Raw genomic sequence first — 57,671 nt, forward strand, 5'->3', positions numbered from 1 at the left:
TTACTTCGGACCGATGACAGTAGTTGCTGTATATGTGGACGCAAAACAAATTCCACTTTTAAAAGAACTTGGTGTAAAAGACTCCAAAAACTTAAACGATGCTCAAATTACCGCTATTGCAAAACAACTACTTCACGTTGTTCCTTACAGCTCTCTCGTTCTTCATAATGAAAAATATAACGAGCTATTTGATAAAGGAAATAATCAAGGTAAGCTAAAAGCTTTACTACACAATAAAGCCATTACAAACTTATTAGCGAAAATTGCTCCTACAACACCAGAAGGCATCTTAATCGACCAATTTACGCAACCTGATACATACTATAAGTATTTAGCAAAACAAAAACAGGTACAGCGTGAAAATGTTTACTTCGCTACGAAAGGTGAAAGTGTTCATTTAGCTGTTGCCGCCGCTTCCATTTTAGCTCGTTACTCATTCGTAAAACAATTTGATGAACTAAGTAAAAAAGCTGGTATGCTACTTCCAAAAGGTGCTGGTAAACAAGTTGATATTGCCGCTGCTAAATTAATTCAAAAAGTAGGTAAAGAAAGATTACCTGAGTTTGTAAAACTGCATTTTGCTAATACAGAGAAAGCGTTTCGCTTATTGAAATAGTATCGACAAAAACAGGGGCTTACAAACTCCTGTTTTTTGTTTCATGTGTTCTCGATTCAATGTAATTGCATTTACTATTTTCCTCTCCTAACTATATCGCTAAATTAACTCATTTTTAGTAATTCCCCTATAAAAAAGGAGAGCCGCCAAGACTCTCCCTTTTTTATATTAGCTTCGTTTCTGCTTCTTATTTGATGAAGATACTTTATGAGAACCAGTTTCATGTGTTGTTGTCCCTTGCCCTTCCACTTCTGGAGAACCTAGGATTGATCTTGAATGGTCTTTTTTCACTTTTTTACTCATTGCACTCACCCCCAAGGTTACTTTTTACTTAAGGGTAAAAAACTATTCAACATAATAATCTGAACATATACTCGCTACTCTTTTACTCTCGTGTTTGGTTTTCGCTTATGTCCCATAGACGCTTTGCTGCATCCTTATCCAAGGCAGCTTCAGACATTTCCCCTACTTGTTTATCGGCATAGTAATAACCACTCTGATTAGTAAATCCAGTTGATTCTGCTAGCCATACTAAAGTTTCAGCACCTTTCTCCGGCGTACGGGAGAAAGGTTTCATTGCTGCCATAGTTAAGCGAGCAGCTAGACCATTATCCTGGTTAAAATTCGTATTCACTAGCCCCGGGTCAAAGCTATAAGCACTAACACCCGTTCCCTCCAACCGCTGTGCCAATTCAGAGGTGAATAAAATGTTAGCTAGTTTTGTTTGTGCATAACGCATTGTAGGACCGCCCATGAACTTCTTAATACCGCGATACAGTTGTTCTGCATCTAGATCATCGAAATCAATTCCCTTTTTAGCCATTTTGTGACCGTGAGATGCAGTGGTAATGACGCGAGCAGGAGCACTTTCTTTTAAACGCTCCAACAACAAATCTGTAAGTAAGAATGGACCTAAATGGTTTACCGCCCAGGTCATCTCCAAACCGTCTTCTGTAATTTGCCTTGTTTGAAATAAAGCACCCGCATTATTTACTAATATATCAATTCTCGGACATCTTTCTAAAATATTGGTAGCTACCTGGCGTATAGATTGTTGGGAAGACATATCAGCGAAAAATATATCTACCACTGCATTCCCATCCGTTATATTTTCAAGTTGAGTCATAACATCATTCGCTTTTGCTTCATTACGTGCAATGATTCCTAGCTTAGCACCGCTTTTTGCAAACACCTTAGCTGCCGCTAATCCAATACCACTTGTTGCACCAGTGATTACTATATACTTGTCACGCAATGTCCACTTTGTATGACTTGGAATTTCCCCCATTGTATAAAAACCCCTTCCCTATATAAATGTCGCATTCGTTTTACTTATATATGAAGTGGGAATTGAACTATGAACAACATCTTTTCTAGTCGTGAAATACTTTATAAAGTTCAGGTTGCAATTACAACCTTTCTCAATAAAAAAAGCGAGAGCAGTTGCTCTCGCTTTTTTTATATCTTAAAACTCAGAAGAACCTGGAGTTCTTGGGAATGGAATTACGTCACGGATGTTAGCCATACCAGTAATGTACATTAGGAAGCGCTCGAAACCTAGACCGAATCCAGCGTGTTTTGTACCGCCGTATTTTCTAAGTTCTAAGTACCACCAGTAGTCCTCTTCGTTCATGCCTAGTTCTTTAATTCTTTCTACTAAAACGTCCATTCTTTCTTCACGTTGACTTCCGCCAATTAATTCGCCGATGCCAGGAACTAGAAGGTCAGTAGCAGCTACTGTTTTACCGTCTTCATTCATACGCATATAGAACGCTTTAATGTCTTTTGGATAGTCTGTTACGAATACAGGGCGTTTGAAGATTTCTTCTGATAAGTATCTTTCATGCTCTGTTTGTAAGTCAATACCCCATTCTACTGGGTATTTAAAGTCAGCACCTGATTCTTGAAGTACTTTAATTGCTTCTGTATAAGTGATACGACCGAAGTCAGAGTTAATCACATTGTTCATGCGCTCTAGAACTGTTTTATCAACGAAGCTGTTAAAGAAGTCCATTTCTTCTGGTGCATGTTCTAATACATATTTCATTGCATATTTCAGCATATCTTCTGTAAGATCCATTACATCGCCTAATTCAGCAAATGCAATCTCAGGCTCAACCATCCAGAACTCAGCTGCATGGCGAGTTGTGTTTGAGTTCTCCGCACGGAATGTAGGTCCGAATGTGTATACATCACGGAATGCTAATGCATAAGCTTCAGCGTTCAGCTGTCCACTTACTGTTAAGTTTGTTTCTTTACCGAAGAAGTCTTTTGATTCATCAACTTGTCCGTCTTCACCTTTTGATACGTTGTTTAAATCTTGCGTTGTTACACGGAACATTTCGCCAGCACCTTCTGTATCACTACCAGTAATGATCGGTGTGTGAACATGTACGAATCCACGCTCTTGGAAGAATTGGTGAATCGCAAATGCTGCGATAGAACGTACGCGGAACGTTGCAGAGAATGCATTTGTTCTTGGGCGTAAGTGAGCGATTGTACGTAAGTATTCAAACGTATGACGCTTCTTTTGAAGTGGGTAATCAGAATCTGATAAGCCCTCGATATCAATTTTTTCTGCTTTAATTTCAAATGGTTGCTTCGCTCCAGGCGTTGCAATTACTTTACCTTCTACTTTAACTGAAGAGCTAAGTGGAAGTTTTGCAATTTCTTTGAAGTTCTCTAATTCTGTATCGAAAACGATTTGAACGCTTTTGAAGAAGCTACCGTCGTTTAATTCGATGAAACCAAATGCTTTTGAATCACGTAAGTTACGAATCCACCCTGATACTTGTACTGTTTGATCTGCATACTTTTCTGTATCTCTATACAGACTTTTTACTAATGTGTTTTCCATAGTGAAATTCTCCTTTGCTGATATATTTAAATACAAAAAAACCTTTCATCCATAAAGGGACGAAAGGTTAAACTTCGCGGTACCACCCAATTTGTCATAAAGACCAACTTTAACTCGTATGTAATACATACTTCCCGGTTTGTAACAGGCCGGATTCCCGTCTAAGTCTACTCTTGAATACAAGATTCAATTTCGGTTAGCAACTCCAAGGTGTTCTTCACATATACCGCCTCATCAGGCTCTCACCGTCCCTGACTCGCTATGGATTATAGTATATACTACTTTTCCTTATCATCGTCTTTCATTTTGTTAAACTAAAATTAATGTACTACATTCGAGGGAAAGATGCAAGACACCAGAAAATATATCAGCGATTTTCGCAATATATCGACCGTAACTTCAAATATATCGGCAATTTTTATAATATATCGACAATCGCATCATAAAAAAAATTGCCGGAATAGATCCGGCAATTTCTTATTACTTACGTAACTCCGCACCAAATTTCTCTTCTACCGTTGTTAATACACGGTTATGTGCTTCTGTTACTTCTTCGTCTGTTAACGTACGTTCTGCATCGAAGTAAGTCATAGAGAATGCAAGTGATTTCTTGCCTTCTTCCATTTTTTCACCTTCGTATAAGTCGAATAGTGTTACGTCTTTCAGAAGTTCTCCACCAGCTTCAGCAATGACTTGCTTCATTCCGCCAGCTTTTGTTTCTTTCGTTACAACAACAGCCATATCACGTGTCATCGATGGGAAACGTGGGATTGGTAAGTAGTAAGTTTCTTCCACGTCTGCACCGAATACTTTTACAAGAGATAGTTCGAATACGAATGTATCTTTCACATCCAATTGTTTTTGCGATTCTGGATGCAATTGACCGATGAATCCAATTACTTCGCCATCTAATACAATGTCAGCTGTACGGCCTGGGTGCATACCTTCACGTTTTGCTGGTGCATATGCGATTTGGTTTGCAACGCCAAGTACGTCGAATAATCCTTCTAGCACACCTTTCATAACGAAGAAGTCTACTACTTTCTTCTCGCCTTGCCATGCATGGTGAAGAGCAAGACCTGTCATAACACCCGCAAGATGTTGTTCTTCTTTCGGAAGTTCTCCTGCTTCTGTCGGTAAGAAGATAGAACCTACTTCGTATAGAGCAACACTGTCGTTTTTACGTGCAACATTGTATGAAACTGCTTCTAACAATTGTGGCACTAAGCTTAAACGAAGTTGACTACGCTCTTCACTCATTGGAAGCGCAAGATTTACAGGAGCTTTTTCGTTCGGCTCAACCATATATTGTTTCGCTTTGTCAGCGCTTGTTAATGAATATGTGATTGCTTCATATAAACCAGCACCTTCTAAGAAGCGACGTACTTTACGACGTTTCGTTTGTGCTGATGTTAATTTACCACGTGTCATCGTTCCAGAAGGTAATGTAACTGGAATGTGATCATACCCATACAGACGACCCACTTCTTCTACTAGGTCTTCTGAAATTGTAATATCAGGACGACGTGCTGGTACATTTACATGGAATGTTCCTTCTACTTCTGTGAATGGGAATTTCAAGTTTGTGAACATTGTACCCATTTCACTTGCAGAAATATCTGTACCTAATACACGGTTTACTTTTTCAGCCGTAACAGATACTGTACGCTCTTGTACTTGTAAGTTATCAGCTTCTACTACACCTTCAAGTGCTTCTCCGCCAGCATATTTCGCCATTAAAGCAGCTGCGTGTTGAATTGCTTCAAACGTACGTGTTGGATCAATTCCTTTTTCAAAACGTGCACTTGATTCACTGCGAAGACCTAAGTCTTTTGATGTACGGCGCACTGTTTGACCTGCAAAGTATGCAGACTCGATTAAAACGTTTACCGTCTCATTTGTAACTTCAGAATCAGCTCCGCCCATTACACCAGCAACCGCTAAAGCTTTTGTGCCGTTTGTAATTACAAGATGATGTTCTTGTAACGTACGCTCTTGATCATCTAACGTTTCAATTTTTTCGCCTTCTTTTGCAAGACGAACAACGATTTCTTTTGAACCTAATTTATCGTAATCGAATGCATGTAACGGTTGACCGTATTCCATTAAAATGTAGTTTGTAATATCAACTACATTGCTAATTGGACGAATGCCAGCTGCCATAAGGCGCGTTTGCATCCACATTGGTGATGGACCAATCTTTACGTTCTTCACCATTTTTGCAATATATAATGGGTTTTCTTCTTTCGCTTCTACACTTACAGAAATGTAGTCAGAAGTTTTTTCTGCTGTTTCTTGTAAGTCGATAGCTGGAAGTTTTACTTCACGGCCGTAAATAGCAGCTACTTCATATGCAACACCTAACATGTTTAAGCAATCTGCACGGTTTGGTGTTAAACCAAGCTCAAGTACTTCATCATGTAAGTTTAAAATTTCAAGTGCATCTGCACCAACTTCAGCGTCACTTGGGAAGATGAAGATACCATCTGCGTATTCTTTTGAAACTAACTTTCCATCAATGCCAAGCTCTTGAAGAGCACAAACCATACCATGAGAAGCTTCACCGCGTAGTTTTGCTTTTTTAATTTTGAAGTTACCAGGAAGTACAGCGCCAACTTTTGCAACTGGTACTTTTAAACCTTTTGCAATGTTAGCAGCACCACAAATAATTTGAACTGGTTCTTCTTCACCGATATCGATTAAGCATTTGCTTAACTTATCAGCTTCTGGGTGTTTTTCACACTCTAATACGTGACCAACTACAACACCTTTTACACCTTTATTTAATACTTCAACACCTTCTACTTCAATACCACTTTTCGTGATTTTGTCTGCTAGTTCTTGTGCTGTTACATCTTTAATATCTACATACTCTTGTAACCAACGATATGATACGAACATATTTATCCTCTCCTTCCCTTACGCTCGTTTGAATTGTTGTAAGAAACGTACGTCATTTGTATAGAAATGACGTATGTCATCTACGCCGTATTTCAACATTGCGATACGTTCTGCGCCCATACCGAATGCGAAACCTTGATATTCTTTTGAATCATAACCAGCCATTTCAAGTACGTTCGGGTGAACCATACCTGCGCCTAAAATTTCAATCCAGCCAGTTCCTTTACAAGTGCCACAACCTTTACCGTGACACATCATACACGAAATATCCATCTCTACAGATGGCTCTGTGAATGGGAAGAAACTTGGACGAAGACGGATTTCACGGTCTTCACCGAACATCTTTTTCACGAATACTTGCAGTGTACCTTTTAAGTCACTCATACGAATGTTTTTATCAATTACAAGACCTTCAATTTGCATGAATTGGTGTGAATGCGTCGCATCATCGTCATCGCGGCGATACACTTTACCAGGACAAATAATTTTGATTGGGCCTTTTTCTTTGTTATTTTCCATCGTGCGTGCTTGCACAGAAGATGTATGCGTACGTAGTAACGTTTCTTCTGTAATGTAGAATGTATCTTGCATATCACGCGCTGGATGATCTTTCGGTAAGTTTAATGCTTCGAAGTTGTAGTAGTCTTTTTCTACTTCTGTTCCTTCAGCTACTTCGTAACCCATACCGATGAATACATCTTCAATTTGTTCAACAACAGCTGTTAACGGATGGTGACAACCTGTTTCAACAGGACGACCTGGCAAGGTAACATCAATTGTTTCAGTAGCTAATTTCGCTTCAATTACTGCTTTTTCTAAGTTACCAATTTTGTCATCTAAACGCGTTTGAATCGCTTCACGTACTTCATTTACTAATGCTCCCATACGTGGACGCTCTTCCGCTGATAATTTTCCCATGCCGCGTAATACTTCTGTAATTGGGCCTTTTTTCCCTAAATACGCTACGCGTACGTCATTTAAGCCCTTTAGCTCTTTCGCTTCTTCAATAAGCTCTAACGCTTTTTGCTTTAGCTCTTTTAAACGTGCTTCCATTTGGAACCCTCCTAATTTTAAAAATAAAAAAACCTCGCTCCCAAAAAGGGACGAGGTAAATTCGCGGTACCACCCTAAATTGACAGAACAAGTCTGCCCACTCATTAGTTATAACGATCAATTCTGACCGGAACGCCTTTACATATACATGGTCCTGGCGTCAACTCCAGAGGTGAATTCACTTCCGTCTACCATAAGAATGCTTTCAGTCTACGGCATTCTCTCCCTATATGGCGATTTTGTCAGCTACTCTTCTCTATCAACGTTTTTCGTTATTTAACTTTTATTATATGTTCATTACGAACATGTACTTCAACTTATTATAAGAAGTTTTTTATTTGTTCGCAACCGGGCTTTGTAAATAATACGTTAAAATCCCTGCTGCAACCGCAACATTTAATGATTCTGCCCCGCCATAAATCGGAATATACAAGTTTTGATCCGTTTTCGCAAGAATTTCTTGGCGTACGCCGCTTCCTTCATTCCCTACAATTAATGCAAAACTTCCGGCTGGTGTTACTTCACCGTAAGGAGCTCCATTTTCAAGAGCTGTTCCATATACAGGAACACTATTTTCTTTTAACTTGTCTACCCATTCTTCTAAATTCCCTTTTACAATCGGTAAGTGGAAAATAGAACCTTGTGTAGAGCGCAGTACTTTACTATTGTAAACATCAACACAACCTTCTCCAAGCACAACGGCATGAATACCAGCTGCATCAGCTGTACGAATAATCGTTCCTAAATTACCTGGGTCTTGAAGGCCGTCTAATAAAAGAAATTTCCCATCAGTAAGAGCTACTTCTTTCTCATGCTTTTCACAGACAGCAAATACACCTTGTGTCGTTTCTGTTTCACGAAGTATTTTTACAATCGCTTCAGGCACGATATACATTTCAACATCATTCACTGTCCAATCTTTCGGAAGGTCTGTTTGATCTGAAACGATAAGTTCTGTTACAACTCCTGCCTTTAAAGCTTCCTCCACTAAGTGGAATCCTTCAACAAAGAACAACCCTTTTTTATCGCGTTCTTTTTTCGTTTGCAGCTTTTTCCACTGCTTCACACGCGGATTTTGTACTGAATCAATGTTTTTCATAATATGTATTTCCCTCTCTTCTTGTCTTATCATTATAGCCTATTTTTCATACATATTTACATAAAAAAGAACAAAAACTAACGTCAGTTTCAATTCTGAAGAAGAGGTGAAAGCAATGAGTTTTAATTTACGTGGTGCTGTATTAGCAAATGTATCTGGAAATTCACAAGATCAATTACAAGAAACGATTGTCGATGCAATTCAAAGCGGTGAAGAAAAAATGCTTCCAGGTCTTGGTGTTTTATTCGAAGTCATTTGGAAAAACGCTGATGAAAATGAAAAGCACGAAATGTTAGAAACACTAGAACAAGGATTAAAAAAATAAACAATAAAAGGTCACCTTAGAAAAAACTAAGGTGACCTTTTATGTCTATAAAATTTTTCTTCTCCTAAACATTTCTACTTTACTAACGCTGATTGATGGAGTACAATGTTCAAAATACATTTAAACCGATCGATTTTTCTTCATATACATCATTAGATAAAAGGAGTGAATGTTTTATGCAACGTATTACGCTTGAACAAGTTTTTAAACACCACATTACCCAAAAATATGTGAACCGTTCTGGAATGGTCCACGCGATTGCTGTCGCTTACCATGCGTTTCACTTAGCCAAAAAGCATCACGCCTCAGTCGATGCTGCGACAAAAGCCGGTTTCCTTCACGATATCGGACATCATACATGGTACACAGGCGGCGAATGGGACTATGACTTATATAAAAAGAATGATATACATGCAATTAAAGGAGCGGAAAGAGCTCATAAGTTATTAATCCGATTAGGCGAACATCCGAAGCAAGCCAAAGAAATTTCTGTTGCAATTCTATTGCATACTGATTCTTTCCTAGTAGAACAATCACTTGAAAGAACACCTCTACAAAACACTATTAAGTGGGCAGATGAAGCAGACGAAGAACCAGGCGGCGCACACCACTATCGAACTATCTCTTATGAAAAAGCACTAAAAGCAATTCAGCAGTTAGATCGATTGGTAGAGCGTGAATTGCAAATAGAGCAATCAAAATCAAATAACAAGGCAGAACATAGTTATCAATGAGAAAGAGGCATCACTATAGGGTGATACCTCTTTTATTATTTTATGGAAAATACACCTTTATATGTAATATTTAAATGTTACATATAAAAATAAAACACTTTATAATTAAATATATAAATATAAAGAGGTGATTCTACATATGCAACCCACTACACAACTTCCTTATGAACAGAAATACTCTATGTCATGGGGACAATTCATTAGCTCCGTTTTATTTGCTTTTTTCGGAACTGGACTCATTACTGTGTTCCTCGCAATGCCCTTAACAATTTATACAGCCGGACTCGAAAATAAAAAACAAATTGCCCTGTATGAATCTATTGCAAATACTGCAAGTATCGGATTACAACTAACCGTGTTGTTATTCTTCATTTTTAAATTCGAACCCGCAAAAAATTTACTATTAAAATCTTTTAATTTTAAAGCACTGAAAGAATGGCGCACATACTTATACTTACTTCTTTTCTTCGCTATAAGCATCGTGCTCAATTATATCTTTTTAAAATATGTGTTCCAAGACGCAACAAAGCAACAAGCTTCTGCACTAAACTTAGACGTATTTGAACAGTATCAAATATTATTACTTATCGGCTTTGCGATACTCACCCCAATTTTTGAAGAACTTATTTTCCGTGGTTTTTTACTCCACTTTTTCTCTGAACGCTTTCCATTTTGGATTGCAGCAGTCTTAACAAGTTTCTTCTTTGGTATCGCTCATACATACTCACTCGGAGTAATGGTAATTACTTTCTTCACGGGATTATTAATGGCTATTTTATGCAAGAAAACAAAATCCATTATTCCAGCTATGTTATTTCATATTATGAATAATATGTTAGCATTCTTAAGTTAAAAAGAGGTATCATCGCGATACCTCTTTTTACTCTTTTATAACAACTTCAAACTCTTCTTCCGTTAGCACTTTTCGATAATTCGTTTTCTTTTCTCCTTCTTCACCAGAAGTTAGGACAGGCGTCAGTATAATTTTTGTTACACTATCCTCTAGCTTTTCAAATCGCCAATAACTATTTTTCGATTTTATTAATAATATCCAAAATAAACCTCATGTAGTAAAATATAACTTAATTCACATAAAAGAGTTTACATATGTTCAGTATTATTTGGATGCTTTTTACGCCACTTCTCTTACTATGCGGGATTGCTGGTGGTATTTTTTAATGGTAACAGAAATTAAACATCGGAAATTACTTGTTACCTTAATGGGGATTATTTGCTTTTCATTCGTTATAATGCCTTTTACTTTTTTTAAACAAAGGTATCAATGGAGAGAACGTTCTCCACATTCCACCTGTCCTATATTGGATGCTTTTCTCTCTAGCTGGTTTATTAGCAGGATTGAATGGGGTACATTCAAAAATTAAGAGTATACGCAACATGGGACTCATTATTTTCTCAATAGGACTGTTTGCAGCTATTGTCCATGCCTGATTCATATTTTATTCATTAAGGAGTTATTACATATGGAATCTACTGGTTTATTTATTTGGCTTATCTTAGCCCCTATTTTGTTATTATGTGAAGGCATCGTTGGCATTTATTTAATTGCTGCCGGAATTAAATATCGAAAATCACTTATCGTTATAACTGGTTTAATTAGCATATCACTTATCGTTGTTCCTATCATTTGTATAGGTTATGGAATAGATTTAGAGGGAATGGTTCCAATTTCGGGAACTTTATATTGGTGCTTCTTCTCATTAGCTGGACTAGTAGCTATTATAAGTGGCAGACAAATATCAAGTATTCGTTCTATGGGGACGATTTTGGTTATAACAGGATTATGCTCTGTAACTAGTTATCATCTTTTATATCTAACTACATAAAAAACACAAAAAAGCAGGGAAATTAATTCCCTGCTTTTCTATTTGGTTTATTGCCTGATGGCAAGAAGAACGATAACACCCAAGCAATACCTGCGAGTATTGTTGCAATTAAGAAGGCATCGTTAATACCGTTAATTGCAGATAGCTTTGAGATTTGTCCGAATAATAGTTGCGTGCTCATCGCATCTCCCGCTTGAGCTGATCCAGCTAAAGCCGCTAAGCTTTGGCCCATACCATGTACTTTATCAACTAAAATTGGATTTGACGTTGTTAACATGTTGCCATAATCCGCTACGTGAGCAGTCGTTTGTTGCGTCATAAGTGTGATTAAGATCGCTGTTCCAATTGAACCAGCTACTTGTCTTGACGTATTTTGCGTTGCTGTACCGTGAGAAATTAATTTCATCGGCAGCGCGTTCATACCAGCTGTCATAATTGGCATCATAATGAATGACATACCAATTGAACGTATAATATAATCCGTCATAATAACGCTATACGGTGTATCCATCGATAATTTTGTAAATTCATATGTCGCATAAGTTGTAATTGCCAATCCAATTATCGCTAATGGACGAATGCCATATTTATCGAATAATTTACCTGCTACTGGTCCCATGATCCCCATAATTAATGATCCTGGAAGAAGTAGTAAACCAGATTCAATTGGCGTAAAGCCACGAATATTTTGTAGATATACTGGAAGTAATAACATACCTCCGAATAATGCCATCGTTACGATTGCGTTAATTACTAAAGTAAAAGTAAATACTGGATATTTAAACACTTGTAAATCAAGCATTTTATTGTCCGTTGTTAGCTCTCTCCAAATAAATACTGCAATACCTACTACACCAATGATAAGTGATATCACAACCTCTGCACTAGTCCAGCTATTATTTCCCGCTTCACTAAATCCATACAATAAGCTACCTAGTCCAATACTTGAACTAATAACACCGAATACATCTAGCTTTGTGTTAGATACCGGCTGAGCTAGTGTAAAGAATTTTAAAGATAGGAAAGTAATAATTAAACCAATCACAAACATTCCGTAGAACATTAAGTTCCAGCTATAGTTTTCAATTACCCATCCTGTTACAGTTGGTCCGATAGCTGGTGCTAAAATCATCGCTACCCCTAGTAATCCCATAGCTGCTCCTCGCTTATGAGGCGGGAATAATGTCATGAAAATATTCATACCAACCGGCATTAAAATACCCGCTCCAACCGCTTGAATCACTCGGCCCGTCATCATCATTGTAAAGTTTCCTGAAGTAGCACAAATGATAGATCCTACCGTGAAGAATAACATTGCCGCTACGAACAATTTACGATACGTAAATCGTGAAACTAAAAAGGCACTAATCGGTACTAAAATACCATTTACGAGCATGAAGCCTGTAATTAACCATTGTGCTGTTGAAGTTGATACATTAAATTCATTCATTAACGGAGGCAATGCAACGTTAATGATCGTTTGGTTTAAAATAGAAACGAACATCCCGAGAATTAATACTGTTACAACTGCTTTTACGTTCACATTCTCTATAGGCATAGACGTTTGTTTTTTCGGCATTTCTTTTTCTTGTTTTACTTCTTCTTGCTTACCTGTTTCTAACTCAACTACATTAGAAATTTCTGTTTCTTGCTTTCGTTCAATTTCTTTTTCTTCTGTTTCTACCTTACTTACTTCTATTTTACTTACGGCTGGGACTTGTTCTTCTCCCACGTTCGTTTTTTTCTTTCGTAAAAGACGATTTACAAGGAAGAAGACGATTATACAAAATAGTGCATATCCTGCAATTGCAATTGAGGACATCTCATCTCCCCCTTACTTATGAATACGAACTGTCACATTCATGCCAGGAACAATATTTACTGATTTACTATGATCTAAAGAAATTTTAACTGGTACCACTTGTGTTACTTTCGTATAGTTCGCCGTTGCGTTGCTTGATGGTAACATAGAGAATGTATTCGCTGTTGTTAATCCAACTTGCTCTACTTTTCCTGATAACGTCGTGTCTGGGTATGCATCTACATACACGTCTACATCTTGACCTTTTTGCACATCGTCAACATCTGTTTCTTCAATATTTGCTGTTACCCATAAATTGTTCATATCAAATGCATAAGCAATTGGGCTACCAGCTCCAACGAAAGCATTTGTCGTTGCGTTTGATTGTACAACTGTCGCGTTTTGCGGAATTGTTACGTCTACTGTTTGCTCCCCATTTGCTCCAGCTACAGTGACAGCACCTAATTTATCGTTCTCATTGTAGTTTTTTCCTACTTCAGCTTTCCAGTCAGTCAATTTACCTGCTGCTGGTGAAGCAATTGGAATTACCTTTCCATCAATTTTCGCATTTTCTGTTTTTAAATAGTTTTCCGCTTGATTGTAATAGTAATAACCGCCAATGCCGCCGCCAACTAGTACAATTAATGTGATAATGTTGATAATCACCATTCTTCGAAACTGATTCATTGCATTCCTCTCCTTATATCGCATATAATTTTTTTCTAAACTATTTACATCCTTATTGTTTATACTGTTTAATTGTTAATTATATTAACCTTTAAACAAAAAAAGCACACCTTCAGCAGCATAAACCGGATTTCGTCTACCTGCGAGTGGTGCTGATTTCTAAAGGACTATCGTTTATAATTATAAATAATTATTTCGAATCTACAACCGACAATTTAAGTATGAAATGTCGCTTAAACAACAATATAATAACGATTTGTTGTTTAAGTGTATAAAATGAAACGAGGAGAAGTAAAATGTCTATTAAAAATACAAATGATCCACGTGTAAAGCGGACGAGACAACTCATACAGGATGCTTTTGTCGCTTTAGTAGGCGAAAAAGGGTTTGAAAATGTAACTGTTCAACATATCGCAGAACGCGCTCCTGTAAATCGCGCTACATTTTATAGCCATTACCATGATAAATACGACTTATTAGACAAAAGCATTGAAGAAATGTTAGAGAAGCTAGCAGAAGTAATCAAACCGAAAAATAAAAATAAAGAGGATTTTCAACTTACATTCGATTCACCACATCCAACATTTTTGGCTCTGTTCGAACACATCGCAGAAAACGTGAACTTCTATAATGTTATGCTCGGGGATAAAGCTGCAGGAAACTACTCTTATAAAATGATGAAAACAATACAAACGCATTTAACATTAAGCTTATCAATTTCACAACCAGATGATAAAGATCTTATGGTTCCTCGTGATATTCTAATTAGTTATGTGACAGGGGCTCACATCGGGATGATTATGTCATGGTTAAAAAGGGGGATGATATATACCCCGCATTTTATGGCCATGCAATTAACTCGTTTAATTATTTTAGGGGCCCATACTGCCGCAGGATTAGAAAGACCTTTTTAACACATAAAAAAGCGAAGGAGATTCTCCTTCGCTTTTTTCTATTAATTAAATGTAATGTTATGTACAGCCTCTTTATCAAGACGTTTAATAACTTCTACAATTAACTTCACTGCATTTTCATAATCATCACGGTGTAACATTGCCGCATGCGAATGGATGTAGCGTGTCGCAATCGTAATTGCCATAGACGGAATACCATTTACAGAAATGTGAATCGCACCTGCATCTGTTCCCCCGCCAGCTACTGAATCATATTGGTATGGAATTTGTAGTTCGTCAGCAACATCAACTACGAAATCACGTAAACCTGTATGTCCAATAACAGAAGCATCATATAAAATAATCTGCGGTCCATCGCCCATTTTACTTTGCGCCTCTTTTGACGTTACACCCGGTGTATCTCCAGCGATACCAACATCTACTGCGAACGCGATATCTGGTTTGATATAATTCGCAGATGTTTTTGCACCACGAAGACCAACCTCTTCTTGTACAGTTCCAACGCCGTATACAACGTTTGGATGTTTTTCATCTTTTAATTGTTTTAATACGTCAATTGCAATCGCACAGCCGATTCGGTTATCCCATGCTTTTGCAAGTAACATTTTTTCATTCTTCATCACTTGGAATTCAAAGTAAGGTACAACTTGATCTCCTGGTCGTACGCCCCACTCCATTGCCTCTTCTTGGCTAGAAGCACCAATATCGATAAACATGTCTTTAATATCAACTGGCTTTTTACGAGCTTCTGGAGGTAAAATGTGTGGTGGTTTTGAACCAATTACACCTGTTACATCTCCTTTACGCGTTACAATTGTCACGCGCTGTGCAAGCATAACTTGTGACCACCAGCCACCAACTGTTTGAAAACGAAGGAAGCCTTTGTCATCAATTTGCGTAATCATAAAGCCAACTTCATCTAAATGACCTGCAACCATAATTTTCGGGCCGTTTTCTTCCCCAACTTTTTTCGCAACTAAACTTCCTAAATTATCAGTAGAAAGTTCGTCCGCAAACGGCTCAATATATTTCTTCATTACTTCACGTGGTTCACGCTCGTTACCAGCAATACCACGTGCATCTGTTAACTCTTTTAGCATTGTCAATGTCGCGTCTAATTTTGTCATTGCCAACACCCTCCTTTTTCTTCAGTCACCTTATTATACAAAAGGAAATTGAAATATTCAAAAATTAAATTAGTATCCTTGTGTTTGACGCTGATGATTTACTTCATTTTTATCTAAATACGCTTTTTCAATTTCTTCTTGTTCAAATTCAAGTGCTTGTCCAAGTCGAAGATAGCTTGTAAATAATTCAATATAGTTCGTGATAGATGGTTGATCTGTAAAACGAATTACTTTCGCATATGTGTCTAAGAAAATTTCCACTTGTGTTTTATTCGTTTGTGCACATTTATAGAATAAGAAGTTTTTATCAATACCTAAATCGATTCCGATTGATAAAATAAAATGCAAACCATCTACGTATTCTTCTAATATTACTTCACGTTCTGATGCTGGTTTATTGCTCCAATATTTAAAACAGCGTGTTTCATTTGCAAGTTCTCCAATTTCTACAAGAAGAGCTAGCATTTTTTCTTTTAACAACTTTTTCGGTTGTAAGTCATGTTCTTTTGCAATACGGTCATCTAATTCTTTTTGTAATTTAAATAGTTGTAGTAAGTCCATTCTATTGTCCTCCTCCAACATCGCATTTTATGCAACAATGTTGTTTCATCTCAAAGTTCATTATTATGTTTCAGTTCTTATGAATAAGTCAGCTATCTACCTCTTTATAAAATAGCTTGTCCTTAATTTACAAATACGTTTCAGTCATCGCTCGTATATTGTTCATCTGATGAAAGTTCCATATCATCTTTCCATTATAGCAGTGTCGTTTCGGCTAGGAAAGATACTCTTATTTCCAAACGAGCATAATTGAAAAAAGCCAGGAGAATTCTCCTAACTTCATATGCATATTCTTCTATATCGCTATAGTTTTTATGTTGATTTTGTCATATCGATAACGATGCGTCCATAAATCTTTAGAGCTTCATTCACTTCAAACTTCTCTTTGAAAACAAACAAAAAACCTTAGAAGAAAATTCTTCTAAGGTTTCAACTAATTAATTAGTTAATGTTGTTTTTTGCAACTGTTGCTAATTCAGCGAAAGCTTTTTCGTCATGAACAGCTAAGTCAGCAAGCATCTTGCGGTTAACTTCGATGCCAGCATTTTTTAAACCGTGCATTAAGCGGCTGTAAGAAAGACCATTCATACGAGCTGCTGCGTTGATACGTGTGATCCATAATTTACGGAAGTCACGTTTCTTTTGACGACGGTCACGGAATGCATACATTAGAGATTTCATAACCTGTTGGTTAGCAACCTTGAATAATGTATTTTTAGAACCGTAGTAACCTTTTGCTAATTTTATAACTTTTTTACGACGTTGACGAGTAACTGTACCACCTTTTACTCTTGGCATAATATTACCTCCTAATTGTTCTATATATCAGCCGAACTTATTTTAAGTTGTCAAGCATTTGACGAATGCGTTTGAAGTCACCAGCGCTTACTACACCAGCTTTACGTAGTTTACGTTTAGCTTTTGTAGATTTGTTAGCGAATAAATGGCTTGTGTAAGCGTGAGAACGTTTCAGTTTACCTGATCCAGTCTTTTTGAAACGCTTTGCAGCGCCGCGATGAGTTTTTTGTTTAGGCATAGGTATTTCCTCCTCTATCTATTACTTATCGTTTTTCGGTGCTAAAACTAAGAACATACTACGTCCTTCCATTTTAGGCTTAGATTCAATTGTACTAACTTCAGCACAAGCTTCTGAGAAGCGATCTAAAACACGTTGACCGATTTCTTTATGAGTAATGGCACGTCCTTTAAAGCGAATTGACGCTTTAACCTTGTCGCCTTTCTCTAAAAACTTGATAGCATTACGAAGTTTTGTGTTAAAGTCGTGTTCATCAATTGTTGGACTTAAACGAACTTCTTTCATGCTAATTACTTTTTGATTTTTGCGCTGTTCTTTTTCTTTCTTCTGTTGCTCAAAGCGGAATTTACCGTAGTCCATAATGCGGCATACTGGCGGTTTCGCATTTGGAGCAACTAATACTAAATCAAGATTAAGATTTGCAGCTAAGTCTAAAGCGTCATTACGAGACTTGATTCCAAGTTGATCGCCATTTGCGCCAACTAAACGTACTTCACGTGCACGAATTTGCTCGTTAATCATCATATCCTTGCTAATAGTAAGCCACCTCCAAGGTTTTCTCAGAACATATTTTGTAGTCATAGAACCCGACAAAAAAAGTGCGGGCATACGACACCCACACTTGTAAAATCTTAAGTAAGAAATACATTTACCTGCTAACTGCGAATGCGTCCATCAGGTGAGAAGCGGGTGCTTCTACTTGTTCCACAAAACAATATTCTATTATCCTTGATGAGTTTATCATAGGACATGACGTCTGTCAAGAAGACGCGATGTGTTTTACTAACAACAAGAAATATTGTAACAAACAACTAGCATACATGCAATACTTTTTTATGATAAGAGTTACATGGTTATTTTTTCTAGTTTTTCTCTTTTATATTAAAAAGAAAAGCCGCGGTATACCGCGGCTTTTCTTATCTTTTTCCTTCTACTTTAATCATGTCAACAAAAGCATCTAATGCGATTGTTTCTGATTTTTGTTCACCATATTTACGTACGTTTACGCCATTTTCAGTTACTTCATTGTCACCTACTACAAGCATGTACGGAATTTTTTGCATTTGTGCTTCACGGATTTTGTAACCAATTTTCTCTTCGCGAGTATCTAATTCAACACGAATACCAGCACGGCGCAATTCATCTTGTACTTTCTTCGCATAGTCTAAATGCACTTGCGGAGAAACTGGAATTACTTGCGCTTGAACTGGAGCTAACCAAGTTGGGAATGCACCTTTGTATTCTTCAATTAAGAATGCTACGAAACGTTCCATAGTTGATACAACACCACGGTGAATTACAACTGGACGATGTTGTTTTCCATCTTCACCAACGTAAGCTAATTCAAAGCGTTCTGGAAGTAAGAAGTCTAATTGTACAGTTGAAAGTGTTTCGTCTTTTCCAAGAGCAGTACGAACTTGAACGTCAAGTTTTGGACCGTAGAACGCCGCTTCACCTTCAGCTTCGTAGTAATCAAGACCCATTTCATCCATAGCTTCTTTTAACATACCTTGTGCTTTTTCCCACATCTCATCATCAGCATAGTACTTTTTAGTATCTGCTGGGTCACGATAAGATAGACGGAATGAATAGTTCTCTAAACCAAAATCTTTGTACACTTCTAGAGTTAAGTTTACAACACGTTTTAACTCTTCTTTAATTTGATCTGGGCGTACGAAAATGTGCGCATCGTTTAAAGTCATTCCGCGTACACGTTGTAATCCAGATAACGCACCTGACATTTCATAGCGGTGCATTGTTCCAAGTTCCGCAATACGGATTGGTAATTCACGGTAGCTGTGAATATCGTTTTTATAAACCATCATGTGGTGAGGGCAGTTCATTGGACGAAGAACTAACTCTTCATTATCCATTTCCATTGATGGGAACATACCATCACGGTAGTGATTCCAGTGACCAGAAGTTTCATATAGCTCTCTGCTTCCTAGTACTGGAGTGTATACGTGATCATAGCCTAAGCTTGCTTCTTTATCAACGATGTAACGCTCGATAATACGACGGATCGTTGCACCTTTTGGTAACCAAAGTGGTAAACCTTGTCCTACTTTTTGGCTATTAGTAAATAGTTTTAATTCTTTACCTAATTTACGGTGATCGCGCTCTTTCGCTTCTTCAAGCATACGTAAATGCTCATCTAATTCTGCTTTCTTAACAAATGCAGTACCGTAAATACGTTGTAGCATTTTATTATTGCTATCGCCGCGCCAGTAAGCACCTGCAACGCTTAATAATTTAAACACTTTAATTTTCCCTGTAGATGGAAGGTGAACACCGCGGCAAAGGTCGAAGAATTCGCCTTGCTCATAGATTGAAATAACTGCATCTTCTGGAAGATCGTTAATTAAATCTAATTTTAACTCATCGCCGATTTCTTCAAAGCGACGAAGTGCTTCTGCACGTGGTACTTCATGACGAACGATTTCTAAGTTCTCGTTCACGATTTTTTGCATTTCTTTTTCGATTTTCTTGAAGTCTTCAACTGTAATTGCTTCTTCCATATCAATATCGTAGTAGAAGCCATTTTCGATTACTGGGCCAATGCCAAGCTCAAGCTTAACATCTTTATATAAACGTTTTAACGCTTGTGCTAAAAGGTGGGCTGTTGAATGGCGTAAAATGTATAAGCCATCTTCAGAATCTAATGTAATAATAGAAACTGCACCATCTTCTTCGATTGGTGTAACAAGATCAATCATCTCATCGTTTAATTTTCCAGCCACAGCTTTTTTCTTTAAGCCTGGGCTAATAGAAGCTGCGATTTCTTCAGTTGTTACGCCTTTTGGAAACTCCTTCACAGCTCCATCAGGGAAAGTAATTTTAACTACATCTGCCATCACTGGTCACTCCTCTTTTTCTCAAAATAAAAAACACTCATCCCGTAAAAAGGGACGAGTGTTGAATTCGTGGTTCCACCCTTGTTCCAATTAACATGATTGTTAATTGCTCAAGTTCAACATAACGGTGTTGTCCGTTAGCAATTACTAAAAAAATCGTTCACTGCTAAAGTTTAGAGGTGGTAAGTAATAATCCCGTACTAGGAAGCTCACACCCTAAGGCTTCCCTCTCTGAAAATCGTAGAAAACTACTCATGTCCTCATCATGACATTTCAATATATTTCATTTATGTAGGTAATTATATGCTCAAAAACTTAGAAAATCAAGGGCGTTACCTTTATTTTTTAAATTTTTCACATTGCGTTCAAACTCATGTAATCCGTGTATTTGTATCCGTTCTTGAAATACGTTTCGCAAAGTAATAATCATATTATGGTCTTGTTCTTTCGTATACAAATAGATTTTTTTCGGTGAAATAGAAAGAAGTGGTGCAATTACTTTTGTATCAATATATACATCTTTTTGCTTTAGCAAATCTTCATCTATATATTGGACCAATTTCTCCTGTTTTAAACGTCTACCTTTATCATCATAGAAAATAAAACTTTCATCAAAAATAAGATGCATACAGGACAAACGTGACTTTCGATTACTAACTTGTTGCCGGAGCGTCTCAATGAACATTTGATATTCTTGTTCCATCTTATACTCATCAATTGCCACTTCAGTAAGCTTAGCTACCATTTCCCTATATGTACGAAGACGAAAACGAACATATGATGAAAACGAGAATGAGAGCGGATCACAAAGCCAATTATTTAAAGAAGACTTAATATACGATTCAAATGTGTAACGTGTTAACTCACGAGCAACCCCTTTTCTTCTTCCCTTTAAAACTTCTTGTGCTATATGCAATATTTGATGACACTCTTCTTGTTCTTCATAAAAAAACTTTTCTTTTAAAATTGTATAAATCCACTCATTTTGTTTCACATTCACAATGAAATATACCATGACTGGCAATAAAATCTTTTCAATATAGTGTGATTCACATACTGGTATGTGAATTACAACTTTTTGTTCCTGTAAATATACACTCGTTTCTTTATATAACACTTCCGCCCTTTTCAGTAGTTGTTTATATACGTGCATAGCATCATTTTTTTCTTCGAAGCAAATTTCAATCACTTTTGTCCCCCCTTTTATCCCCGCTCTAAAGGATTGTATCTATACGTTACAAATCCTATAAGAGTTTGGCCCGTGGAAGTTCACTCTTAGTAGAATTGCATTTCCTTTCGTTAGAAAATCCACTCGATATGGCTTGCTAATTTTATATATATTAAGGGAGGGAGAAAAAAATGATACAAGCTACTATGAATTTTCCATAAGAACTGTTCATTTTACAATTCGACTACGCTGAAAAGCATTCAAAACAAAAAAAGAACAAGCTTCTCAGCTTGCTCTTTACTTATGACGGCGGTTTTTCCCACCGATTGTAATTGGTTTCGCTAAATATTTAATTCGTTCCATAATACGGGCCGCTTTCATTTCTTCTGCTTCACCGCGCTGTGTATACGTTAAGTGATGTTCCAACTGTTTGAAATCAAAATTAGACGTAAAGAACGTTGGTAAGTTTTCTAGCATACGGAATTGTAAGATTGCACCGAGTACATCGTCACGTACGAAACTAGACATCGCTTCCGCTCCGATATCATCTAACATTAAAACTTGTACCCGTTTAACCGCATCAATCTTTTCTCCAATTGAATTATCTTGAATCGAACTTTTAATTTCACGTAAAAATTCTGGGAAGTATACGAGCATGGAACTTATTTTCTTTCGAGCAAGCTCATTCGCAATCGCCCCTAAAAGATATGTTTTCCCTACACCAAATTTACCGTAAAGATATAGCCCCTGTACTTTTTTACCCGGTTCATATGTGCTTAAAAATTCATTCGCTGCACCAATTGCATCAATACGTGCATTTAACTCTGAAGGGTCTAAATTTTCCATAGTCGCCTGTAAAATATCCGTTGGCATATATACACTTTGAACGAGTTTTTCATATTTTTTTCTCTCATCATATGCTACTTTTCTAATGCAACGATCGTATTGAATATCAATCATCTTACCTTGGATAACGAGCTTCGGTTCATATCCTTGCAGCATATTTTTACATGTCCCTAGATCCGGACAATCTGAACAACCTACACATTGTCCAATATATTCATATAGCTTCACAAGACTGCGCTCAATCATAGAAGTCGTTACTTCGCCTTTATGCTCGTCTATAAATTCTTTCACACGCGGATGTGCCATCACTTCCGCCTTTAATACTTCATATCTGTTTTTAAAATTTTCATTTTCCATTAATTTTGTAAATGAATTTTGAATATGCTCCATTTTCTCACCTCAAAGAGCGTTCATTCTCTTCTATTAATCACGCTTATATTTTTTCAACACTTCTTCTAGTCGTTTTCGTTCATCTTCTAACGTACTTGTATCTTTTTCCGCACCTACATCATTTTTCACAGTTTCTTTTTCTTTCGGCTCTTCTTTCAACCAATCTGGTACCATTTCTTTTCGTACTGTTTTCTTCGCTGTACGACCTTTTTTCTTCGTCTCAGCCCATTCTTGGTATTGACGGTTTTCTTCTTTTGCTAGCGCCATTGCTTCAGCTACTGTACCGACCTTTTTACGAGCCCAATGCCCAGCAATCTTCTCCACATACGTTTTCGCAAGTTTCATATCTGAGCGTAGCATAACGTAATAAATAAGTACATTCACAACTCCTGGCGTTAATTTTTGATTGATCATAACATCCTCAACAATTTGCAAGTCCGCTTTCGTCGCCTCTGCACCACCAGAAATCTCTTTCAATAGTTGTTTTGGTGAGATTTCTTCTAATTGTTTTATAAGCATCTCTTCTTGCGATGAAGGCTCTTTCTCTTTCATCGTACGTGCAGCGTGTGGCTGTACTCTTTCACTTAATATTGGTAACGCTTGACCATTTTCGAATTGGTACCAATCGCGCGCTCCTTTTCTAAGCCTTTCCATATCAATTGTTTGCATCTCTGTCACCGCACCAAGAACGATATTTTGCATCGATAACACATCCACACCATACACGTAAGCAAGTGTAATGACACATTCTCGCACTTGATCTGTAATCGCCTTTTTAGGAACAAGAGCGGACAATCCGTCTACAAATAAGGAGAAATCAAAGAAATCGTTCCAAACTTTAGGAGCATCTCCCTTTTCATTATTTGGCATCATTGTCGCTTTTGGAATACGGAGTTCTTCTTGCGCATGCTCAAGCTGTCCTGGATTAAACGAATCAAACACCTCATTAAAAGAACGTGTAATATTTTCATAAGAAGCAAAATCAAATTCTTCTTCTAAGAAATATTGTTTTACTTGATTATATTTTGTCCGACTCAATCGATTGTATAAAAAGATACTTAAAACAATATCATCAAAAAACTGCTTTGGAGATAAAGGTGGTTGCAATTCGTATATAAACATTCGAATATCTTTTTCTTTCTTAATATATACCTTTAAAAGCCCAATTGCCTCTAGCTTTACTCGTTCCTCATATATTTCGGGAAGTTGCATTTGCATGGTCACCATAAGGGAATGATGTGTATTCTCTTTTCCAAATACACGATCTTGCTCTAATGCCCCCCATAGCGTCATGTACAAGCTAAAAGCTCTACTACCTATTAACGGCTGATACAACATCGTTAACACTTTTCGGTCGTAATTATGTAGTAGTCCTTTCGTACTTACTTTATAACGATCAATCGGCAATAGCTCCATCCATGACTGTTTTTGCATTCTTGCTTTTCCTTTCTCTCATCCAATCTATCCTCTAATTCATTCGTTCTATCTTCATTATATATTTTATCTCGCTATTTGCGGGCAGTAAGACTCCCGCATCAAAATTCGGCGAATGCACGGAAGTTTGGCAGGAGATACCTTCCCGTAAATGCCCGATTGGTGAAGGCTAATAATCATTTTGGGATGAACAAAATGATTATTAGCGAAAAAGAGCTATTAGCTTACGCTTCTAGCTCTCTTACCTCATTACTTACAGTATGTAAAGAGAATTGAATACAGCTTCTATTCTCTTTCTTTTTGCAGTATATCTTTTAATTCTTCAATAAATACATTTAAATCTTTAAATTGACGATATACAGAAGCAAAGCGTACGTAAGCAACATCATCGATATCACGAAGTTCTTCCATAACAATTTCACCAATCATATCACTTTTCACTTCTGATATACCTAAATTACGAAGTTCACGTTCCACACTTTGTGTTACTTCCTCTAATTGTCTTAAAGATACTGGTCTTTTCTCACATGCTTTAATTAAACCGCGTAAAATCTTTTCTTTATTAAACTCTTCTCGTGTGCCTTCTTTTTTAACAACGATCAGAGGTGACTCTTCTACTCTTTCAAATGTCGTAAAGCGACTTAAACAACTTTCACACTCTCTCCTTCTTCGAATAGAGCGCCCTTCGTCTACCGGACGCGAATCTAACACTCTTGTGCCATTATGAGAACAGGATGGACAACGCAATTCATTCACTCCCTTACAATTTGATTTTTATTTTTCTCTACTTCATTCACGTAAAAATATATATACAATATTATATAACTCATTCTAATGCTCTTACCACTCTAAGTTTAAATACATGATTTCATCATCTATTTTCCCAACAAAATAAGATGGTAGATGTAGCACTAACTTATGTGTGAGAGCTCCATTTAACTAACTAATGAACACGTTATGTTTTTCCTTTTTTATAAACTAAAAAAGAGGTGCATTATACACCTCTTTACATTTTAAATCAATTATGTTCTTTTTTAAAGAGCTTTTGTTTCTCTCTGCTTAATTTCGAAGCTACCAGTGCCTCGAGGAAGCTCGATACTCTCACGCGTTTTCGCGTTTAAACCTTCTGCAATATATTCTGCAGCAACATTTGGATCAATACGATCCCCACAAGTATAAACATCAATACTTGCGTAACCGTGCTCCGGAAAGCTATGAATTGTTAAATGTGATTCCGAGATAATTACTACTCCACTTACACCTTGTGGTGCAAATTTATGGAAAGCAACCTCACGCACTTCAGCACCAGCTCTTAGTGCTGCATCCACAAATAATTGTTCAATATACGGCATGTCATTAAGCTTGTCGAAATCGCAATCCCAAAGTTCAGCGATCACGTGACGACCCATTGTATCCATAGTATCCATTCTACAGTTCCCCCTTGTAAATTTATTCTAACTGTTCGAATTGAAAACTAATTTGCAATTTGGCTTGCTCCACTACCACGGGGGAAAGTTAGTCCAGAGAGGTCCTAACCCTTTAAGTAGTGACTACGTACCTCAGCTCTTAAGTTTACGAGTGTTAGTATACTTTGTTTATTTTCATTTTGCAACAACAGTTTTTTCGATTTTCTGTCATATTTTCCTCTTTACTTTTCCCTAAAAAAAAGAAATGATTCACAAATACAGTAATAACAACGCTTCGTGGTATGTCCACTTTCCAAAATATACTCATATAATTTTTTTCCTTTTCAGAAAAAAATAAAAAAAGAGAGGGCAATATTCACTTGCCCTCTCCCTTATTCACTTAAATATGTTGCACATTTTTTTGTTTCGCTAATTCGTCAACAACTAACGTTACAAGATCTACAACACGACGAGAGTAGCCCCACTCGTTATCATACCAAGCAAGTACTTTTACTTTACGATCACCCATTACCATTGTAGATAAGCCATCAATAATAGCTGAGTGTGTATTTGTATTAAAGTCAATAGATACTAAAGGCTCTTCGCTAAATTCTACAATACCTTTTAACGCACCGTTTGCTACAGTTTTGAATGCATCGTTAATAGCTTCAACTGTCACATCACGTTTTACATCTACTACTAAGTCAACAAGAGACACGTTTGGTGTTGGTACACGAAGTGCCATACCATGAAGTTTTCCGTTTAAATGCGGAAGAACTTTTGCTAGCGCTTTCGCAGCACCCGTCGTTGTCGGAATGATTGATTGTCCGCAAGCACGTGCTCTTCTTAAATCTTTATGTGGATTATCAATATTTTTTTGGTCATTTGTATAAGCGTGAACAGTCGTCATTAAACCGTTTTCAATTCCAAACTGCTCATCTAACACCTTCACAACAGGCGCTAAACAGTTTGTTGTACAAGATGCATTTGAAATAACGGTATGTTTTGTAATATCTAATTGGTCTTCGTTCACACCAACTACAATTGTTACATCTTCATTTTTACCAGGCGCTGTTAAAATAACTTTTTTCGCTCCAGCTTCAACGTGAAGAATTGCTTTTTCTTTTGAATTAAATTTACCAGTTGCTTCAATTACAACTTCAACACCTAGATCTGTCCAAGGCAATTCCTTTGGATCGCGGTTGTTTAAAAGGCGAATCATTTTCCCATCAACTAATAAGTGATCTTCAAATGCTTCTACTGTTCCGTCAAACTTGCCGTGAACTGTATCATATTTAATTAAATGTGCTAACGTTTCAGATGGATAGCTTGCATTGATTGCTACAATTTCGAATGCGCTTTCTTTTATTGCCTGACGAAATACCATTCTCCCAATACGTCCAAATCCATTAATTGCCACACGAGTCATAATATGTTATCCCCCTTGAATGCGTTATACTATTTATCTCCAATCCCAATAATAGTATAACACAAAAAGGGGATATGTCACTAAGCATTTTCATTAATTTCACAATTTTTTAGTCAATAATGTTCCATTTCTTTAAAATTCCCTGTAATTGTGTTTTCGTTCCCATAATTGTGCCATCATTATTTATTACTTCATCCGCATGCTTCACTTTTTCTTCTAACGGCATTTGCGATTGTATACGTGCTTTTGCTTCTTCTTCCGAAAAATTATTTCGCTCCATTAAACGTTTTAATTGCGTATCAGGCGTGACAGCTACAACTAAAACGTGTTCAACGAGACTTGTTAATTTACTTTCAAACAAAAGAGGGATATCTAACACAACCGCTTGCATACTTTCTTTTATGTACATTTCCTTTTGTGCATTCATTTCCTCACGTACTGCAGGATGAACAATTTTATTTAACTGCAATCGTTTTTCTTCATTATAGAAAACAACATTTCCTAATTTCGGCCGATCCAGTTCTCCATCTTTTTGTAACACTTCCGTTCCAAATACTTCTACTATTTTGTTATATGCTGGTTTTCCTCGTTCTACAACTTCTCTTGCAATAACATCTGCGTCAATAACCGGTATACTTAGCCCACGAAACATTTCTGATACCGTACTTTTTCCGCTTGCAATTCCTCCCGTTAATCCAATTACCACTGTCATAATACTTCTCCTCCTCATAATAAAAGGCGCGAAACTAATGTTCCACGCCCATACTTACATTTTCCAAATTCCAATAATAATGAGTAATACCCCAGGCAGGAATGTAAATTTTTGTAACCATTTCATATTCGATAAAACTGTACCCAGCTTCATTCCAATAAACAAAAATAAAGAACTCATAACTGCAACTAATATTGCCATCATAGCGGGTGCATAACCTAATAAAGATGCACCAATTCCAGCACCAAACGAATCCACGGAAAGTGCGATACCAAGAAGTAGCGCTTCTCCTGCAGAAATAGTTCCCGATTTATCAAAATCTGCAACAGTCGGTTTCCGTAAAATTTGAATTACTAACCCAAGTGAAGCAATTTCTAGTTTCCAAACCTTCTCTTCTTGCTTCGGTTCTTCCTTTTTATCACTCCGAAAAAATTGATATAATACCCAAATCCCTATTCCAATAAGAACAAGCCCACCGATACGCGTTGCGATAACAGGTGAAAATATTTTCGCAATCATATGTCCAATTCCCATTGAAACAAGCATAACAGCCGCTGAACAGATTCCGATAATTATAATTGATCTTAGTGGAATTCTTACGCTTCTCAAACCATATGTCAGCCCTACACTACAGCTATCTAAGCTTAATGTAAAAGCTAATAAAATAAGAGATAAATAAAGGTACATCGGTAAGCTCCTCCCTTATACATAGCTCTGCTGTATGTATATGACAAATGCCTATCCGATGTTATCTCTTTTCTATATTCTAGGCTGACAAATTGGGCAATAATGCGTCCCTCTTCCGCCAACAACTGTTTTTTCTAATATCGTGCCACAAGTTACACATGGTTCTCCCTTTTTCCCATATACATTTAAAAGTTCTTGGAATGAACCAATTTGCCCTTGCGAATTCATATACGTTCTAATTGTGCTTCCGCCTCGCTTCACTGCTTCGCCTAGCGTTGTAACAATTGCTTCGTAAATTCTTTCGATTTCTTCTTGCGTTAAAGATGCAGCTTCTCGCTCTGGATGGATATGAGAACGGAATAAAACTTCATCTACATATATATTTCCAAGCCCTACTAAAAGACGCTGATCTAATAATACGACTTTTATTTTACGATTTGTCTTTTGCAATTTTTCTTGTAAATACTGTGGTGTCAATTCAGCATCAAATGGCTCTGGACCTAAGTCAACAAGAGGCATTTGATTTAACTCTTCACCTTTTTTAAAGAGATGCATCGTACCAAACTTTCTCACATCTTTATAATGTAATTCAGTTCCATCTGTAAATAAGAAACGGACGTACGTATGCTTATCAATTGGCTCATCCTCTTGATGCAGTAAAAACTTTCCTTCCATACGCAAATGTGAAACGATAACATAATTCGTTACATATAAAAGCAAAAACTTACCTCTTCGCTTTATCGTTTCAATTTTCTCGCCTCTGAGCATTTCTTTAAAGATTTCCGCATCATCTGGTCGTTTTACTATTTTTGGATACGTAACAATAACATCTTCAATCGTTTTTCCTGTTACAAGATTTTCGAGTGTCCGTCTGACATTTTCAACCTCTGGTAATTCAGGCATTTCATCACTTCCTTATTTTGCGTCGTACCAAGTTGGACCGTAAGAATAATCAACTTTCAGTGGAACTGCGAGTTCAATTGCATGCTCCATTACTTCTGGTACAAGCTTCTCTAATTTTTCAATTTCTTCTTTTGGTGCTTCAAAGATTAATTCATCGTGTACTTGCAGAAGAAGACGCGCTTGTAATCCTTCTTCATCTAAACGATCTGCCATAATAATCATAGCTATCTTTATAATATCTGCAGCACTACCTTGAATTGGTGTATTCATAGCTGTACGTTCAGCAAAGCTACGTAAATTGAAATTACGACTCGTAATTTCCGGAATGTAACGGCGACGATTTAATAAGGTAGCCACATACCCTTTTTGTTTCGCATCTTTTACGATGTCATCCATATATTCTTGTACACCAGGGAAACTTTCTAAATACTTTTCAATAAATTCCGCTGCTGCTTTTCTTGTAATTCCTAAGTTTTGTGAAAGACCGTAATCACTAATACCATACACAATTCCGAAGTTAACAGCTTTCGCTTGTCGTCTCATATTCGAAGTTACTTCATCTTTTCCAACACCGAATACGTCCATAGCTGTTTTCGTATGAATATCCATATCATGTTGGAACGCTTCAACTAGCCCTTTATCATTTGCAATATGAGCTAATACACGAAGTTCAATTTGTGAATAATCGGCCGCATACATAATCCATCCTTCTTCTGATGGAACAAATGCCTGACGAATCTTTCTTCCTTCTTCTAATCGAATCGGTATATTTTGCAAGTTCGGATCTGTTGAACTTAATCGACCTGTTTGTGTTAAAACTTGATTAAAGCGAGTATGAATTTTCGATGAATCTTCATGTACAACTTTTAGTAAACCTTCAATGTAAGTTGAATTTAATTTCCCTAACTGACGATAATGTAAAATGTTTGGAATAATTTCATGATGATTCATAAGTTTATCTAGTACATCAGCTGACGTAGAATAACCTGTTTTCGTCTTTTTAATAACTGGTAAGTTTAAATTCTCAAACAGAATAACCCCAAGTTGCTTCGGTGAATTAATATTAAATTCTGTTCCCGCAAGCTTATAAATTTCCTGTTCCATTTCCTTTAATCTACCCGCAAGTTCTTCTCCCATATTACGAAGGCGCTCCGTATCAACTTTTACACCTTTTACTTCCATATCAGCTAGTACACGTGCAAGTGGTAATTCTAACTCTGTAAACAATTCATATTGCTCGTTCTTTTTTAATTCTTCCAAGAACGTTTGCTTTACATCATATAATACATGCACTTTTCGAGCTACATGCTCCGCTACTACTTCTAGCTCTGGAACAGCACGCTTCGCACCTTTTCCATAAACTTCTTCATCCGATTTCACGGCATGCGTTTCTTTCATTTTCGCTACAGTACGGAAATCTTTATCCGTATCAGCTGGATCAAGTAAATAAGCAGCAATTAATAAATCAAAGTCGATTCCTTGAATATCTATACCCTTCCATTTGAGTGCAACGATAGCTCGCTTCGCATCAAATGTATGCTTTCTCATTTCTCCATTTGCAAGCCATGCTTTGAAAGCCTCGGATGCAAGAGCTATGTCTGTCTGAATAAAGTAGCAACCATTTTCATTTTGAATACCAAAACCTTGAATGTCCGCTTTATGATAGTTATCTTCTTGTACTTCTACAATAAGTGCACTATCTTGCTGAAGTATTTCTTCTGTAACTTCTTCCACAATATCAAATGTAATATCATCTAATTCAGCTGGAGCTGTTTCTTCTGGCGTAACACCTAATTTATTCAAAAGAGATGTAAATCCTAAATTCTCGAACATTGGAATCACATCACTTGCTTCATATCCTTTATACTCCATATCATCCACATGCACTGTAATCGGCGCATCTGTAATAATAGTTGCAAGATCTTTACTCATAAGAGCTTGTTCTTTATTCGCTTCTAGTTTTTCTTTTAATTTCTTCCCGCTTACTTGATCGATATTTTCATACACTGCTTCAACCGTTTCAAATTGCGTTAACAATTTAATTGCAGTTTTTTCACCAACTCCTGGTACACCCGGAATATTATCTGACTGGTCCCCCATTAAACCTTTCATATCGATAATTTGCTTTGGTGATAAACTGTATTTCTCAAATAAAGCTTCTTTCGTATATTCATCTACTTCTGTAATCCCTTTTCGAGGTATACATACAAGCGTATTATCAGAAACAAGTTGAAGTAAATCTTTATCTCCTGAAATAACCTTAACATGAAACCCTTGCTCACTCGCTTCTTTCGCTAACGTCCCCATAATGTCATCCGCTTCATAATTTTCTAGTTCATAACGCGGTACATTAAATGCATCAAGCATCTCACGAATAAACGGGAATTGTTCTGATAACTCAGGTGGAGTCTTTTGACGTCCTCCTTTATACTCGCTATACGTTTTATGACGGAATGTCGTTTTTCCTGCATCAAACGCAACAAGCATATGCGTTGGCTTTTCTTCCTCTAATATTCTCATTAACATCATTGTAAAACCGTAAATTGCGTTCGTATGTATACCTTTGTCGTTATTTAAAAGCGGTAGTGCAAAGAAAGCACGATACGCGATATTATTACCATCTACTAATACGACTTTTTTTTCCACAATAGAAACCTCCCCATACAAATTTGAAACGATTTTCACATAGAAAAAAACCGTTCCTTTCCTCTCTCTATATTAACATGACTAATAGAGAGAAGAAAAATAACGGTTTTTTCTTTCATATATATCAAACTTATATTGGCATAAAGGGAAGTGACGAGAACAGCATAACTATTCTCGTCCAAAATTACTCCTTGGATGAAGGGGTTTTCATGTATTATATTAACAGAGCTTTATTAATATTTAATTAAGCCATTGTTAATATATTGTAAATATCCTTCATCCTATTTTTCAGTTGCCGATTTCGGTAAAACAACTGTAAATGTTGTCCCTTCCCCAACTTCACTATCCACAGTAATTGTACCGTGATGTGCCTCAACTAAATGCTTTACAATCGATAATCCAAGACCTGTACCACCAGTATTTCTACTTCTCGCTTTATCCACTCGGTAAAAACGTTCAAAAATACGTGGGATTTCATCTTTACTAATGCCAATTCCAGTATCAGATACTTTTATATAAGCATTGTATTTATCTTCTGCTAATTCAACAGAAACAACGCCTCCAGCCGGTGTATATACGATTGCATTATTAATTAAATTAATAAAGATTTGTTTCAAACGACCAGGATCTCCAATGACAGAGACACGTTTTAATACATTCACTTGTAAAGAGATTTCTTTTTCGCCTGCTTTATTGTCAAGCACCATATGAATATCTTCAAGAATTCCCTTCATATCAACGGTTTCCATATTTAATTTAAACCCTTGTTGCTCGATCTTTGACAAATCTAATAAATCTTCAATTAACCCTTGCATGCGTTCACTTTCTTTTAAAATAATGTGTAAGAAATGTTCGCAGAATTTCTTATTATCCATCGCTCCATCCAAGAGCGTTTCTGAAAAACCTTTAATAGAAGTAATTGGCGTCTTTAGTTCATGAGAAACATTGGCTAAAAAGTCTTTTCTCATTTGTTCTAATCTCTTTAACTCTGTTATGTCATGGAATACGAGAACAATCCCTTTCCATTCATGGTTCGTCCCGATAATCGGCGCTCCATATACTTCGAAATGCTTTCGCTCAATTCCAAGTGGCAATAGCATTTGTTTACGCACTTTCACTTCTGTCATAAAGATTTCTTCCACAAGCTCAATAATTTCTGTATGATGGAACGATTCATAATATAAGCGATCTAAATACTCTTCATCTGTTACGTGGAAAGTCTCTTTATAAGAACGGTTTACAAGGTTTATATAACCGCGGCTATCAATTAAAATCATTCCACTTCCCATATTTTCGATTAACGTATGCAGACGATCTTGTTGCATTTCTTGTTCGAGTGTCATCTCTTGTAAATTACGAGCTAAAATATTAATCGCTTTACTCAGCATTCCTGTTTCATCCGAATGACTTTCATAAGCACGTGCTTTATAATTTCCCTTCGCTAATTCAATCGCAACTTTCGTAACTGATTCAATTGGCCTAATATATTGCCCTGTAATTTTCATACCTAAAAACACGACTACAAGACAAGCGATAACAAATCCGATAATTAATAATCCCCACGTTTTTTGATGAACATCTTTCAAAGGCTCAATTGTACTTTTCACCAAAATGTATCCTTGTTTCCCTGTTACATCTTGAACGAACACCGCATGATAAAATTCATTCTTCTGATCCGTTTCTTTCGTAATGACTTTATTTCGTTGTTTCGCTGTTTCGGCAGAAAGTTCTTTAATCATCTCTTGACTAAATGCAGATTGTTGCCCTTTGCCATATTGAACTTTCTTTTTTTCATCTACAAATATAATAGAAGCTGGTATTTTTTCTTCTAACTTTTCAAATACATACGGCCTTTTTAAAACATCCTCAAAACCTTGTTCTTCTGCTAATACCGCAACATATCCTGTTTCTTTTACCATTCTCTCTTTCGCATGATCTATATAATAGTTTTCAAACACGGTTTCTAACAGTAAACCTAGTCCAACTAAAATAAACACAATAAGAGAAACAAATGTAAAAAGAAGCCTGGAACGAAATTTATTCATCCCCTTTTGGCTCCTCTAATTTATATCCTAAACCACGTATCGTTTTAATGTACGTCGGTTTTTTCGTATTTTTTTCAATTTTATCGCGCAAGTGGCTAATATGAACATCAACAATTCGTGTATCACCAGCAAAATCATAATTCCATACAGCACTTAATAATTGATCACGCGTCAACACGCGACTTTTATTTTTCGCAAGATAAACAAGTAGTTCAAATTCTTTTGGGGTTAATTCAAGCTTTCTTCCTTGGAAATAAGCCTCATAAAACTCCGGTAAAATTTTAAGGTCTGCAATTAGGATGCTATCTTCATCTGGCGCTTCTGCAACTTGCTCTTCTTGCTGTAATTTCGTACGACGTAAAATCGCCTTCACACGAGCAACAACTTCCCTTGGACTAAATGGCTTCGTCATATAATCATCCGCCCCAAGTTCAAGACCTAGCACCTTATCAAATTCATCATCTTTTGCTGTTAACATTAAAATCGGCGTCATAACACGCTGCAATCGTAATTCTTTACAAACTTCCATACCATCCATTTTTGGAAGCATTAAATCTAATATAATTAAATCCGGACGTTCTGTTGTCGCTTTTTGAAGCGCCATTTCTCCATCCATCGCTGTTATAACTTCAAAACCAGCTTGTTGTAAATTAAATTCAATTAAAGTTAAGATAAATTCCTCATCATCAACTACTAAAATACGATTGTTCATTCTTTTCCTCCAAGTTATAGACTTGAAACCTTCTTCATCCTAGTATTTTCCCCGTTATTCTCATCATACTAGAAAACAGGTCCCCCCTCAATATAATTGTCTATTCATGGATTCAGATTATGCCCTCGTTATCTCTAAAAACAATTACACTCGGCTCAATTAACGTGTTACTATCCACACTTTATACAATTCTATATTCTCATTACATTCTACTTCCGTATGAACATTGAATTCTCGATTTTGTGCTAAGAAAAAAGATAGAACATACGCTATTTTATAGTCCGGTGTTTCATATCCATCAAATACCCTTCCGTATATTTCATTCGCGATCCCGTCTGCCCACACTTCAGCTTCTCTTATCGTTTCAAAAATAACGTCTTCCCTTTTCCATCTCACTTAAAAAATCCCTCCTTCAATTGACTTCAGTTATTAAAGTATGTGATAATTTCATATAATAATTAATATATATGAATGTTATATATACGGAGGTTCTATTATGCGACTAGTACTACCTATTCTAACTTTAGTAGTAACATGTATTCTTACTTTTAACGCTCCAAGCTGGGATACGATTAAAACGGGTTGTTCAGATTTTGCTGCAGGGTTCGCTGAAGGATTCTTCAACTAAAAATAGCGCTAGCTCCCTTATTAAAGGTATGCTAGCGCTATTCATATTTTCATGTTTTAAAAATTATCTAATGCTTTTTCCATAATGGAAACAGATTTAAAAGGTGGCGTTACCGTTAATGAACCTTTAACAACCGTTTCTCCTTTTTCATCATGAGCAGATACAAGCATATCAATTGTATGTGCCTCCTCAGAAACAGCCACAACTTCAAAGTGGATTTGTAACGTTTCATAATGGTGAACATGCTTCACGAACGTAAGGTCCTTCCTAATAATATGACTACCTGGACCTGGTAAATATTTCGTAACCGCCGTTGTAATCATTCCCGTTAGCATAATGCTTGGTACAATCGGCTTTTCATACGGAGTTTGGGATGCGTAATCATGCTGAATATATAATGGATTGGCATCATTCGTTAGCCCTAAATACAATAACAAATCTTTATCCTCAATTTTTTCAGTGATAGATAGTTTCTCTCCTACTGTAATTTCATCCATTTTACGACCAATTTGAACTTTTTTCTTTAACATGTTACAACCCCCTCCGATTTTTTCACCTTATTATCCTACTAAAAGCGATACCTTATCCGAAATTTACTATGATGAGGGCAATGTATAGTATAAATCTACAGTTTCATTATAGGATACTACAAATGATAGCGTTTTCATATTATTCCAAAAAAACATTTCATTAAATAGTAGAAAAAGATTCGGGGCCCCGAATCTTTTTCCGCTTATATTTAATTATTAAACAAGAACTTTCATAACGTTACGTACAGATTCTACAGAGCGATCTAACGCTTCTTTTTCCTCTGCAAGAAGTTCTAATTCAATAATTTTTTCAATTCCGTTACCACCTAGAATTACTGGTACCCCTAAGTAAAGGTCACTATAACCATATTCACCTTCAAGATACGCAATAGCCGGTAATACACGGCGTTGATCTTTTAAGATTGCTTCTGTCATTTCAACTAAAGAAGCCGCTGGTGCGTAATATGCACTACCGTTTCCTAATAAGCCTACAATCTCTCCGCCACCCTTACGTGTACGTTCTACAATTGCCTCTAAACGCTCTTTCGGAATTAACGTTTCTAACGGAATGCCACCCGCATAGGAATAACGTACAAGAGGTACCATGTCGTCACCGTGTCCACCAAGAACAAATCCTGTAATGTCTTTCACAGAAAAATTTAATTCTTGTGCAATGAATGTACGGAAACGAGCTGTATCTAATACGCCCGATTGCCCGATAACACGCTCTTTCGGGAATCCTGCTTCTTTAAATACAGAATATGTCATTGCATCAACTGGATTTGTTAATACAACAATAATCGCATTTGGTGAATGTTTTGCAATGTCGCGCGTAATACTTTTCATAATTTTAGAGTTTGTTGCTACTAAGTCATCACGGCTCATACCAGGCTTACGTGCAATACCTGCTGTAATAACGACAACGTCAGAATCAGCAGTATCTGCGTAATCAGATGTTCCAATAATGTTAGCATCAAAACCTTGTACTGGGCTCGCTTCTAACATATCTAACGCTTTCCCTTTTGTTGGATTTTCCAGTTGTGGAATGTCCACTAATACAACATCTGCAAGTTCTTTTTGTGCTAATAAGAATGCTGTTGTTGCTCCTGTAAATCCTGCACCGATGACTGAAACTTTCTTGCGTTTGATTGTCATAATTTACCCCCCACTTTAATTATGCGTTTTTGATTATCGCTACATCCATGTTTTTAATAAGCTCATTAGCAAATTCAGAACATTTCACTTCTGTTGCGCCTTCCATTAGACGAGCGAAGTCGTATGTTACTACTTTTGATGCAATTGTTTTCTCAACTGAATCAGTTACTAATTTCGCAGCTTCATTCCATCCTAAATGTTCTAGTAATAATACACCAGAAAGAAGAACAGAAGATGGGTTTACTTTGTCTAAACCTGCATATTTTGGAGCTGTACCATGTGTAGCTTCAAAGATAGCATGTCCAGTCACATAGTTAATGTTTGCACCAGGTGCAATACCAATTCCACCTACTTGTGCAGCAAGTGCATCAGAGATATAGTCACCATTTAAGTTCATTGTTGCAACAACATCGAACTCACGTGGACGAGTTAAAATTTGTTGTAAGAAGATATCTGCAATAGAATCTTTTACGATGATTTTTCCAGCCACTTCTGCGTCTGCCATCGCTTTATTCGCTGCATCTTTGCCATCTTTTTCAACGATGCGATCATATTCAGCCCAAGTAAATACTTTATCGCCAAATTCTTGTTCCGCAACTTCATAACCCCAGTTTTTGAAAGCACCTTCTGTAAATTTCATAATGTTTCCTTTATGAACTAATGTAACAGAAGAGCGTTTTTCGTTAATTGCATATTGAATTGCAGCACGAACAAGACGCTTTGTCCCTTCTTCTGAAATTGGTTTAATACCAATACCAGATGTTTCTGGGAAGCGGATTTTATTAACACCCATTGCTTCTTTTAAGAAAGCAAGAACTTTTTCTGCTTCTGGAGATCCTTGTGCATATTCAATTCCAGCATAGATGTCTTCTGTATTTTCACGGAAAATAACCATATCAGTATCTTCCGGACGTTTTACAGGTGAAGGAACACCTTCAAAATAACGAACTGGACGTAGACATACGTATAAATCTAATTCTTGACGAAGCGCTACGTTTAGAGAACGAATACCACCGCCAACTGGAGTTGTAAGTGGACCTTTAATTGCGATTAAATATTCACGGATTAAATTTAAAGTCTCTTCTGGTAACCACTCGCCTGTTTGGTTGAATGCTTTTTCCCCTGCAAGCACTTCTTTCCAAACGATTTTCTTCTCACCATCATAAGCTTTTTCTACTGCTGCTTCTAGTACGCGAGATGCAGCTTCCCAAATATCAGGACCAATTCCATCTCCTTCGATAAATGGAATAATCGGATTGTTTGGTACATTCATAACACCATTAGTTACAGTAATTTTTTCACCTGTCGTCAATGTGATAACCCCCATGTTTGAAATTTCATATGTATGAAACTGAGGGAATAACCCCTCAGTTCAAACCGTTAGTCAAATTAAAATATTCTAATCATTACATCTTCCCAAAAAAATCAGACTTTTGAAAGCGTATTTTTACTATCGAAATAGTGTTTTTCGCTTATCGTTGTGCAATTGGAACATATACTTGATGTGTTGGTCCATTATAATCAGCACGCGGACGGATTAAACGGTTGTTTTCATATTGTTCTAGAATATGAGCTAACCAGCCTGACATACGGCTAATTGCAAAGATAGGTGTAAATAAGTCATGGTCAATTCCTAAACAATGGTATACAGAAGCTGAATAGAAATCAACATTTGGTGGAAGACCTTTTTCTTTTGTTACAATGTCTTCAATTTTGATAGACATATTATACCATTTCTCTTCTCCTAAAAGCACGCATAATCTCTTAGACATTTCACGTAAATGTTTTGCACGTGGATCACCTTGCTCATACACACGATGACCAAAGCCCATGATTTTCACTTTATTTTGAAGAGCATTATGAATATATGATTCTACATTTTCTTCTTCGCCAATTTCAGTTAACATCTTCATTACATTTTCATTTGCCCCGCCGTGAAGAGGACCTTTTAACGCACCGATTGCTGCAGTAATACCAGAATATACATCTGAAAGTGTAGCTACGCAAACACGTGCAGTAAATGTAGAAGCGTTTAACTCATGATCTGCATGAAGTACAAGCGCCTTATCAAAAGCTTCAATTTCAACTTCATTTGGCTCACGATCATTTAACATGTACAAGAAGTTTGCAGCTAATGATAAATCTTTTCTCGGTTCAACAATATCTAAACCTTTACGGATTCTTGCATAAGCGGCAATTAAAGTTCCCACTTGAGCTTGTAATTTAACCGCTTTCAAATAATTGGACTTTTCATCCATAATTTCAGCGCTCTCATCGTATAATGATAGCATGGAAATTGCAGTTCGTAAAACAGACATAGGATGTGCGATCTTTAAATCTACTTGTTTCAAATATGTTAAAATTTCACCTGGCACTTTATAGTATTCTGATACAGTTTCATTAAATTCCGCTAGTTCTTGTTCGTTAGGAAGCTTACGGTGCCATAATAAGTACACTACTTCTTCAAATGTAGCATTCTCAGCTAAATCATCAATATTATACCCAACATAAGTTAATGTATCATCAATAATAGAGCTCACAGATGATGTTGTTGCTACTACCCCTTCTAAACCTCGAATAACAGTCATGACATTCTCTCCTTTTCCTGAAAAATTCTCCCAACCTTGCTCCTTATATCTATTTGCTCCCCTTATGAATTATGAACGCCCGTTCACTCTTTAGGCAAGCAAAATGCACGATCATGCACATTTGTTGCGATGTTCCCCTCTTAATGTCCATTGCTTACATGGAAAGCATGAGCGTGAATGTCTCCCCGAATCCTCACGCTCAGAACAACAAGTTAGTGAGGAAAATGAATTCCGAAGAGTTTTATGATAAAAACAACATAAAACAATATCATTATAAAATTGTTTTATGTTGTTTTTATTTTATCTGGTGTAAAGTCTCTGCTGTTATGTAACTTTTCAAAGTTTCTAATTCTATTATAAACAATTATCTGACTTTTGTGAACAGAAAGAATTCAAAAATTTTATATTACTATAAAATTCCTTATTTAAACATTTGTATAATACTCATAACTGCATAGGCAATTCCAGCCCCAATTAACGGGCCTACAGCCACCCCATTAAATAAGGCAACCGCTATAATCGTCCCAAAAACAAGCGCAGTTGTAATATGAGGGTCCGTCGTCAATAATTGTACGCCGCCTTTCGCTAACAAAGCGACCGCCACACCTGAGGCTAAAGCAATCCATGCATAATATGATTTCGCTGCTTCTCCGAGTTGTTTAAAGCCTATTTCCCCTGTCGCAATCGGTACGAGCACTGCTATTGTAATGACTGTTACACCAAGGTTAATCCCTTTCGTTTGTAAATAAGGAAAGACTTTATCTCCTAAAAACGTAAACTTCAATAAGAATAACACTCCAATGGCTACAGTAAGCGATTGGTTTTTAGCAATAAGTCCTATAATAAGTAGTATGAATAAAAATAACGTTGACTGACTAATCATGTTTGCACTTCCTTTCTGAAAATAATGAACTCGCTTCCAAACAAAAATACCTTTAAACCTATCGTTATACATGTCATATCGATGTCTATTTGCCAATGAGAATAAGCCAACAATTTCATTTTTGTATGCATTTTTAACTTACAAAACGAGACTGTAACCCCAAAAAATCAAAGCATATATACATTTTTGAAAACGATGGTCTCTCCTTTCTTTTCTAACAAGAAACAGGTAAAATAAAAAGAAGAGAAAATGAAGTTTTTACCATATAGTAGAAGCATCATCAACAAGCTTTTACAGTCGTTCATGTACTGAAAAAGCAGGGAAAATCCATCATTCCACTATAACATAAAAGTGAAACTTTAATCAGTGAATGCTACTCGTTATAAGTTGAACGAATTAGGCTAATACAAATTGGAATGGGAGGTATACATCTTTGAACCGAAACTTACTATATATGATATTGCGACTCATATTTGTCATTGTAGCAACGGTAGCTGGGTTCTATGTATTACTATACATGTCAGGACTTATCTATCCTTTTATTATCGCTTTTGCATTTGCTTATTTGATTAATCCTGTCGTCAATTTCCTTAATCAAAAACTACAATTCCCTCGCGCACTAGCAGTACTCGTTAGCTTAATTCTCGTATTCGGAGCTATCGTCGGGCTTGTTACATACCTTGTAACAGAAGCAATATCTGCCACAACATACTTACTACAACTTGTTACAGTAAAGTTTCCGGATATCGTTAAATTCGCAGAGCAATTTGCACTTAATCATATTATGCCTCTCTATGACGATTTAATTTCTAAATTTAATCATCTTGGAGAACCGCAGCGTTATACAATTACACAAAACATCCAAAACTTAGGAACTGAAGCAACAACACAAATGAAAGAACTTTTAACAGCTATTATAAGTGGATTAACAAATTTCATTAGTGCATTACCAACAACTCTAACTGTTCTTGTATTCATTTTATTAGCCACTTTCTTCATTAGTTACGATTGGCACCATCTTGCTCAAAAAGCAAGAAAACTTCTACCGAATCGTGTACATGGCTACGGAAAAACTATTTTTGTCGATTTAAGAAAAGCTTTGTTCGGTTTTGTTAAAGCGCAACTTACACTCGTATCTATGACAACCGTTATTGTACTAATCGGACTTTTAATATTACGCGTACCATACGCCATTACTATCGCGATTATTACAGGTGTTGTAGATTTACTCCCATACTTAGGGACAGGAGCCGTCTTCGTCCCTTGGGTTATATACGTATTTTTCACTGGCGACACCGCATTCGCCATCGGTCTTCTCATTCTATACATCGTCGTGATTGTCCAAAGACAAATTATGGAACCTAAAGTGCTTTCATCTAATATTGGTCTTGATCCATTAGCGACACTAGTCGCTCTATTTATCGGCTTTAAGCTCTTCGGTTTCTTAGGATTAATCATCGGTCCAGTCACATTAGTACTACTTAATACATTACACAAAGCTCATGTCTTCCATGACTTGTGGAAATACATTAAAGGTTCACCCTCTTCAAAACAATAATTTCTAATTCACACAAAAAACTTAAGGAATAATGAGTGCAATTTCCCACTCATTATTCCTTGTACTTCTTTTTCATACTAACTACATGCAAAAAGAGAATTGCCCAAAAAAGGATAATTCTCTTGTTTTTTTGCATATAAAAACGGATTTTTCAACCCAGAATACATTTTTATTCTATTTATTTTATAATTATTACTTACATTTATTACTTTTTATGTAAATGAATAAATATACAAATCAGTATAAGATAAGGCTTCAACTAACGATTCCCCTGCTTTTATCAGATTTCATTACGTTCCTCGATCCTTCATACACAAAAATAAAACTTCAATATAGCGGATTTTTTCTACATCCTATTCATTAAGAACAAATAGTATCCAATTTACATGTTCAATCAGAAATATATATCCTACACAATAAAGTGAAACTTTAATCAATCAAGTTTTGTTCATCCCCCACTAATTATTAACCCGTACCAATCAGGCTTTTTGCAGAATAAAAAAAGTAGTGCTTAGATCGCTATAATCTAAGCACTACTTCTGAATAATAATAGTAGATCTCTTTCTAAACTTCCATTCCATCCACTTCATAACAAGCGGCTTCAATAAAGCCCTAGTAAAAGGGACAACAAAAATAAACCCCATTACATCCGTCACATATCCAGGAAGCACTAAAAGAATACCTCCTACAAATACAAAAATACCATCTAGTACTGCCTCGCCTGGCATTTCTCCTCTATTCAACTTAGATTGAATCTCTCTAAGCACTTTAAACCCTTGCCTTTTCGCCAAATATACACCTACAACACCAGTAAATACAATCATAGCGAACGTAGACCATAACCCTATTACATGACTCGACCCAATTAATACCGTAATCTCAACCGCCGGTATTAAAATCAACAAGAATAACAACCATTTCACAGTTCTGCACCCCTTTCACAAATCGCTTTAAAGACCCCTAAAACGCTCATATAGACTAAACAGAAGTAAGACATCCATTCACATTAAACTTCATAACAAGCAGCTTGTAAAAGCAAATTTAGACGTTTTAAAATAGTTCTATCATGTTTTTGTGTAAAAAAAAGAGAAGGACTCCGCTCCTTCTCTCCGTATTACTTCTTATAGCACTTCCGCATGTCCATTATAAACAATTCCGCGTGCCGCATCAACTGTTACTTCTTGGCCATTTTTTAAAGTTGCTGTTACGCCGTTTACACCAACGATAACAGGAATACCGATTGATACGCCTACAACAGCTGCATGGCTAGTTAAGCCACCTTCTTCTACAACTAAAGCAGCAGCTTTTTCGATTGCAGAAATCATATCTTTATCAGTGCTTGTTGTAACAAGGATATCACCTTCGTTTACGTTCGCTACAGCTTCAGCAGCTGTTTTCGCTACAACTACTTTACCTTTTGCAGCTTTACGACCGATTCCTTGTCCTTTAGCAACTTCTTCACCAACAACATGGATTTTCATTAAGTTTGTTGTACCAGTTTCAGCAACTGGAACACCCGCAGTGATTACTACAGTGTCTCCAAGTCCGATTAGACCTGCATCCATACCTGTTTGAATCGCAGTATCTAACATTTCGTCAGTAGACGCTGCACGTTTCCCAGCCATAAATGCTTGTACACCCCAAACAAGTGCAAGACGACGTCCTACTTGCTCGTCAGATGTTACAGCTACGATTGGAGATTTCGGACGATATTTAGAGATCATTTTCGCAGTATGTCCACTTTCTGTTGGAGCTACGATCGCAGCTACATCAAGAGCAAGTGCTGTATGCGCAACAGATTGGCTAATTGCATCTGTAATTGTTGGAGTGAACTCTTTAATACGTTTTTTGAACATATCTTCGTATTGTAATGATTTTTCAACACGTACTGCAATGTTAGCCATCATTGTTACCGCTTCTACTGGATATTGACCAGCAGCAGTTTCACCTGAAAGCATGATTGCATCCGTACCATCGAAGATTGCGTTAGCTACGTCACTTGCTTCCGCACGAGTTGGACGTGGGTTACGTTGCATAGAATCTAACATTTGCGTTGCAGTAATAACTGGTTTACCTAATACGTTACATTTTTTGATTAAACGTTTTTGCACTAAAGGTACTTCTTCTGGTGGAATTTCCACACCCATATCACCACGAGCTACCATTAAACCGTCAGAAACTTCTAAGATTGAATCGATATTGTCGATACCTTCTTGGTTTTCGATTTTCGGTACGATTTGGATGTATTGAGCATTATGCTCTTCTAGTAATTCACGGATTTCTAATACGTCAGATGCTTTACGAACGAAAGATGCTGCGATGAAATCAACTTTTTGCTCGATACCAAAGATGATATCTTTTACGTCTTTTTCAGTGATACCAGGAAGCTTAATGCTTACGTTTGGTACGTTAACACCTTTTTTATTTTTTACAGTTCCACTGTTTAAAACTTTTGTACGGATATTCCCGTCAGCTTTTTCGATTACTTCTAGCTCGATAAGACCGTCATCGATTAGAATGCGAGAACCTGGGTCTACATCATCATAAAGACCAGCATAAGATACAGAGAACTTCTCTGCAGTACCTAATACTTGTTCAGTAGAAAGAACTACTTCTGCACCTGTTACAAGTTCAGCTTGTCCGTCTACGAAGTCGTGAGTACGGATTTCTGGACCTTTTGTATCAAGTAAGATACCAACTGTTTTACCAGTTTTCTTTGAAGCTTCACGAATGTTTTTAATACGAGCGCCGTGCTCTTCATGGCTACCATGAGAGAAGTTTAAACGAGCAACGTTCATACCCGCTTCCATTAATTGTTCTAATTTCTCAATACTTTCACTAGCAGGACCTATTGTACATACAATTTTAGTTTTACGCATATTGCACCTCCGAAAATTATGAAACCGTTCCCAAATATCCGACATTACGCCGATTAGATGGATAATTCTTTAGATAATTGATACATATCTTTATCGATTGTATGCTTTTGAGCTAACGCTTCGATAATGTCATGATCAACAAGTTTATTATCTTGAATACCTACACAGCGTCCACCTTTACCAGCAATTAACAACTCAACTGCTCTTGCGCCAAGACGACTTGCTAATACACGGTCTTGTGCACTTGGTGATCCACCACGTTGTACGTGACCTAATACAGTTACACGAGTATCAAAGTTTGTTGCTTCTTCAATATGCTTACCGATGTCAATTGCACTTCCAACACCTTCAGCTACAATGATAATACTGTGTTTTTTCCCACGTTCGCTACCGCGTTTTAGACGAGCGATTACATCATCCATGTCATACTCTTCTTCTGGAATTAAGATCGTTTCTGCACCATCAGCTAAACCAGCCCATAATGCGATGTCTCCAGCATGACGTCCCATTACTTCGATAACATATGTACGTTCATGAGATGTAGCTGTGTCACGGATTTTATCAATTGCATCAATAACAGTATTTAAAGCTGTATCGAAACCAATTGTGAAGTCTGTTCCAGGAATATCATTGTCGATTGTACCTGGTACACCAACACATGGGAATCCTTGTTCAGTTAATTTTTTAGCACCTTGGTAAGAGCCATCTCCACCAATAACAACAAGTCCTTCGATACCGTGTTTCTTTAATTGCTCGATACCTTTTAGTCGTACTTCTGGATCTTTAAACTCAGGACATCTTGCTGTATATAATTTCGTACCACCGCGGTGGATAATATCGCCAACAGAACCAAGTTCTAATTTTTCAATGTGACCAGAAATTAATCCAGCGTATCCATGGTAAATACCATATACTTCAATATCATGGAAAATCGCTTTACGAACAACTGCACGAATGGCAGCATTCATACCAGGTGAATCTCCACCACTTGTTAATACACCAATACGTTTCATTTGTACTCACCTCATAAAGATTATTTGCCTTATAATAAAATAACACGAAAAAATATAAAAACACAATGGAGAAGATGTGTCTTTTCATAATAAAAACGTGCATTCGCGAAGAGGAACGCACGCTTTTCTTATTTTATCCCAATGGAAGCGTTTGAAAACGAAACTTGCCCAATTTTCATATATTTTTCATAACGTTTTTCGATTAATTCATCTTTCGAAATTCCGTTTAATTGTTCAAAAGTTTTTCTAATCATTAAGTCTATATTTTCTGACTGTTTTAAAAGATTACGGTGAGCTCCACCTTTTGCCTCTGGAATAATTTCATCAATTACACCTAATTCTTTCAAATCTGCTGCTGTAATTTTCATTGCTTCTGCAGCTTCCTTCGCTTTTCCTGCATCTTTCCAAAGAATTGCCGCTGCACCCTCTGGTGTAATAACAGAATAAGTGGAATTTTCTAGCATATGAATGTAATCTCCTACTCCAAGACCTAGCGCACCACCACTACCGCCTTCACCGATAACGATACAAATAACTGGTACCGTTAAACCTGCCATCTCAAATAGATTGCGGGCAATAGCTTCACTTTGTCCACGTTCTTCAGCTGCTTTACCAGGATAAGCTCCCTTCGTATCGATGAAACAAATAATAGGACGATTAAACTTTTCCGCTTGTTTCATGAGACGCAGTGCTTTTCGATATCCTTCTGGATGAGGCATCCCAAAATTACGACGAATATTTTCTTTCGTATCTTTTCCGCGCTGATGCCCAATTACAGTTACAGGCATCCCCTTATATTTCGCAATGCCGCCGACAATCGCTGCATCATCGCCAAATAGGCGATCTCCATGACATTCAAAAAAATCAGTAAATAAGTGCTCAATATAATCGAGCGTTGTCGGTCGTTCTGCATGACGAGCAATTTGCACACGGTCCCATACTTTCATATTGCCGTATATATCTTCCTCTAAATTTTCTAGCTTGTCTTCCAAAATACGAATCTCCTCACTGAAGTCCATCTGGCTGTTTTTCGTATAGTCTTTCAGTTCACGGATCTTATTTCTTAGCTCAACAACTGGTTTTTCAAATTCTAGCTCTGCCATACAGCCATTTCCCCTCCTTGATGAACTTCTAAAATCTTACGAAGTGATTCTTTCATATCATCACGATGCACAACCGCATCTAATTGACCATGGTCTAGTAAAAATTCTGCCGTTTGGAAATCTTCCGGTAGTTTCTCACGCACTGTTTGTTCAATTACACGTCTACCAGCAAATCCGATAAGTGCACCTGGCTCTGCAAGATTATAATCACCAAGTGAAGCAAAACTCGCTGAAACCCCGCCCGTCGTTGGGTGAGTCATAACAGAAATAAATAACCCTCCTGCATTACTATGCTTTTTCAAAGCTACGCTTGTTTTTGCCATTTGCATTAAACTTAATATACCTTCTTGCATACGGGCACCACCCGAAGCAGTAAAGATAATAAATGGAACTTGTAAGTCGTATGCCTTTTCAACCGCACGGGCAATTTTTTCTCCTACAACAGAGCCCATGCTCCCCATTCGAAAACGAGAATCCATTACTGCAACAACAACAAGCATGTCATCAATTGTTCCTTCACCAGTTACAACCGCTTCATTCAATTCAGTCTTCTTACGATCGTTCTCTAATTTCTCTTCATATCCCGGAAACTCGAGTGGATTTAATGAAACCATTTCTTTGTCATACTCACGGAATGACCCTTCGTCCAATATACTATCAAGGCGCTCCCATGCATTCATAGGATGATGATATCCACAGTTCACACATACTTTTAAATTTTTCAGAAGTTCTTTCGTATACATGATTTTTTTACATTTCGGACATTTTGTCATAACGCCATCTGGTACATCTTTTCGTACTTGTTCTGAAGGTATTGCAGCATACTTTTTCTTTTTCACGAATAAATCTCTTAGCACAATTTGACCCCCTTCGTTGAGAGCTAAGGTTAGCGTAAGAAGAAAATGGGGCTAACACCAATGTTTGATGTTAGCCTTATCTTCTCAATCTGTCTAATAACCTCTCTCTTTACGTTTAACTTTAACCGCTATGCGGTAGAATGTTTGTCATAACGTGTCATGGTCATTTCGACAAATTTTATACATTACGAGTGAAACTGTATATTCTCTACTAATTCATCGTAAATTTTTAGTGCATCATTTTCTTGTTTTTCTTCCAAAGTAGCATAAAGCTTTCTATACATATCGATAGAATCTCCTGAAACTTTACAAGAAAGAGTTGCTACGTAATCATTTACGATCATCCAAATGCGATATAGTAAATAATTATCGACTTGTTCAATTAGTGTTTTAAAGAACGTTTGGTGAAGCATTGGAATCGAACTTTCATTTTCTTCAAGCACTTTCTGTAATCTACTTAGCACTTTAGAAAATGTTTCTTTCGGTAAATTACATACAATTCGAATCATATCTTTCTCAAGCAATCGTTTTGTTTGTAATAAATCACGAATTGTTTTCTCATCTTGCAATAGAAACGGAGCAATTAGTTGTACAAGACCGTTATCGTAAAAGTTTCGAATAAACGTCCCTTCACCCCGTCTCGTTTCAATTAACCCTACCAGTTCTAAAGCACGCAATGCTTCTCTTACAGATGAGCGTCCTACGTTTAAGCGTGAACTTAGCTCCCGCTCAGACGGCAAACGATCCCCTGCTACCAATCCATCCTCTTCCATAATGGAACGGATTTTTTTTACAATTTCGAGATATACTTTTGTATTTGATGATGTCAATGGAAATTCCTCGCTTATTCTTTACCAATCAGCGCTAATTGTTTTGTTTTCTCAGCAACTTCATTTGGATCTACTTGACGACGAGCTACTCCTGTCTCCATTGCTGCTTTCGCAACGTAAGCTGCCACTCGAGGCGCTACACGCGCGTCAAACGGTGCCGGAATGATATAGTCTGCATTCAACTCATCTTCTGCTACAAGCTCAGCAATAGCCTGTACAGCTGCCATCTTCATTTCTTCGTTAATTTGTGTCGCATGTACGTCAAGTGCACCGCGGAAAATACCAGGGAACGCTAGTACATTATTTACTTGGTTCGGGAAGTCAGAACGACCTGTTCCAACAACAGCTGCGCCCGCTGCTTTTGCCAATTCTGGCATAATTTCCGGAACCGGATTCGCCATTGCAAAAATAATCGCATTGTCATTCATTGTACGAACCATCTCTTCTGTTAATGCACCTTCTGCAGATACACCAATGAATACGTCCGCACCTTGTACAACATCAGCTAAAGAACCTTCTATACGATTCTTATTTGTATATTTTGCAACTTCATCTTTCACTGGATTCATACCAGTAGGACGACCATCATAGATTGCACCTTTACGGTCACACATAATAATGTCGCGTACTCCATAGCGATATAAAAGTTTAATAATTGCAATACCTGCTGCACCTGCGCCATTTGCGACAACTTTAATGTCAGACATTTTCTTTCCAACTAATTTCAGCGCATTCACAAGGCCCGCTACTGTTACGATAGCTGTTCCGTGTTGATCATCATGGAAGATAGGAATATTTGTTTCTTTCTTCAAACGTTCTTCAATAATGAAGCAGTTTGGTGCTGCGATATCTTCTAAGTTAACGCCGCCAAAAGTTGGCTCCATTAATTTTACAGTTTCAACAATTTTATCTACATCGTTTGTATTTAAGGCGATTGGGAATGCATCTACACCAGCAAAGCTCTTGAATAATACAGCTTTACCTTCCATTACTGGAAGAGATGCTTCAGGTCCAATGTTACCAAGACCAAGTACAGCCGTTCCATCCGTCACAACTGCTACCATATTTCCCTTCATCGTATATTCATATACCTTACTTTTATCGTCATAAATTTCTTTACAAGGCTCTGCAACCCCTGGAGAATATGCAAGACTTAAATCTTTTGCATTTTCTACTTTTACTTTTGATACAGTTTCTAATTTTCCTTGATGCACTTTATGCATGTGAAGTGCTTCTTCACGAAGTGTTGACAAACTATCCACTCTCCTCAAATTATTCTAGCTGGTATCAATTTCTCCAAGTGGTCTGACCACGAACACTACTACTATAATAATCGAAGTGTAGGGAAATTGTCCATTATATTTTCACAACTACATTCTCTTCCCCGACAATTTCACGAAGTGTTCCTAAGCATTTTTCACTTGGATGAATCGATAAACTTCGAGATAATTGTACCATTTTATGTTCCTTTTCATAATAAATTAGTACTTTCGCAAAACCCGAATAGTCAAACAATATTTTTGTAACCTGATTCAAAAGCTTTTTTTCATACTGAGACGGCAATTTCACGTAAACAGATGCATCTTTCTTTTCTTCATAAACATCCATTTCTTCTAACGGATATAGTCCGTTTACAATCCATTGCAGCTTATGATTTCTTAGCTCAATCGTACCGTCAACTAAAACAATTGCCCCTTCTTGTAACTTGTCTGAGAAATGTATATACGTGTCCGGGAAAACAACCGCTTCCATTTCATCATTTTGATCACAGAATGTAATAAACGCCATCTTTTGCAATTTTTTCGTACGAATGACTCTCACACTTGTTATATACACGATAGCCCTTTGTACTTTTTTCTTATTTCGCATCGCCTGAGCGAGAGATGGAATTTCTAATTCTTTTGCTAACTTCACATACTGCGCTGTCGGATAGCTTGATAAATAAAAGCCAAGTGCTTCCTTTTCTTTATTTAACTGTTCAATAAAAGAGAGCTCTTCTCCTTGTACATATTTTGATTTTGGAACAGCATCCCCTAAATCACGGGCAAGATTTGCGTACTCTAACGCTCCTTTAAGGCTTTTCCATAAATTCGTTCTCGAAATACCAAAATCGTCAAAACATCCCGACCAGACGAACGCCTCTAAATTTCGTTCTGTTACAAACTTCGCTGGCATACGAAGACAAAATTCAAATAAATCCTCAAACATTTTGCTCTCTCGTTCTTCTAACAATGCCGTCACTGTAGCCATTCCGATATTTCGAATTGAAAGTAAGCTGTAACGTATCGCATTCCCTTCTATTTGGAAGTTGTAACCACTCTTCTGAAGTGACGGTGGCAAAACGTGGAAACCTTTCCGCTTCGTTTCTCGTATATACTGCACAATCTTATCTTCATTTCCAATTGCACTTGATAATAATGCTGTCATAAATTCCAACGTATAATTCGCTTTTAAGTAGGCAAGCTGATATCCGATCATACTGTAAGCTACAGCGTGACTTCGGTTAAAACCGTAATTCGCAAATCTTACAATCAAATCGTAAATTTTATCTGCTGATGTCTCATCGTATCCGTTTCGCAAACAACCTTGCACGAAATGCTGACGTTCCTGATCTAAAATATCACGATTTTTTTTACTCACTGCTCGGCGTAATAAATCCGCTTCTCCGAGCGAAAATCCTGCTAACTTCGATGCAATTTGCATAATTTGTTCTTGGTATACAATTACACCGTATGTTCTTTCTAAAATCGGCTTTAAATCCGGATGTAAATATTCAATTTTTCTTTTTCCGTGCTTCGATTCAATAAAGGTTGGGATTTGCTCCATCGGTCCTGGTCTGTATAACGAGTTAACAGCGACAATGTCTTCAAACTCATTCGGTTTTAATCCGCGAAGTACATTTCGCATACCACCTGATTCAAGCTGGAATACCCCCGTTGTATCCCCTCTCCCTAGCAATTGGAACGTCTTTTCATCTTGGAGAGGTAAATTCCTTATATCAATTTCTTTCCCCGTTTTTTTCACAATAAACTTTATAATATTTTCAAGTAACGTTAAATTACGTAAGCCTAAAAAGTCCATCTTGAGCAACCCGAGTTCTTCTAATGCATCAGCAGGATATTGCGTAACATAAACATCGTTATGTCCTTCTTGAATTGCTACACTACCCGTTAACGGTTCTTGACTCATAATAACGCCAGCGGCATGAATAGACGTATGACGAGGTAAGCCTTCTACACGTTTTGCAATTTCAAACACACGCTCATGAAGAAGATTCCCTTGTATAAACTCACGGAGTGATTGTGATTCTTCATATGCATCTTTTAACGTTATACCAAGCTTTGATGGAATAAGTTTTGAAAATATGTCAATGTCTCGCGGCGGAAGTCCCATTACACGAGCAATATCTCTAATTGCTGCTTTCGCTGCAAGCGTCCCAAACGTTACAATTTGCGCCACGCGGAGCTGACCATACTTATCTTTCACATATCGGATCATCTCATCACGTCTTATATCTGGAAAATCGATATCAATGTCCGGAAGGGTCACACGTTCGGGATTTAAAAATCTTTCAAATAACAAATCGTATTCAATCGGATCAATATCTGTAATTTCTAATACGTACGAAACGAGTGAGCCAGCTGCCGATCCACGGCCTGGTCCTGTTAAAATATGATTTTCATGTGCATACTTCATAAAGTCCCATACGATGAGAAAATAATCACTAAATCCCATACTAGAAATGACGTTTAGTTCATGATTCAAACGCTTTATATGCACTTCTTTTGGCGTACCATAACGTTTATGCAAGCCTTCTTCACAAGCACGGCGTAAGTAAGTATCATTCGTCTCGTTAGATGGAACAGGAAATTTCGGTAATTGATTTACATGAAACGGTATTTCTACTTTACAACGTTCTGCAATTTTTACAGTGTTGTAAATCGCCTCTTCCGTGTGAGAAAATAGTGCTTCCATTTCATCCGATGACTTTAAATAATATTGATCCGTTTTGAGCCTCGGCCTGTCTGGATCAGTCATTTTCGTTCCACTTTCAACTGATAGTAAACATTCGTGAACGAGCGCGTCACTTTGATTGATATAGCGCACATCATTTGTTGCAACGACTGGGACATTTACCTTACTAATAAATTCAGGTAATTTTTCTTGCAGGAGCAGTTCATCTTGAATTGCATGATGCTGCAAACTCATATAAAAATTATCGAACATATTTTGATATGTACAAGCTACTTCTTCCGCCTGATCCTCTTTGTCTTCTAATAATAATTGTTCAATTTCCCCATCTTTACCTGGTGAAATAGCAATTAATCCTTTCGCATAATGCGCAAGCCACTTCTTCGGAATACCCTCTTTTGACTTCGTCATAATGCTACTAGAAATCTTTAATAAATTTTGATAGCCTATTTCATCTTCAGCAAGTAAGACGAGCGGATAAGACTTCTCTTCTTCTTCACTAAAAATAGAAGCTGTTAAGCCGATAATAGGCTGTATACCATGTTTCTTACATGCTTTATAAAACGGAATAACGCCATACATAACATTTTCATCCGTAATAGCCAACGATGAAAAACCAAGCTCTTTCGCCCTGACTACAAGCTCATCAATTTTACAAGCACTTTTTAATAAACTAAAAACGGTTTGACATTGTAAATGCACAAACTTCACTGTTGTACCCTCTCTTTACCTATTTGACTACTTTCATTATAGGTGATGAGGAAAGCGGAAATCAAAACATACTTCTCATACTTTGTCCATATATATGAAGAAGAAAGGGGAATGACGATGGATGTAAGAGAACATACTTTTTTCTCTCTGCTTATTATTAGTTATTTTATTGCCTTTGGGGTTATACTTGGCGGTTCATTAATTGGTGGATTTGGTGCGTTTCTTATCGGAAAACCAGCTCTAACTTACATTAATCAATTCGCCCAAAATTTAAGAATTTGGGCACTCGTTGCAGCAATCGGCGGAACATTTGATACCTTTTATAGCTTTGAAAGAAGCTTCTTTGGCGGAGATATGAAAGATATCGTAAAACAAATTCTCCTTATTTTTTTCGCAACTGGCGGTATGCAAACAGGTCTTATTATTATTAAATGGCTAACGCAGGAACATGTATGAGAGTGCCAAGTGCCAATACAGCAAAAAGATGGTACTTAGTTTTAGCTGGCGCTGCTGTTGGAGGCGTGTTGAGCTGGTTTATTTTTTTGTACATATACGGTGTTTTTCAAGAAGAACAATCTAGTAAAATAGCAGAGCAACGAGAAATTATAGAAAAACAAGAAGCAAAGCTCCACGTCCTTCTCGAAGATCAAGAAAAGTTGAACACAGAAAATAAACGTCTCTTAACAATTCAAGAGATTAAAATAAAAATAATAAATCGAGAAAAATATGATTTAGACAATCTAACACTCGAAAATATGACCACTTCTATCCATAATGACCTCCAACATCTTTTAACGAAAAACATTCAAAGTATCGCAAAAAATAAAGACCTACTCAAAAAAGCAATCGAAAACAAAACGTACAAACATTACGATCGTATATACCGCTTTAAAGTCGATACAATTTCTTTTGATACTGTACTTGAAATTAGTATTGATATAGAGAAAGAAAAATAAAGAAGGAGGGCTTAAGTGCCGCTCCTTCTTTTCGTTTTAACATATACTCTCTTATTTACAAATATCACGTAAATCAGCAAACAGACGATCCGCTTCTTCCCAAGAAGATGCTTTTGCACCAGAAGCCATCGGATGTCCTCCGCCGTTATATTGCATTGCTAATTTATTTATAACTGGCCCTTTTGAACGAAGGCGAACACGAATTACATCGTCTTCCTCTAAAAATAGAACCCATGCCTTTAATCCGTCAATATTACCAAGCGCTCCAACAACACCAGATGCTTCAGAAGGAAGTACATCAAATTCTTCTAATACTTCTTTCGTTAATTTAATGTAAGCTGCTCCTTCTTCTACCATCGTAAAGTTTTGTAAAATATAACCGTTTAAACGAGCGATTTTTTCTTTTGTCTTATACATTTCATTGTATAAATCTGTGAATTTCACACCCATATCAACAAGCTCACTTACGTAAAGGAGTGTTTTTGCTGTTGTATTCGGGAATAAGAAACGACCTGTATCTCCAACAATCCCTGCTAAAATAAGGCGAGCTGCTTCTTTTGTTATTTTTAATCCTTTATCTTTTCCATAGTTATAAAACTCATAAATCATTTCACTTGTAGAACTTGCTGTCGTATCTACCCACGTAATATCTCCGTACGGATCTTCATTTGGATGATGATCAATTTTGATTAACATCTTCCCTTTTGTATAGCGTTGATCGTCAACACGTTCTTGGTTCGCAGTATCACAAACGATAACAAGTGCATTTTCGTATACGCTATCTTCAATATTATCCATTACTCGTAAGTATGCTAGTGACGGTTCATTGTACCCAACCGTATAAATATTTTTCTCTGGAAACGATTCTTGCAAAATCGTACCAAGACCGCCTTGTGAACCTAACGCATCTGGATCCGGACGCACATGACGATGAATAATAATTGTCTCAAATTCTTTAATTACTCCTAAAATTTGCTCATGCATATGTATAATCTCCTTTTTATTCAACTTCTTCACTTTATCCTCCATTATAACGGAAAGTATTTCATACATGCGAACAATTGCTTTATAATAAAAATTAGAAAGTTTAGATATTTCTTTTTTCTTCACTATAATTTTCACAAAGCGATGGGAGTGTGCATTATGCCAGTATTAGTCTTCTGTATTATCGTCTCATTTATGTTGTACCTCTTCTACAAAACAAAATACTTTCGTACAAACCGCCCAATGGAAAAAGGTTGGCTCTCAGGAAAATCCGCAATGGCACTCGGTTCATTCGTCTTATTCTTCGGGATAAACCAATTCTTTTTAGAACTTTCAACCGCTCGTATGATCGTCGGTGTTTTATTCGTTCTATTTGGTAGTGCGAGTGCATTTAATGGATTTCGCCAATATAAACATTTCTTTCCATTAGCAGTTAAAGAAGCAGAAGCATATGAAGCAACGTAAAAAAGCATCACCATTGTGATGCTTTTTTACGTCCTCTACTTTTTAAAATCATATATGCAACAAACGCAGAAGGTATATTAAATAGGTTGCCTTGCACATGAAAATGTAATTGTTCCTCTTCAAAAGACATTTTTTCATATAGTTCTCGCTGAGATAATCCTGTACGTTTCCTTTTTTCATGTAAACCTTGTAAATATAAATATTGGATCGGTATCATTACAAGAAAGTAAAATAGTGCGATACCACCAAAGAAGATTATTTCTGATGACATATTGCATACCGCCTCCTCAAAATCCATTTTCTTACAATATAATTGTAACATAGTCTACCATCTAAATGAATTAATATTCTGTCATTTAACATTATATAAATCACTCTCTACAAAAAAAAAAGATGGAACAAATCAAAACGATTTGTTCCATCTTTTTATTTATCAATCAATTGCACCATAAGTAATGCTTTTCCAACAACATTACCTTCATGGTGTACTTCTACATCAACCTTACCAAATTTACGGCCAATTTCTAATACTTTCGGATGAACGGATACAACATTATCAATCTGAACCGGCTTTACAAAATAAATTGTTAAGTTCTCAACAATTGAATCACTCTTCTTCTGAGCACGAATGACACGGTTTGTTGCTTCTGTCACAATTGTTGTAAATACACCGTAAGATAATGTTCCGATTGAATTCGTCATTTGTGGTGTCACTGAAAATTGATACAAATGCTCATTTTTTGCTTCTTTCGGCGTCATAAATTGATTCGTTACAATATCATCAATCGTTTCACCAACTTGTGGTTGACGCTGAATCATCTGTAATGCCTGAAGTACATCTTGACGACTAATGATACCTTGCAATTTATTTCCATCTTCCACAACAGGAAGTAATTCAATACCTTCCCATACCATCATACGCGCTGCAGCTGCGACAGACATCTTTCCATTTACCGTAATAGGGTGTTTCGTCATCACTTTATCAATTGGTGTATCTTTCGCAACACCAATCATATCTTTCGAAGTTACGATACCTAACACCTTTTTATTTTCATCCACAATTGGATAACGTCCATGCATCGTCTCTTCATTGTACTCATGCCATTTCTGCACGATATCACTAGGCTTTAAATATAGTGTTTCTTCAATCGGTGTTAAAATATCTTCAACGAGTACAATTTCTTTCTTAATAAGTTGATCATAAATCGCGCGGTTAATTAACGTTGCGACCGTAAATGTATCATAGCTACTGGAAATAATCGGCAACTTCAATTCGTCTGCTAACTTTTTCACATGCTCTTCTGTATCAAATCCACCTGTAATTAATACAGCGGCCCCTGTTTCTAATGCTAATTGATGTGCATTCGTACGGTTCCCGATGATAAGCAAGTTCCCCGCTTCTGTATAGCGCATCATCGCTTCTAATTTCATAGCCCCGATTACGAATTTATTTAATGTTTTATGTAGTCCTTCTCTGCCTCCAAGTACTTGACCATCAACAATGTTAACGACTTCTGCATATGTTAGTTTTTCGATATTCTCTTTCTTCTTTTGTTCAATTCGAATTGTTCCGACACGTTCAATTGTACTAACATATCCTTTATTTTCTGCATCTTTAATCGCACGGTAAGCTGTCCCTTCACTTACACTCAAATCTTTCGCAATTTGCCTTACAGAAATTTTATGCCCTACCGGTAGGCTATTAATATGTTCTAAAATTTGATTATGTTTGGTAGCCAAATGGTTTCACCATACTTTCTTTTCCCTAAAT

General features: G+C 36.9%; 54 protein-coding genes, 2 pseudogenes and 4 other annotated features (1 of these 60 only partly in view). Of the genes and pseudogenes, 12 read left to right on the forward strand and 44 right to left on the reverse strand.

Translation table 11 applies throughout. The annotated features are described in order from the left end of the window. Window positions 1-616: the 3' portion of a ribonuclease HIII gene (rnhC, locus tag MHB70_RS21315; RefSeq protein WP_000071617.1), read on the forward strand. It extends 320 nt beyond the left edge of the window; only the last 616 of its 936 coding nucleotides appear in the window; its start codon lies beyond the left edge, outside the window; it ends in the stop codon at window positions 614-616. A gap of 168 nt (window positions 617-784) precedes the next feature. Here rnhC and MHB70_RS21320 read toward each other — a convergent pair whose 3' ends face one another. The 6 genes from MHB70_RS21320 to MHB70_RS21345 all read right to left on the reverse strand — a co-directional run bounded on the left by MHB70_RS21320 (window position 785) and on the right by MHB70_RS21345 (window position 8,559). Beyond that, complete coding sequence (locus tag MHB70_RS21320) at window positions 785-919, reverse strand: YuzL family protein (protein ID WP_000039591.1); 135 nt, start codon at window positions 917-919, stop codon at window positions 785-787. An 82-nt stretch (window positions 920-1,001) separates the two neighbouring features. Beyond that, the gene (locus MHB70_RS21325) at window positions 1,002-1,904 is read right to left on the reverse strand and encodes an SDR family oxidoreductase (protein ID WP_000503915.1); all 903 of its coding nucleotides are present in this window, start codon (window positions 1,902-1,904) and stop codon (window positions 1,002-1,004) included. Window positions 1,905-2,081: 177 nt separating this feature from the next. Then, window positions 2,082-3,473: an asparagine--tRNA ligase gene (gene asnS, locus MHB70_RS21330; RefSeq protein ID WP_000432186.1), complete on the reverse strand. Its 1,392-nt coding sequence runs from the start codon at window positions 3,471-3,473 to the stop codon at window positions 2,082-2,084. Between the two features lie 52 nt (window positions 3,474-3,525). Beyond that, window positions 3,526-3,777, reverse strand: a binding site (T-box leader). 176 nt (window positions 3,778-3,953) lie between these two features. Further along, the gene (gene pheT / locus MHB70_RS21335; RefSeq protein WP_000498175.1) at window positions 3,954-6,374 is read right to left on the reverse strand and encodes a phenylalanine--tRNA ligase subunit beta; all 2,421 of its coding nucleotides are present in this window, start codon (window positions 6,372-6,374) and stop codon (window positions 3,954-3,956) included. Window positions 6,375-6,392: 18 nt separating this feature from the next. After that, entirely contained in the window at window positions 6,393-7,427 is a 1,035-nt protein-coding gene (gene pheS / locus MHB70_RS21340; protein ID WP_000388217.1) for a phenylalanine--tRNA ligase subunit alpha, read from the reverse strand. A 43-nt stretch (window positions 7,428-7,470) separates the two neighbouring features. After that, window positions 7,471-7,699 (reverse strand) — a binding site (T-box leader). 62 nt (window positions 7,700-7,761) lie between these two features. Further along, complete coding sequence (locus MHB70_RS21345) at window positions 7,762-8,559, reverse strand: TrmH family RNA methyltransferase (RefSeq protein WP_002039772.1); 798 nt, start codon at window positions 8,557-8,559, stop codon at window positions 7,762-7,764. Between the two features lie 82 nt (window positions 8,560-8,641). Here MHB70_RS21345 and sspI point away from each other — a divergent pair, with 82 nt between their 5' ends. The 3 genes from sspI (at window position 8,642) to MHB70_RS21360 (ending at window position 10,438) form a co-directional block, all read left to right on the forward strand. Continuing rightward, window positions 8,642-8,851, forward strand: coding sequence for a small acid-soluble spore protein SspI (gene sspI / locus MHB70_RS21350; RefSeq protein WP_000009509.1), 210 nt, complete (start codon window positions 8,642-8,644; stop codon window positions 8,849-8,851). A gap of 176 nt (window positions 8,852-9,027) precedes the next feature. Next, the gene (locus MHB70_RS21355; protein ID WP_001189005.1) at window positions 9,028-9,585 is read left to right on the forward strand and encodes an HD domain-containing protein; all 558 of its coding nucleotides are present in this window, start codon (window positions 9,028-9,030) and stop codon (window positions 9,583-9,585) included. Window positions 9,586-9,724: 139 nt separating this feature from the next. Next, window positions 9,725-10,438: a CPBP family intramembrane glutamic endopeptidase gene (locus MHB70_RS21360; RefSeq protein WP_061529679.1), complete on the forward strand. Its 714-nt coding sequence runs from the start codon at window positions 9,725-9,727 to the stop codon at window positions 10,436-10,438. Window positions 10,439-10,465: 27 nt separating this feature from the next. Here MHB70_RS21360 and MHB70_RS21365 read toward each other — a convergent pair. Then, window positions 10,466-10,630: pseudogene (locus MHB70_RS21365) on the reverse strand (DUF4179 domain-containing protein); the annotation flags it as partial. A gap of 62 nt (window positions 10,631-10,692) precedes the next feature. Here MHB70_RS21365 and MHB70_RS21370 point away from each other — a divergent pair. Together MHB70_RS21370 and MHB70_RS21375 are read left to right on the forward strand one after the other, a co-directional pair. Further along, window positions 10,693-11,053, forward strand: a pseudogene (locus MHB70_RS21370) (ammonia permease). A gap of 13 nt (window positions 11,054-11,066) precedes the next feature. Further along, window positions 11,067-11,429: a hypothetical protein gene (locus MHB70_RS21375; RefSeq protein ID WP_000446231.1), complete on the forward strand. Its 363-nt coding sequence runs from the start codon at window positions 11,067-11,069 to the stop codon at window positions 11,427-11,429. A gap of 22 nt (window positions 11,430-11,451) precedes the next feature. On the opposite strand, the gene MHB70_RS21380 is transcribed toward MHB70_RS21375, so the two are convergent. Both MHB70_RS21380 and MHB70_RS21385 read right to left on the reverse strand, forming a co-directional pair. Next, window positions 11,452-13,251 carry a DHA2 family efflux MFS transporter permease subunit gene (locus tag MHB70_RS21380; RefSeq protein ID WP_000094770.1) on the reverse strand — a complete coding sequence of 600 codons (1,800 nt, stop codon included), beginning with the start codon at window positions 13,249-13,251 and terminating at the stop codon, window positions 11,452-11,454. 12 nt (window positions 13,252-13,263) lie between these two features. Further along, window positions 13,264-13,917, reverse strand: a complete 654-nt coding sequence (locus tag MHB70_RS21385; RefSeq protein ID WP_001071409.1) for an HlyD family secretion protein — start codon at window positions 13,915-13,917, stop codon at window positions 13,264-13,266. A 296-nt stretch (window positions 13,918-14,213) separates the two neighbouring features. On the opposite strand from MHB70_RS21385, the gene MHB70_RS21390 reads away from it, so the two are divergent. Continuing rightward, window positions 14,214-14,831: a TetR/AcrR family transcriptional regulator gene (locus MHB70_RS21390; protein ID WP_000023657.1), complete on the forward strand. Its 618-nt coding sequence runs from the start codon at window positions 14,214-14,216 to the stop codon at window positions 14,829-14,831. Between the two features lie 41 nt (window positions 14,832-14,872). Here the strand turns inward: MHB70_RS21390 and MHB70_RS21395 are convergent, their stop codons facing one another. The 19 genes from MHB70_RS21395 to MHB70_RS21485 form a co-directional block, all read right to left on the reverse strand. Beyond that, window positions 14,873-15,958, reverse strand: coding sequence for a M42 family metallopeptidase (locus tag MHB70_RS21395; protein ID WP_000163548.1), 1,086 nt, complete (start codon window positions 15,956-15,958; stop codon window positions 14,873-14,875). A 69-nt stretch (window positions 15,959-16,027) separates the two neighbouring features. Further along, complete coding sequence (locus MHB70_RS21400; RefSeq protein ID WP_000365050.1) at window positions 16,028-16,519, reverse strand: dUTP diphosphatase; 492 nt, start codon at window positions 16,517-16,519, stop codon at window positions 16,028-16,030. Between the two features lie 441 nt (window positions 16,520-16,960). After that, window positions 16,961-17,317, reverse strand: a complete 357-nt coding sequence (rplT, locus tag MHB70_RS21405) for a 50S ribosomal protein L20 (RefSeq protein ID WP_001138362.1) — start codon at window positions 17,315-17,317, stop codon at window positions 16,961-16,963. A gap of 37 nt (window positions 17,318-17,354) precedes the next feature. Then, a complete protein-coding gene (gene rpmI / locus MHB70_RS21410) occupies window positions 17,355-17,555 on the reverse strand; it encodes a 50S ribosomal protein L35 (protein ID WP_001125945.1) in 201 nt (66 codons plus the stop codon). Between the two features lie 21 nt (window positions 17,556-17,576). Next, window positions 17,577-18,080, reverse strand: coding sequence for a translation initiation factor IF-3 (gene infC / locus MHB70_RS21415; RefSeq protein WP_000973214.1), 504 nt, complete (start codon window positions 18,078-18,080; stop codon window positions 17,577-17,579). 62 nt (window positions 18,081-18,142) lie between these two features. Beyond that, window positions 18,143-18,263: a sequence feature (ribosomal protein L20 leader region), on the reverse strand. A 209-nt stretch (window positions 18,264-18,472) separates the two neighbouring features. Then, window positions 18,473-20,410: a threonine--tRNA ligase gene (thrS, locus tag MHB70_RS21420; protein ID WP_000786076.1), complete on the reverse strand. Its 1,938-nt coding sequence runs from the start codon at window positions 20,408-20,410 to the stop codon at window positions 18,473-18,475. A 47-nt stretch (window positions 20,411-20,457) separates the two neighbouring features. After that, window positions 20,458-20,686 (reverse strand) — a binding site (T-box leader). A gap of 31 nt (window positions 20,687-20,717) precedes the next feature. After that, window positions 20,718-21,599 (reverse strand): putative sporulation protein YtxC, encoded by an 882-nt coding sequence (gene ytxC, locus MHB70_RS21425; RefSeq protein WP_000569605.1) that lies wholly within the window; start codon window positions 21,597-21,599, stop codon window positions 20,718-20,720. 276 nt (window positions 21,600-21,875) lie between these two features. Then, window positions 21,876-22,814 carry a primosomal protein DnaI gene (gene dnaI, locus MHB70_RS21430; protein WP_000400118.1) on the reverse strand — a complete coding sequence of 313 codons (939 nt, stop codon included), beginning with the start codon at window positions 22,812-22,814 and terminating at the stop codon, window positions 21,876-21,878. 33 nt (window positions 22,815-22,847) lie between these two features. Then, a complete protein-coding gene (locus MHB70_RS21435) occupies window positions 22,848-24,248 on the reverse strand; it encodes a replication initiation and membrane attachment family protein (protein WP_001171837.1) in 1,401 nt (466 codons plus the stop codon). 285 nt (window positions 24,249-24,533) lie between these two features. Then, window positions 24,534-24,995, reverse strand: a complete 462-nt coding sequence (gene nrdR / locus MHB70_RS21440; RefSeq protein ID WP_001203687.1) for a transcriptional regulator NrdR — start codon at window positions 24,993-24,995, stop codon at window positions 24,534-24,536. 287 nt (window positions 24,996-25,282) lie between these two features. Further along, entirely contained in the window at window positions 25,283-25,666 is a 384-nt protein-coding gene (gene speD / locus MHB70_RS21445; RefSeq protein ID WP_002003660.1) for an adenosylmethionine decarboxylase, read from the reverse strand. A gap of 388 nt (window positions 25,667-26,054) precedes the next feature. After that, a complete protein-coding gene (locus MHB70_RS21450) occupies window positions 26,055-27,083 on the reverse strand; it encodes a glyceraldehyde-3-phosphate dehydrogenase (protein WP_000198973.1) in 1,029 nt (342 codons plus the stop codon). A gap of 109 nt (window positions 27,084-27,192) precedes the next feature. Beyond that, a complete protein-coding gene (gene coaE, locus MHB70_RS21455) occupies window positions 27,193-27,795 on the reverse strand; it encodes a dephospho-CoA kinase (protein ID WP_061529680.1) in 603 nt (200 codons plus the stop codon). Window positions 27,796-27,849: 54 nt separating this feature from the next. After that, window positions 27,850-28,482, reverse strand: a complete 633-nt coding sequence (ytaF, locus tag MHB70_RS21460) for a sporulation membrane protein YtaF (RefSeq protein ID WP_000281731.1) — start codon at window positions 28,480-28,482, stop codon at window positions 27,850-27,852. Window positions 28,483-28,554: 72 nt separating this feature from the next. Beyond that, window positions 28,555-29,385: a DNA-formamidopyrimidine glycosylase gene (gene mutM, locus MHB70_RS21465; RefSeq protein ID WP_061529681.1), complete on the reverse strand. Its 831-nt coding sequence runs from the start codon at window positions 29,383-29,385 to the stop codon at window positions 28,555-28,557. Window positions 29,386-29,397: 12 nt separating this feature from the next. Then, window positions 29,398-32,031 carry a DNA polymerase I gene (polA, locus tag MHB70_RS21470; RefSeq protein WP_061529682.1) on the reverse strand — a complete coding sequence of 878 codons (2,634 nt, stop codon included), beginning with the start codon at window positions 32,029-32,031 and terminating at the stop codon, window positions 29,398-29,400. Window positions 32,032-32,312: 281 nt separating this feature from the next. Continuing rightward, window positions 32,313-34,076, reverse strand: a complete 1,764-nt coding sequence (gene phoR, locus MHB70_RS21475; RefSeq protein WP_001032137.1) for a sensory box histidine kinase PhoR — start codon at window positions 34,074-34,076, stop codon at window positions 32,313-32,315. Continuing rightward, window positions 34,069-34,788: a two-component system response regulator PhoP gene (gene phoP / locus MHB70_RS21480; protein ID WP_001065218.1), complete on the reverse strand. Its 720-nt coding sequence runs from the start codon at window positions 34,786-34,788 to the stop codon at window positions 34,069-34,071. Before phoP ends, phoR begins: the two co-directional genes overlap by 8 nt. A 159-nt stretch (window positions 34,789-34,947) precedes the next feature. Next, window positions 34,948-35,184, reverse strand: coding sequence for a hypothetical protein (locus MHB70_RS21485; RefSeq protein ID WP_001267375.1), 237 nt, complete (start codon window positions 35,182-35,184; stop codon window positions 34,948-34,950). A gap of 100 nt (window positions 35,185-35,284) precedes the next feature. On the opposite strand from MHB70_RS21485, the gene MHB70_RS21490 reads away from it, so the two are divergent. Beyond that, window positions 35,285-35,416, forward strand: coding sequence for a hypothetical protein (locus MHB70_RS21490; protein WP_001241584.1), 132 nt, complete (start codon window positions 35,285-35,287; stop codon window positions 35,414-35,416). A 56-nt stretch (window positions 35,417-35,472) separates the two neighbouring features. On the opposite strand, the gene MHB70_RS21495 is transcribed toward MHB70_RS21490, so the two are convergent. The 5 genes from MHB70_RS21495 to MHB70_RS21515 all read right to left on the reverse strand — a co-directional run bounded on the left by MHB70_RS21495 (window position 35,473) and on the right by MHB70_RS21515 (window position 40,572). Further along, window positions 35,473-35,946: a MaoC family dehydratase gene (locus MHB70_RS21495; protein ID WP_000914174.1), complete on the reverse strand. Its 474-nt coding sequence runs from the start codon at window positions 35,944-35,946 to the stop codon at window positions 35,473-35,475. Window positions 35,947-36,162: 216 nt separating this feature from the next. Further along, on the reverse strand, window positions 36,163-37,101 hold the full coding sequence (gene mdh / locus MHB70_RS21500; RefSeq protein ID WP_000153227.1) for a malate dehydrogenase: 939 nt from the start codon (window positions 37,099-37,101) through the stop codon (window positions 36,163-36,165). A gap of 19 nt (window positions 37,102-37,120) precedes the next feature. Further along, window positions 37,121-38,413, reverse strand: coding sequence for an NADP-dependent isocitrate dehydrogenase (gene icd / locus MHB70_RS21505; RefSeq protein WP_000206907.1), 1,293 nt, complete (start codon window positions 38,411-38,413; stop codon window positions 37,121-37,123). Window positions 38,414-38,573: 160 nt separating this feature from the next. Further along, window positions 38,574-39,689, reverse strand: a complete 1,116-nt coding sequence (gene citZ / locus MHB70_RS21510) for a citrate synthase (protein ID WP_000216095.1) — start codon at window positions 39,687-39,689, stop codon at window positions 38,574-38,576. Window positions 39,690-40,110: 421 nt separating this feature from the next. Beyond that, entirely contained in the window at window positions 40,111-40,572 is a 462-nt protein-coding gene (locus MHB70_RS21515) for a DUF441 domain-containing protein (RefSeq protein ID WP_000625507.1), read from the reverse strand. A 433-nt stretch (window positions 40,573-41,005) separates the two neighbouring features. Between MHB70_RS21515 and ytvI the strand changes: the two genes are divergently transcribed. Continuing rightward, window positions 41,006-42,130, forward strand: coding sequence for a sporulation integral membrane protein YtvI (gene ytvI, locus MHB70_RS21520; protein WP_061529683.1), 1,125 nt, complete (start codon window positions 41,006-41,008; stop codon window positions 42,128-42,130). Window positions 42,131-42,663: 533 nt separating this feature from the next. On the opposite strand, the gene MHB70_RS21525 is transcribed toward ytvI, so the two are convergent. The 8 genes from MHB70_RS21525 to dnaE all read right to left on the reverse strand — a co-directional run bounded on the left by MHB70_RS21525 (window position 42,664) and on the right by dnaE (window position 53,495). Continuing rightward, complete coding sequence (locus tag MHB70_RS21525) at window positions 42,664-43,053, reverse strand: FxsA family protein (protein ID WP_000871649.1); 390 nt, start codon at window positions 43,051-43,053, stop codon at window positions 42,664-42,666. Window positions 43,054-43,251: 198 nt separating this feature from the next. Further along, complete coding sequence (gene pyk / locus MHB70_RS21530; protein ID WP_001232683.1) at window positions 43,252-45,009, reverse strand: pyruvate kinase; 1,758 nt, start codon at window positions 45,007-45,009, stop codon at window positions 43,252-43,254. A gap of 53 nt (window positions 45,010-45,062) precedes the next feature. Further along, window positions 45,063-46,022, reverse strand: a complete 960-nt coding sequence (gene pfkA / locus MHB70_RS21535) for a 6-phosphofructokinase (RefSeq protein WP_000821156.1) — start codon at window positions 46,020-46,022, stop codon at window positions 45,063-45,065. A gap of 128 nt (window positions 46,023-46,150) precedes the next feature. Beyond that, complete coding sequence (gene accA, locus MHB70_RS21540; protein WP_000818790.1) at window positions 46,151-47,125, reverse strand: acetyl-CoA carboxylase carboxyl transferase subunit alpha; 975 nt, start codon at window positions 47,123-47,125, stop codon at window positions 46,151-46,153. Then, window positions 47,113-47,982 (reverse strand): acetyl-CoA carboxylase, carboxyltransferase subunit beta, encoded by an 870-nt coding sequence (gene accD / locus MHB70_RS21545; RefSeq protein WP_000942864.1) that lies wholly within the window; start codon window positions 47,980-47,982, stop codon window positions 47,113-47,115. The genes accA and accD overlap by 13 nt, the downstream gene beginning before the upstream one ends. A 185-nt stretch (window positions 47,983-48,167) precedes the next feature. Further along, window positions 48,168-48,812 (reverse strand): FadR/GntR family transcriptional regulator, encoded by a 645-nt coding sequence (locus MHB70_RS21550; RefSeq protein WP_000204451.1) that lies wholly within the window; start codon window positions 48,810-48,812, stop codon window positions 48,168-48,170. A 14-nt stretch (window positions 48,813-48,826) separates the two neighbouring features. Next, window positions 48,827-50,035 (reverse strand): NAD(P)-dependent malic enzyme, encoded by a 1,209-nt coding sequence (locus tag MHB70_RS21555; RefSeq protein ID WP_162148121.1) that lies wholly within the window; start codon window positions 50,033-50,035, stop codon window positions 48,827-48,829. A gap of 133 nt (window positions 50,036-50,168) precedes the next feature. After that, complete coding sequence (gene dnaE, locus MHB70_RS21560) at window positions 50,169-53,495, reverse strand: DNA polymerase III subunit alpha (protein WP_000673710.1); 3,327 nt, start codon at window positions 53,493-53,495, stop codon at window positions 50,169-50,171. A gap of 42 nt (window positions 53,496-53,537) precedes the next feature. Between dnaE and MHB70_RS21565 the strand changes: the two genes are divergently transcribed. Both MHB70_RS21565 and ytrI read left to right on the forward strand, forming a co-directional pair. Next, the gene (locus MHB70_RS21565; protein ID WP_002034291.1) at window positions 53,538-53,951 is read left to right on the forward strand and encodes a YtrH family sporulation protein; all 414 of its coding nucleotides are present in this window, start codon (window positions 53,538-53,540) and stop codon (window positions 53,949-53,951) included. Beyond that, complete coding sequence (gene ytrI / locus MHB70_RS21570; RefSeq protein ID WP_001265738.1) at window positions 53,948-54,451, forward strand: sporulation membrane protein YtrI; 504 nt, start codon at window positions 53,948-53,950, stop codon at window positions 54,449-54,451. Before MHB70_RS21565 ends, ytrI begins: the two co-directional genes overlap by 4 nt. A 51-nt stretch (window positions 54,452-54,502) precedes the next feature. Here the strand turns inward: ytrI and MHB70_RS21575 are convergent, their stop codons facing one another. Continuing rightward, a complete protein-coding gene (locus tag MHB70_RS21575) occupies window positions 54,503-55,435 on the reverse strand; it encodes a DHH family phosphoesterase (RefSeq protein WP_000545156.1) in 933 nt (310 codons plus the stop codon). A gap of 159 nt (window positions 55,436-55,594) precedes the next feature. Here MHB70_RS21575 and MHB70_RS21580 point away from each other — a divergent pair, with 159 nt between their 5' ends. Further along, window positions 55,595-55,900 (forward strand): YtpI family protein, encoded by a 306-nt coding sequence (locus tag MHB70_RS21580; protein WP_001144779.1) that lies wholly within the window; start codon window positions 55,595-55,597, stop codon window positions 55,898-55,900. A 7-nt stretch (window positions 55,901-55,907) separates the two neighbouring features. Here MHB70_RS21580 and MHB70_RS21585 read toward each other — a convergent pair whose 3' ends face one another. Together MHB70_RS21585 and MHB70_RS21590 are read right to left on the reverse strand one after the other, a co-directional pair. Next, window positions 55,908-56,171 (reverse strand): DUF3949 domain-containing protein, encoded by a 264-nt coding sequence (locus MHB70_RS21585; protein WP_000093555.1) that lies wholly within the window; start codon window positions 56,169-56,171, stop codon window positions 55,908-55,910. A 155-nt stretch (window positions 56,172-56,326) separates the two neighbouring features. Then, entirely contained in the window at window positions 56,327-57,640 is a 1,314-nt protein-coding gene (locus MHB70_RS21590; RefSeq protein ID WP_000201581.1) for a DRTGG domain-containing protein, read from the reverse strand. Window positions 57,641-57,671: the final 31 nt, after the last annotated feature.

Origin of the sequence: Bacillus sp. FSL M7-1020 (genome assembly GCF_038050415.1) — a bacterium.
Taxonomy (GTDB): Bacteria; Bacillota; Bacilli; order Bacillales; family Bacillaceae_G; genus Bacillus_A; species Bacillus_A toyonensis.

Coding starts and splice junctions, on each gene's coding strand:
- citZ (WP_000216095.1), bottom strand. CDS start 39,689: ATGACTGTTATTCGAGGTTTAGAAGGGGTAGTAGCAACAACATCATCT.
- sspI (WP_000009509.1), top strand. CDS start 8,642: ATGAGTTTTAATTTACGTGGTGCTGTATTAGCAAATGTATCTGGAAAT.
- thrS (WP_000786076.1), bottom strand. CDS start 20,410: ATGGCAGATGTAGTTAAAATTACTTTCCCTGATGGAGCTGTGAAGGAG.
- ytrI (WP_001265738.1), top strand. CDS start 53,948: ATGAGAGTGCCAAGTGCCAATACAGCAAAAAGATGGTACTTAGTTTTA.
- MHB70_RS21395 (WP_000163548.1), bottom strand. CDS start 15,958: ATGACAAAATTAGACGCGACATTGACAATGCTAAAAGAGTTAACAGAT.
- MHB70_RS21320 (WP_000039591.1), bottom strand. CDS start 919: ATGAGTAAAAAAGTGAAAAAAGACCATTCAAGATCAATCCTAGGTTCT.
- MHB70_RS21490 (WP_001241584.1), top strand. CDS start 35,285: ATGCGACTAGTACTACCTATTCTAACTTTAGTAGTAACATGTATTCTT.
- rplT (WP_001138362.1), bottom strand. CDS start 17,317: ATGCCAAGAGTAAAAGGTGGTACAGTTACTCGTCAACGTCGTAAAAAA.
- MHB70_RS21355 (WP_001189005.1), top strand. CDS start 9,028: ATGCAACGTATTACGCTTGAACAAGTTTTTAAACACCACATTACCCAA.
- MHB70_RS21575 (WP_000545156.1), bottom strand. CDS start 55,435: ATGCATGAGCAAATTTTAGGAGTAATTAAAGAATTTGAGACAATTATT.
- rpmI (WP_001125945.1), bottom strand. CDS start 17,555: ATGCCTAAACAAAAAACTCATCGCGGCGCTGCAAAGCGTTTCAAAAAG.
- pyk (WP_001232683.1), bottom strand. CDS start 45,009: ATGCGTAAAACTAAAATTGTATGTACAATAGGTCCTGCTAGTGAAAGT.
- mutM (WP_061529681.1), bottom strand. CDS start 29,385: ATGCCTGAATTACCAGAGGTTGAAAATGTCAGACGGACACTCGAAAAT.
- speD (WP_002003660.1), bottom strand. CDS start 25,666: ATGGATACAATGGGTCGTCACGTGATCGCTGAACTTTGGGATTGCGAT.
- MHB70_RS21400 (WP_000365050.1), bottom strand. CDS start 16,519: ATGGACTTACTACAACTATTTAAATTACAAAAAGAATTAGATGACCGT.
- pfkA (WP_000821156.1), bottom strand. CDS start 46,022: ATGAAACGTATTGGTGTATTAACAAGTGGTGGAGATTCACCTGGTATG.
- MHB70_RS21555 (WP_162148121.1), bottom strand. CDS start 50,035: ATGCATAAAGTGCATCAAGGAAAATTAGAAACTGTATCAAAAGTAAAA.
- mdh (WP_000153227.1), bottom strand. CDS start 37,101: ATGACAATCAAACGCAAGAAAGTTTCAGTCATCGGTGCAGGATTTACA.
- dnaI (WP_000400118.1), bottom strand. CDS start 22,814: ATGGAGCATATTCAAAATTCATTTACAAAATTAATGGAAAATGAAAAT.
- phoP (WP_001065218.1), bottom strand. CDS start 34,788: ATGAACAATCGTATTTTAGTAGTTGATGATGAGGAATTTATCTTAACT.
- MHB70_RS21435 (WP_001171837.1), bottom strand. CDS start 24,248: ATGCAAAAACAGTCATGGATGGAGCTATTGCCGATTGATCGTTATAAA.
- pheT (WP_000498175.1), bottom strand. CDS start 6,374: ATGTTCGTATCATATCGTTGGTTACAAGAGTATGTAGATATTAAAGAT.
- MHB70_RS21360 (WP_061529679.1), top strand. CDS start 9,725: ATGCAACCCACTACACAACTTCCTTATGAACAGAAATACTCTATGTCA.
- MHB70_RS21380 (WP_000094770.1), bottom strand. CDS start 13,251: ATGTCCTCAATTGCAATTGCAGGATATGCACTATTTTGTATAATCGTC.
- coaE (WP_061529680.1), bottom strand. CDS start 27,795: ATGACAGTGGTAATTGGATTAACGGGAGGAATTGCAAGCGGAAAAAGT.
- MHB70_RS21450 (WP_000198973.1), bottom strand. CDS start 27,083: ATGACTCGTGTGGCAATTAATGGATTTGGACGTATTGGGAGAATGGTA.
- accA (WP_000818790.1), bottom strand. CDS start 47,125: ATGGCAGAGCTAGAATTTGAAAAACCAGTTGTTGAGCTAAGAAATAAG.
- phoR (WP_001032137.1), bottom strand. CDS start 34,076: ATGAATAAATTTCGTTCCAGGCTTCTTTTTACATTTGTTTCTCTTATT.
- MHB70_RS21585 (WP_000093555.1), bottom strand. CDS start 56,171: ATGTCATCAGAAATAATCTTCTTTGGTGGTATCGCACTATTTTACTTT.
- MHB70_RS21345 (WP_002039772.1), bottom strand. CDS start 8,559: ATGATAAGACAAGAAGAGAGGGAAATACATATTATGAAAAACATTGAT.
- MHB70_RS21325 (WP_000503915.1), bottom strand. CDS start 1,904: ATGGGGGAAATTCCAAGTCATACAAAGTGGACATTGCGTGACAAGTAT.
- MHB70_RS21580 (WP_001144779.1), top strand. CDS start 55,595: ATGCCAGTATTAGTCTTCTGTATTATCGTCTCATTTATGTTGTACCTC.
- asnS (WP_000432186.1), bottom strand. CDS start 3,473: ATGGAAAACACATTAGTAAAAAGTCTGTATAGAGATACAGAAAAGTAT.
- MHB70_RS21375 (WP_000446231.1), top strand. CDS start 11,067: ATGGAATCTACTGGTTTATTTATTTGGCTTATCTTAGCCCCTATTTTG.
- MHB70_RS21385 (WP_001071409.1), bottom strand. CDS start 13,917: ATGAATCAGTTTCGAAGAATGGTGATTATCAACATTATCACATTAATT.
- MHB70_RS21390 (WP_000023657.1), top strand. CDS start 14,214: ATGTCTATTAAAAATACAAATGATCCACGTGTAAAGCGGACGAGACAA.
- infC (WP_000973214.1), bottom strand. CDS start 18,080: ATGATGATTAACGAGCAAATTCGTGCACGTGAAGTACGTTTAGTTGGC.
- MHB70_RS21495 (WP_000914174.1), bottom strand. CDS start 35,946: ATGTTAAAGAAAAAAGTTCAAATTGGTCGTAAAATGGATGAAATTACA.
- MHB70_RS21515 (WP_000625507.1), bottom strand. CDS start 40,572: ATGATTAGTCAGTCAACGTTATTTTTATTCATACTACTTATTATAGGA.
- pheS (WP_000388217.1), bottom strand. CDS start 7,427: ATGGAAGCACGTTTAAAAGAGCTAAAGCAAAAAGCGTTAGAGCTTATT.
- ytaF (WP_000281731.1), bottom strand. CDS start 28,482: ATGTACCTTTATTTATCTCTTATTTTATTAGCTTTTACATTAAGCTTA.